The organism is Streptomyces sp. NPDC051907 (genome assembly GCF_040681075.1).
Classification (GTDB): domain Bacteria; phylum Actinomycetota; class Actinomycetes; order Streptomycetales; family Streptomycetaceae; genus Streptomyces.
Map to the genome: position 1 here is coordinate 1 of NZ_JBFAYB010000044.1, position 57064 is coordinate 57064.

The 57064-nt window shown below is 71.2% G+C and carries 51 protein-coding genes, 1 tRNA gene and 2 pseudogenes; 16 read left to right on the top strand and 38 right to left on the bottom strand.

Translation table 11 applies throughout. The features are described from left to right. A partial coding sequence (locus AB0M39_RS22420) for a TerD family protein (RefSeq protein WP_365367011.1) occupies window positions 1-634 on the top strand: 634 nt, incomplete at its 5' end. Window positions 635-772: 138 nt separating this feature from the next. Here the strand turns inward: AB0M39_RS22420 and AB0M39_RS22425 are convergent. The 6 genes and pseudogenes from AB0M39_RS22425 to AB0M39_RS22450 all read right to left on the bottom strand — a co-directional run bounded on the left by AB0M39_RS22425 (window position 773) and on the right by AB0M39_RS22450 (window position 6508). Then, window positions 773-1003 carry a hypothetical protein gene (locus tag AB0M39_RS22425; RefSeq protein WP_365367013.1) on the bottom strand — a complete coding sequence of 77 codons (231 nt, stop codon included), beginning with the start codon at window positions 1001-1003 and terminating at the stop codon, window positions 773-775. 40 nt (window positions 1004-1043) lie between these two features. Further along, window positions 1044-2060: a 1-aminocyclopropane-1-carboxylate deaminase gene (locus AB0M39_RS22430; RefSeq protein WP_365367015.1), complete on the bottom strand. Its 1017-nt coding sequence runs from the start codon at window positions 2058-2060 to the stop codon at window positions 1044-1046. A gap of 124 nt (window positions 2061-2184) precedes the next feature. Beyond that, window positions 2185-2909 (bottom strand): annotated as a pseudogene (locus AB0M39_RS22435) (GntR family transcriptional regulator). A gap of 156 nt (window positions 2910-3065) precedes the next feature. Continuing rightward, the gene (locus AB0M39_RS22440; protein WP_365367017.1) at window positions 3066-4646 is read right to left on the bottom strand and encodes a TROVE domain-containing protein; all 1581 of its coding nucleotides are present in this window, start codon (window positions 4644-4646) and stop codon (window positions 3066-3068) included. A 110-nt stretch (window positions 4647-4756) separates the two neighbouring features. Next, window positions 4757-4840, bottom strand: a tRNA-OTHER gene (locus AB0M39_RS22445). Between the two features lie 237 nt (window positions 4841-5077). Next, window positions 5078-6508: an alkaline phosphatase PhoX gene (locus AB0M39_RS22450; protein ID WP_365367019.1), complete on the bottom strand. Its 1431-nt coding sequence runs from the start codon at window positions 6506-6508 to the stop codon at window positions 5078-5080. Window positions 6509-6704: 196 nt separating this feature from the next. On the opposite strand from AB0M39_RS22450, the gene AB0M39_RS22455 reads away from it, so the two are divergent. The 4 genes from AB0M39_RS22455 (at window position 6705) to AB0M39_RS22470 (ending at window position 9539) form a co-directional block, all read left to right on the top strand. Beyond that, on the top strand, window positions 6705-7472 hold the full coding sequence (locus AB0M39_RS22455; RefSeq protein WP_365367021.1) for an SDR family oxidoreductase: 768 nt from the start codon (window positions 6705-6707) through the stop codon (window positions 7470-7472). Between the two features lie 162 nt (window positions 7473-7634). Further along, window positions 7635-7874, top strand: coding sequence for a hypothetical protein (locus AB0M39_RS22460; RefSeq protein ID WP_365367023.1), 240 nt, complete (start codon window positions 7635-7637; stop codon window positions 7872-7874). Window positions 7875-7910: 36 nt separating this feature from the next. Next, window positions 7911-9071, top strand: coding sequence for a hypothetical protein (locus AB0M39_RS22465; protein WP_365367025.1), 1161 nt, complete (start codon window positions 7911-7913; stop codon window positions 9069-9071). A gap of 18 nt (window positions 9072-9089) precedes the next feature. After that, window positions 9090-9539, top strand: a complete 450-nt coding sequence (locus AB0M39_RS22470) for a hypothetical protein (protein ID WP_365367027.1) — start codon at window positions 9090-9092, stop codon at window positions 9537-9539. Window positions 9540-9970: 431 nt separating this feature from the next. On the opposite strand, the gene AB0M39_RS22475 is transcribed toward AB0M39_RS22470, so the two are convergent. Further along, window positions 9971-11428, bottom strand: coding sequence for a hypothetical protein (locus tag AB0M39_RS22475; protein WP_365367029.1), 1458 nt, complete (start codon window positions 11426-11428; stop codon window positions 9971-9973). Window positions 11429-12159: 731 nt separating this feature from the next. Between AB0M39_RS22475 and AB0M39_RS22480 the strand changes: the two genes are divergently transcribed. Next, window positions 12160-13995, top strand: a complete 1836-nt coding sequence (locus AB0M39_RS22480; RefSeq protein ID WP_365367031.1) for an endonuclease/exonuclease/phosphatase family protein — start codon at window positions 12160-12162, stop codon at window positions 13993-13995. 88 nt (window positions 13996-14083) lie between these two features. On the opposite strand, the gene AB0M39_RS22485 is transcribed toward AB0M39_RS22480, so the two are convergent. From AB0M39_RS22485 to AB0M39_RS22495, 3 genes are all read right to left on the bottom strand, one after another. Next, entirely contained in the window at window positions 14084-14809 is a 726-nt protein-coding gene (locus AB0M39_RS22485) for an antibiotic biosynthesis monooxygenase (protein ID WP_365367117.1), read from the bottom strand. Window positions 14810-14981: 172 nt separating this feature from the next. Next, window positions 14982-15662, bottom strand: a complete 681-nt coding sequence (locus AB0M39_RS22490; protein ID WP_365367033.1) for a hypothetical protein — start codon at window positions 15660-15662, stop codon at window positions 14982-14984. Between the two features lie 22 nt (window positions 15663-15684). Next, on the bottom strand, window positions 15685-16335 hold the full coding sequence (locus tag AB0M39_RS22495) for a DUF4232 domain-containing protein (RefSeq protein WP_365367035.1): 651 nt from the start codon (window positions 16333-16335) through the stop codon (window positions 15685-15687). A 225-nt stretch (window positions 16336-16560) separates the two neighbouring features. Here AB0M39_RS22495 and dapA point away from each other — a divergent pair. Beyond that, a pseudogene (dapA, locus tag AB0M39_RS22500) lies at window positions 16561-17453 on the top strand (4-hydroxy-tetrahydrodipicolinate synthase). Here the strand turns inward: dapA and AB0M39_RS22505 are convergent. The 11 genes from AB0M39_RS22505 to AB0M39_RS22555 all read right to left on the bottom strand — a co-directional run bounded on the left by AB0M39_RS22505 (window position 17444) and on the right by AB0M39_RS22555 (window position 25966). Further along, on the bottom strand, window positions 17444-17650 hold the full coding sequence (locus AB0M39_RS22505; protein WP_365367037.1) for a hypothetical protein: 207 nt from the start codon (window positions 17648-17650) through the stop codon (window positions 17444-17446). The pseudogene dapA and the gene AB0M39_RS22505 sit on opposite strands and share 10 nt — an antisense overlap. Window positions 17651-17747: 97 nt before the next feature. Then, window positions 17748-18749 carry a 2,3,4,5-tetrahydropyridine-2,6-dicarboxylate N-succinyltransferase gene (gene dapD / locus AB0M39_RS22510; RefSeq protein ID WP_365367039.1) on the bottom strand — a complete coding sequence of 334 codons (1002 nt, stop codon included), beginning with the start codon at window positions 18747-18749 and terminating at the stop codon, window positions 17748-17750. Between the two features lie 79 nt (window positions 18750-18828). After that, window positions 18829-19194 (bottom strand): VOC family protein, encoded by a 366-nt coding sequence (locus AB0M39_RS22515; protein WP_365367041.1) that lies wholly within the window; start codon window positions 19192-19194, stop codon window positions 18829-18831. 155 nt (window positions 19195-19349) lie between these two features. Next, a complete protein-coding gene (locus AB0M39_RS22520; RefSeq protein WP_365367043.1) occupies window positions 19350-19745 on the bottom strand; it encodes a metal-sulfur cluster assembly factor in 396 nt (131 codons plus the stop codon). Beyond that, on the bottom strand, window positions 19742-20197 hold the full coding sequence (gene sufU / locus AB0M39_RS22525) for a Fe-S cluster assembly sulfur transfer protein SufU (protein WP_365367045.1): 456 nt from the start codon (window positions 20195-20197) through the stop codon (window positions 19742-19744). Before sufU ends, AB0M39_RS22520 begins: the two co-directional genes overlap by 4 nt. An 11-nt stretch (window positions 20198-20208) precedes the next feature. Continuing rightward, the gene (locus AB0M39_RS22530) at window positions 20209-21477 is read right to left on the bottom strand and encodes a cysteine desulfurase (RefSeq protein ID WP_365367047.1); all 1269 of its coding nucleotides are present in this window, start codon (window positions 21475-21477) and stop codon (window positions 20209-20211) included. Further along, window positions 21474-22238 (bottom strand): Fe-S cluster assembly ATPase SufC, encoded by a 765-nt coding sequence (gene sufC / locus AB0M39_RS22535; RefSeq protein WP_365367049.1) that lies wholly within the window; start codon window positions 22236-22238, stop codon window positions 21474-21476. The genes AB0M39_RS22530 and sufC overlap by 4 nt, the downstream gene beginning before the upstream one ends. Window positions 22239-22245: 7 nt before the next feature. Continuing rightward, window positions 22246-22563, bottom strand: a complete 318-nt coding sequence (locus tag AB0M39_RS22540) for a bifunctional 3-phenylpropionate/cinnamic acid dioxygenase ferredoxin subunit (protein WP_365367051.1) — start codon at window positions 22561-22563, stop codon at window positions 22246-22248. Continuing rightward, a complete protein-coding gene (gene sufD / locus AB0M39_RS22545; protein ID WP_365367053.1) occupies window positions 22563-23744 on the bottom strand; it encodes a Fe-S cluster assembly protein SufD in 1182 nt (393 codons plus the stop codon). The genes AB0M39_RS22540 and sufD overlap by 1 nt, the downstream gene beginning before the upstream one ends. 60 nt (window positions 23745-23804) lie before the next feature. Further along, entirely contained in the window at window positions 23805-25226 is a 1422-nt protein-coding gene (gene sufB / locus AB0M39_RS22550) for a Fe-S cluster assembly protein SufB (protein WP_365367055.1), read from the bottom strand. Beyond that, entirely contained in the window at window positions 25223-25966 is a 744-nt protein-coding gene (locus AB0M39_RS22555) for an ArsR family transcriptional regulator (RefSeq protein ID WP_365367057.1), read from the bottom strand. Before AB0M39_RS22555 ends, sufB begins: the two co-directional genes overlap by 4 nt. 684 nt (window positions 25967-26650) lie before the next feature. Between AB0M39_RS22555 and AB0M39_RS22560 the strand changes: the two genes are divergently transcribed. The 3 genes from AB0M39_RS22560 to AB0M39_RS22570 all read left to right on the top strand — a co-directional run bounded on the left by AB0M39_RS22560 (window position 26651) and on the right by AB0M39_RS22570 (window position 29440). Then, window positions 26651-27577, top strand: coding sequence for an ABC transporter ATP-binding protein (locus AB0M39_RS22560; RefSeq protein WP_365367059.1), 927 nt, complete (start codon window positions 26651-26653; stop codon window positions 27575-27577). Then, complete coding sequence (locus tag AB0M39_RS22565; RefSeq protein ID WP_365367061.1) at window positions 27574-28341, top strand: ABC transporter permease; 768 nt, start codon at window positions 27574-27576, stop codon at window positions 28339-28341. Before AB0M39_RS22560 ends, AB0M39_RS22565 begins: the two co-directional genes overlap by 4 nt. Window positions 28342-28453: 112 nt before the next feature. After that, window positions 28454-29440 carry a COX15/CtaA family protein gene (locus AB0M39_RS22570; RefSeq protein ID WP_365367119.1) on the top strand — a complete coding sequence of 329 codons (987 nt, stop codon included), beginning with the start codon at window positions 28454-28456 and terminating at the stop codon, window positions 29438-29440. On the opposite strand, the gene AB0M39_RS22575 is transcribed toward AB0M39_RS22570, so the two are convergent. From AB0M39_RS22575 to AB0M39_RS22585, 3 genes are all read right to left on the bottom strand, one after another. Continuing rightward, window positions 29426-30514: an amidohydrolase family protein gene (locus AB0M39_RS22575; RefSeq protein WP_365367063.1), complete on the bottom strand. Its 1089-nt coding sequence runs from the start codon at window positions 30512-30514 to the stop codon at window positions 29426-29428. The two genes, AB0M39_RS22570 and AB0M39_RS22575, sit on opposite strands and share 15 nt — an antisense overlap. A gap of 65 nt (window positions 30515-30579) precedes the next feature. Beyond that, entirely contained in the window at window positions 30580-30900 is a 321-nt protein-coding gene (locus AB0M39_RS22580; RefSeq protein WP_365367065.1) for a hypothetical protein, read from the bottom strand. 111 nt (window positions 30901-31011) lie between these two features. Next, window positions 31012-31959, bottom strand: coding sequence for a heme o synthase (locus tag AB0M39_RS22585; RefSeq protein ID WP_365367067.1), 948 nt, complete (start codon window positions 31957-31959; stop codon window positions 31012-31014). 309 nt (window positions 31960-32268) lie between these two features. On the opposite strand from AB0M39_RS22585, the gene tkt reads away from it, so the two are divergent. Genes tkt through pgl form a run of 5 tightly spaced genes read left to right on the top strand, consistent with a single transcriptional unit; the run spans window position 32269 to window position 38964 of the window. Then, window positions 32269-34371: a transketolase gene (gene tkt / locus AB0M39_RS22590; protein WP_365367069.1), complete on the top strand. Its 2103-nt coding sequence runs from the start codon at window positions 32269-32271 to the stop codon at window positions 34369-34371. A 34-nt stretch (window positions 34372-34405) separates the two neighbouring features. Beyond that, complete coding sequence (gene tal / locus AB0M39_RS22595; RefSeq protein ID WP_365367071.1) at window positions 34406-35524, top strand: transaldolase; 1119 nt, start codon at window positions 34406-34408, stop codon at window positions 35522-35524. Between the two features lie 4 nt (window positions 35525-35528). Continuing rightward, the gene (gene zwf / locus AB0M39_RS22600) at window positions 35529-37049 is read left to right on the top strand and encodes a glucose-6-phosphate dehydrogenase (protein WP_365367073.1); all 1521 of its coding nucleotides are present in this window, start codon (window positions 35529-35531) and stop codon (window positions 37047-37049) included. After that, on the top strand, window positions 37046-38185 hold the full coding sequence (gene opcA / locus AB0M39_RS22605; protein ID WP_365367075.1) for a glucose-6-phosphate dehydrogenase assembly protein OpcA: 1140 nt from the start codon (window positions 37046-37048) through the stop codon (window positions 38183-38185). The genes zwf and opcA overlap by 4 nt, the downstream gene beginning before the upstream one ends. Next, window positions 38182-38964: a 6-phosphogluconolactonase gene (gene pgl / locus AB0M39_RS22610; protein WP_365367077.1), complete on the top strand. Its 783-nt coding sequence runs from the start codon at window positions 38182-38184 to the stop codon at window positions 38962-38964. The genes opcA and pgl overlap by 4 nt, the downstream gene beginning before the upstream one ends. 250 nt (window positions 38965-39214) lie before the next feature. Here pgl and AB0M39_RS22615 read toward each other — a convergent pair whose 3' ends face one another. From AB0M39_RS22615 to uvrC, 14 genes are all read right to left on the bottom strand, one after another. Then, on the bottom strand, window positions 39215-40843 hold the full coding sequence (locus AB0M39_RS22615; protein ID WP_365367079.1) for a PH domain-containing protein: 1629 nt from the start codon (window positions 40841-40843) through the stop codon (window positions 39215-39217). Continuing rightward, window positions 40840-41361: a PH domain-containing protein gene (locus tag AB0M39_RS22620; RefSeq protein WP_365367081.1), complete on the bottom strand. Its 522-nt coding sequence runs from the start codon at window positions 41359-41361 to the stop codon at window positions 40840-40842. The genes AB0M39_RS22615 and AB0M39_RS22620 overlap by 4 nt, the downstream gene beginning before the upstream one ends. Before the next feature lie 4 nt (window positions 41362-41365). After that, a complete protein-coding gene (gene pgi / locus AB0M39_RS22625) occupies window positions 41366-43018 on the bottom strand; it encodes a glucose-6-phosphate isomerase (protein WP_365367121.1) in 1653 nt (550 codons plus the stop codon). Between the two features lie 59 nt (window positions 43019-43077). Continuing rightward, window positions 43078-44289, bottom strand: coding sequence for an MFS transporter (locus AB0M39_RS22630; RefSeq protein WP_365367083.1), 1212 nt, complete (start codon window positions 44287-44289; stop codon window positions 43078-43080). Window positions 44290-44424: 135 nt separating this feature from the next. Next, a complete protein-coding gene (locus AB0M39_RS22635) occupies window positions 44425-44760 on the bottom strand; it encodes an RNA polymerase-binding protein RbpA (protein WP_079110552.1) in 336 nt (111 codons plus the stop codon). Window positions 44761-44894: 134 nt separating this feature from the next. Beyond that, complete coding sequence (secG, locus tag AB0M39_RS22640; protein ID WP_365367085.1) at window positions 44895-45131, bottom strand: preprotein translocase subunit SecG; 237 nt, start codon at window positions 45129-45131, stop codon at window positions 44895-44897. A gap of 120 nt (window positions 45132-45251) precedes the next feature. Then, window positions 45252-46028, bottom strand: a complete 777-nt coding sequence (gene tpiA / locus AB0M39_RS22645) for a triose-phosphate isomerase (protein WP_365367087.1) — start codon at window positions 46026-46028, stop codon at window positions 45252-45254. 6 nt (window positions 46029-46034) lie between these two features. After that, complete coding sequence (locus tag AB0M39_RS22650; RefSeq protein WP_365367089.1) at window positions 46035-47246, bottom strand: phosphoglycerate kinase; 1212 nt, start codon at window positions 47244-47246, stop codon at window positions 46035-46037. 128 nt (window positions 47247-47374) lie between these two features. Beyond that, window positions 47375-48382 carry a type I glyceraldehyde-3-phosphate dehydrogenase gene (gene gap, locus AB0M39_RS22655; RefSeq protein ID WP_365367091.1) on the bottom strand — a complete coding sequence of 336 codons (1008 nt, stop codon included), beginning with the start codon at window positions 48380-48382 and terminating at the stop codon, window positions 47375-47377. 192 nt (window positions 48383-48574) lie between these two features. Further along, window positions 48575-51517, bottom strand: coding sequence for a M14 family zinc carboxypeptidase (locus AB0M39_RS22660; protein WP_365367093.1), 2943 nt, complete (start codon window positions 51515-51517; stop codon window positions 48575-48577). A 319-nt stretch (window positions 51518-51836) separates the two neighbouring features. After that, window positions 51837-52826 carry a DNA-binding protein WhiA gene (whiA, locus tag AB0M39_RS22665; RefSeq protein ID WP_365367095.1) on the bottom strand — a complete coding sequence of 330 codons (990 nt, stop codon included), beginning with the start codon at window positions 52824-52826 and terminating at the stop codon, window positions 51837-51839. Further along, window positions 52817-53881 (bottom strand): uridine diphosphate-N-acetylglucosamine-binding protein YvcK, encoded by a 1065-nt coding sequence (gene yvcK / locus AB0M39_RS22670; protein WP_365367097.1) that lies wholly within the window; start codon window positions 53879-53881, stop codon window positions 52817-52819. Before yvcK ends, whiA begins: the two co-directional genes overlap by 10 nt. Further along, complete coding sequence (gene rapZ / locus AB0M39_RS22675; RefSeq protein WP_365367099.1) at window positions 53878-54825, bottom strand: RNase adapter RapZ; 948 nt, start codon at window positions 54823-54825, stop codon at window positions 53878-53880. Before rapZ ends, yvcK begins: the two co-directional genes overlap by 4 nt. 17 nt (window positions 54826-54842) lie before the next feature. Continuing rightward, entirely contained in the window at window positions 54843-56819 is a 1977-nt protein-coding gene (gene uvrC / locus AB0M39_RS22680; RefSeq protein ID WP_365367101.1) for an excinuclease ABC subunit UvrC, read from the bottom strand. Here uvrC and AB0M39_RS22685 point away from each other — a divergent pair. Further along, window positions 56818-57051 (top strand): hypothetical protein, encoded by a 234-nt coding sequence (locus AB0M39_RS22685; protein ID WP_365367125.1) that lies wholly within the window; start codon window positions 56818-56820, stop codon window positions 57049-57051. The two genes, uvrC and AB0M39_RS22685, sit on opposite strands and share 2 nt — an antisense overlap. Window positions 57052-57064: the final 13 nt, after the last annotated feature.

The window sequence follows — 57064 nt, forward strand, 5'->3', positions numbered from 1 at the left end:
CCGGCCCGCGCCCGCTCCAGGTACTCTCGCCATGCCCGCCCCCGCGCCCGGCGCCGGGAAGATCAACCTGGACAAGGGCCGGGTCAGCCTCCAGAAGAACCAGACGGTCTCCCTGGTCAAGGGCGGCCGCCCGCTGCTCTCGCAGGTCAAGATGGGTCTGGGCTGGGAGCCCGCGTTCCGCGGCAAGGACATCGACCTCGACGCCTCCGTGATCGCGTACGGCCCCAACCGCAACCACCTGGACAGCTGCTACTTCGGCAAGCTCTCGATCCTCAACGGCGCGATCAAGCACTCCGGCGACAACCTCACCGGCGAGGGCGCGGGAGACGACGAGGTGATCGTCGTGGATCTGGGCCGGCTCCCGGCGGACGCGACCGGACTGGTCTTCACGGTCAACTCGTTCTCGGGACAGAAGTTCACCGAGGTCGCCAAGGCGTACTGCCGGCTGATGGACGCGGCGACGGGCGAGGAGCTGGTGCGCTTCGACCTCACCGGCGCGGAGCCGCAGACGGGCGTGATGATGGCGAAGCTGATCAAGCAGTTCTCAGGCGAGTGGGAGATGACGGCGATCGGCGACTTCGTGAAGTCCCGCACCGTGCGCGGCATGGTCAAACCGGCCGCGCAGGCCCTGTGAGGCCATGGCTGAGGCCTGAGAGGGCATGGCTTGAGGCCTGGGAGGGCATGGCCTGAGGCTGTTCTGGGCAGAGGCCAGGCGCGCGGGACCGCCGTCGATTGCGGCGACGGCGGCCCCGGGCGCGCACGGGGCTGACGGTCAGAGTTTGGCGAGCTTGGAGTATGGACTGAGAATCCTTCCCTGCCTTCCAGAGAAGTCGACGAGCACGGCGGCGTTGTCGCCCTCGACCGCGATGATTCGTCCTAGTCCGAATTGATCGTGAGATACCCGGTCGCCTACTTCGTACTGCTCGATGGGTGGAGCAGCGGCGGCCGGCTTGTTGAAGGGGCTCGAGGGCAGATGGCGTCGGGATCCAGCAGACTTGGTCATTACCTGGAGTATGGGCCCTCGGGCCCGCAGCACGCCATTGTCAGAACAGCCCACTGTAGGCGTTGAGGGCTGGCTGGCCCCCGAGGTGGGCGTACAGCACAGTCGATCCGAGGCCGATCTCACCCTGTGTGACCAGGTCGATCATTCCGGCCATAGACTTCCCCTCGTACACCGGATCGGTCACCATCCCCTCCGTACGGGCCGCGAGACGCATCGCCGACAGGGTCGATTCGTCCGGAATGCCGTACGTCCCGGCGTGGTACCGCTCGTCCAGCTCGATCTCGTGGTCCGCCAGCGGGCGCCTCACCCCGATGAGGGAGGCGGTGTTCCGCGCGATGCGGGTGATCTGGTCGCGCGTGCGGTCGGGCGCGGCGGAGGCGTCGATGCCGATCACTCGCCGTCGCCGGCCGCCCGCCTCCTCGAGAGCCGCGAATCCGGCGACCATCCCGGCCTGGGTGCTCCCGGTCACCGAGCACACGACGACGGTGTCGAAGAACACATCCAGCTCCTCCTCCTGCTGGGCGACCTCGAAGGCCCAGTTGGCGAAGCCGAGCCCGCCCAGGGGGTGGGCGGAGGCGCCGGCCGGGATGGCGTAGGGCCTGCCGCCGCCGTCCTCCACCTCGCGCAGCGCGAGCTCCCAGCTCTCCTTGACGCCGATCCCGAATCCGGCCTTCACCAGTCGGATGTCGGCGCCCGCGAGGCGGCTGACGAGGATGTTGCCGACCTTGTCGTAGACGGCGTCCGGCCAGTCGACCCAGGTCTCCTGGACCAGCACGCAGGCCAGGCCGGTGCGCGCGGCGACCGCCGCGACCTGGCGGGTGTGGTTGGACTGCACGCCGCCGATGGAGACGAGGGTGTCGCAGCCCCTGGCGAGGGCGTCGGCGACGAGGTACTCCAGCTTCCGCGTCTTGTTGCCGCCGTAGGCGATCCCCGAGTTGCAGTCCTCGCGCTTGGCCCACAGCTCCGCGCCGCCCAGACGGCGGGTCAGCCGGTCGAGCCGGTGCACCGGGGAGGGACCGAACAGCAGGGGGTAGCGCTCGTACGACGTGATGGACACGCTGAACTCCTTGGGATCAGAGGATGTTCTCTTCAGGTGGCGCACCCGGCCCGTTCGCTTCCGACCGCTCCGGCCGTTTCGACGGCTTCCGACCGCCCCGACCGCTTCGACCGCCCCGACGAGGTCACTCGCCGCGCCTGAGCCCGTCCGGCGCGTCCAGCTCGCCCGACTCATCGGGTCTGCCCGTCTCGTCCGGTCTGCCCGTCTCGTCCGCGAGCTCTTCGAGCGCGCTCCAGATCCGCGCGGTGACGCGGGCCGCCTCCTCCGCGTCCCCGTCCGCGCAGGCGTCGATGAGCAGGTCGTGCGGCTCGGCCGAGCGCAGCGCGCTCTCCTCGGCGAACCGCCGCCACTCCAGGCGGCGGATCAGCGGGGTGTGGCGCTCGATCGTCGCGGCGACGGCGCGGTTGCCGCAGGCCCGTACGAGCACGTCGTGCAGCTCGTCGTCGGCCCGCAGCGCCTCGCCGATCGCGCCGGTGCGGGTCTTGCGGCGAAAGCGGCGGTTCGCCGCGCGCATCGCGTCGACGTCCGCGGCCGTGAGCCGCGGCACGGCGATGCGCGCGCCGCCAGTTCGTGCATGGCGCGCACGACGACGGCCGCCTCCCGCACGGCACGCGGTTCGAGCCGTGTCACGCGCGTACAGCTCTGCGGCTTGGTCTCGACGAGCCCCTCCTCGGCGAGCCGCGCGAGCGCGCCGCGCACCGGGGCGCGCGGCAGACCGAACCGCTCGGCGAGGTGGAGGTCGCGTACGGACTCTCCCGGCGGGAGATCGCCGCGCACGACGGCGTCCCGGATGGCCGCGTACGCCGTATCACGCAGCAGGGTGCGCCCGACCGGCCGCAATGCCTCCACGAGCTGAAATGTTAGATGCCGAACTCCCGGGCGCACAACGGGAGTTCGCACATTCGCAGTCGTTCATCGGTCAACTGCCGTTCACCCGCACACAGCCGTGCGTACCTGCCCGGTCGCCTTGCCGGCCAGCGGCCATGCATGCTTTCCGGCCGTGCTTCACTCCCACGGCCAGTCGGCGTTCCGACCCCGCTCCAGCAACGAGACCATCCTGAAGGCCGCGTCGGTGAGCCCTCCGAAGGCGTGCCGGCCGGGAGCGCCCGAGGGCGCGTGGCCGGCGCGGTAGCCCGCGAGATTCCAGGTGTAGACGGGGATGTGCGCCGGCACCTGCTCGGTGGGGTCGCCGTAGTGGCTGAACTGCGCCTGCTCGTCGGTGACGATCAGCACCCGGTCGTGGCCGCGGTAGTGCGCGCGCACCGCCCCCACGGTGTCGGTTCCGCCGAGGTTGCCGAACCGGCCGAGGACCTTCAGCACCGACTCGCCCTCGGCGTACGGCACTGGGGCGTGCGTGGTGCCGTACTCGACCAGGTCGGCGTCGGCCGCGCGCATCGCCACCGCCGTTCCGAAGATCGCGGCGGCGTCGGCGCGGTTGAGCTCGGAGCGGTCCGACAGCCGCGACCACATCGAGCCCGAGCGGTCGACGAGGACCAGCGTCCGGCCGGGCAGCGCGGGCACATTGCCGAGGGAGTGGCCGAGCGCCTGCTCCAGGGGGTAGGACCAGCGCAGCGACGGCGCGTGCTGGTATGCGGCGAGGTAGCGGAAGGGGAACTGCCGCGAGGACGCGACCGCTTCGGGGTCCGAGATCCTCGCCGCGACCTGCGCGGCCACCTCGTCGCAGACGCCGGCCTGGTCGAAGTTGCGCAGATTGCGGACCAGCGCCATGGGCCCCATGGAGGGGATCACCGCCTCCCAGGCCGCCGCGTCCATCGGGCCCTGCAGCCAGCCGGCCAGCGCCTCCCAGGTCATGCCGGCCTCGGCGAGACGGGCCGCGCCGCCCGGCGCTTCGAGCACCGCGCGCCGCTCGGCGACGGGGAGCTCCATCAGCGCCCGGTGGGCGGTCAGAGTGCGGTCCGCGGCGGGCGGCTCGGCGGTGTGCGGGTTGTGCCGGCGGTCGAGGGCGTACTGGAACAGCGCGCCCTGCCACGGCTTGGCGGGGTCGGGCGTCGCGTGCACCAGGTTGAGGATGTCGCCGAAGCGGAAGCCCTTGGTCGCCGTGTCGTACTTCAGCAGCGACTTCGCGGTGTAGAGGCGCGCGACGGCGTCGGCGACGCCTCGCTTGACGGGCTTGGGCACGGTGCGGCCGTAGACCGAGGTCCAGTAGCCGAGCATCTCGCCGGGCTCGTCGGCGCGCAGCAGCACGGAGTCGACGACGCGGCGGTTCGACGGGCCCTCGGTCGCGCCGGCGTCCAGCCGCGCCTTGACGTACTCGGCGGCGCCGACGATCGCCGCGGTGCGCATGCCGGCGTCGCGGCGGAGCCAGCCGAGCAGGCCTGCGGTCCACTCCGGGTCCTCGACGGCGAGCTTGCGCACCAGCGTGGTGAAGCGGTCGTCGCGGTCGTCGCCGCTCTCGTAGAAGGTCTGCTGGGACACGAAGTTCGCGACGGCCAGCAGATAGAGCTCGGAGCGCGCGTCGCGCTCGGCGCCCGTGCCGCCCTGGTGCGTGGGCAGGGTGCGGCCGGTCGAGCGGACGGGCGAGTGAGCGGGCGCGGGCCTGGTCGTACGGGCGTTGAAGCGTGCCATGTGAATTCCCCCGAATTCCTGGGGGAAGCGCAGCGGAAGAGGGCGCCCGAGATCAGAGTCCGGCGACGGAACTATTGCCAGGCGAGCTTCCAGATTGCTCCACCAGCCGCGGCTGGGCGGGATTTGAACCCGCATCCTCCCGGTTCGAGAAGTAACCGTCGCCTGCGCACCGGGCGCCCTCACGCTGAGCCTCCCGAGATCAAATCGGCTGCGGCGTGATTTCTTGAAAAGGAAGTAGCCGCTGCCTAGCGCACCGGGAGGTGCGTGAAGTCTTGGTGCCTTGCTCTGGGGATCACTCTAGGAGGACGGAGTCCGGCTGCGCCAAGGGTTTTACGCGGGCGCAACCGGACCGACCCACAGCGGATGCGAGCCCGCCGGAGCGCCGTGCGCCGGAATCGTGGATTCAGGCGCCGGAATCAGGGATTCAGCCGTCAGTCGCGGCGCGCATGGCGCTTCCAGGGGCCGGTGATCGCCAGCAGGATGCCCGGGGTCTGAATGCTGGCGTAGAGCGTGCGGCCGTCGGGCGAGAACACGACGCCCGTGAACTCGCTGCCGTTGAGGTCGTTGCGGGCGATGGGATATGTGCGTCCGCGCTCGGTCGCGCCGAACAGATGCTGGACCCCCTCGCCGTCCTCGGCTATGACCAGGCCGCCGTACGGCGAGACGGTGATGTTGTCGGGACCGTCGAACGCGCCGTCCTCGCCCGGGGCGGCGTTGACGCCGAGCAGCACCTTCAGCGTGAGGGTGCGGCGGCGCGGATCGTAGAACCAGACCTGGCCGTCGTGCGGCCTGCCGGGGCTCTCGTCGCGGGCGTACGAGGAGACGACGTAGGCGCCTCCGTCGGCCCACCACATGCCTTCGAGCTTGCGGGCCCGGGTGACGTCCTGCTCCCCGAACTGCTCGCGCACGTCGACGCTCGTGCCGTCGCGGTCCGGGACGTCGACCCAGTCGACGCCGTAGACCGTGCCGATCCGGGCGGCGCGCGAGAGGTCGTCGACGAAACGGCCGCCGGAGTCGTAGCACTTGGCCGCCTGGAACACGCCCGCGTCGTCGGCGAGGCAGGCGAGCTGTCCGCGGCCGTGCCGGAAGCCGTGCGGCGGGGTCCAGCGGAAGAGGAGGCCGTTGGGCGCGGAGGCGTCCTCGGTCAGATAGGCGTGGCCTCGCCGCGGGTCGACGACCACGGCCTCGTGGTCGAAGCGGCCGAGGGCCTTGACGGGCTTCGGGGAGCGGTTGGCCCGGCGGTCGTAGGGGTCGACCTCGAAGACATAGCCGTGATCCTTGGTCATGCCGTTCTCGCCGGCCCGGTCGGAGTTCTCCTCGCAGGTCAGCCAGGTGCCCCACGGGGTACGGCCGCCCGCGCAGTTGGTGGAGGTGCCGGCGATGCCGACCCACTGGGCGGTACGGCCGTCGCGGCGGGTCTCGACGACGGTGCAGCCGCCGGCCGCGGCCGGGTCGTACACAAGGCCCTCGGCGAGCGGCACGGGGTACTGCCACTTCGACCGGGCACCCTTGAGCTCGTGGTTGACGACGAGGAGGGTCACTCCGCGCGGTCCGTCGAAGGTCGCGGTGCCGTCGTGGTTGGAGGGCGTGAACTCGCCGGACTCCAGCTTGGTGACGCCGCTGTGGGTGATGATCCGGTACGTGAACCCGGCGGGCAGCGCCAGCATGCCCTGGGGGTCGGGGAGCAGAGGGCCGTAGCCGGGGCCGTACCCGCCGTGGCCTTGCGCGTCGGCATCCTCGACGCCGTCGTCGGCGGCGAGGGCCCCGGGCGCGGTGGCGAGCGCGCCGACGGCGCCGGTGAGGGCGACGCCCGCTCCGGTGAGCGCGGACTGTCTGGTGAATTCCCTGCGGGTGAGCGGCATCGAGATCTCCTGGGCCTGAGGGGACGCGCTGCTGGGCTGGCCGAGCTGTTTGCCTAAGCTGACCCTCCGCACTGATCGTCCGGACGGGTCGCCGAGCCGACGGCGGCGCCGTCGACCGGGCCGCGTCGGCGAAACCCTCCCGCCCGCGCCTGAACGGCGCTTGAACGCCGCCCGACGTCGAGAGGCTCCACCTGCCATGAATCTCCCCGCCACCGGCCGCCGCGTCCTCGTCAGCGGCGCCTCCCGCGGTCTGGGCCGCGCCGTCGCCCAGGCCTTCGCCGCCAACGGGGACCGGGTCGCCGTCCACTACGGCTCGCGCGAGGACGAGGCGCGCCGCACCCTGGACTCGCTCGCCGGCGACGGCCATGTGCTGGTCGGCGGCGACCTGTCGGACCCGGCGCAGGCGGAGCTGATCGCCTCGCGCGCGGCCGACGGGCTCGGCGGCCTCGACGTGCTGGTGAACAACGCGGCCGTGAACGAGCGGCATCCGCTCGCCGAGACGTCGTACGAGCAGTGGGCGGAGATCTGGCAGCGGCATGTGGCCGTCAACCTCCTCGCGACGGCGAATCTCAGCCATCTCGCCGCCCGCCGCATGATCGACGCGGGCACGGGCGGCCGGATCGTCAACATCGGCTCGCGCGGGGCGTTCCGCGGGGAGCCGGACCACCCGGCGTACGGGGCGACGAAGGCGGCGGTCCACGCGCTCGGCCAGTCGCTCGCGGTCTCGCTGGCCCCGTACGGCATCGGCGTCGCGTCCGTCGCCCCCGGCTTCTTCGACACGGAGCGGGTGGCGCACCGGCTGGCCGGCGCGGAGGGCGAGGCGATCCGGGCGCAGAGCCCCTTCGGCCGGGTGGCGACGGCGGACGAGGTCGCAGCCGCGGTGCGGTGGCTGGCGTCGCCGGAGGCGGAGTGGTCGTCGGGCACGGTGCTGGACGTCAACGGCGCCTCGTACCTCCGTACCTGACACACGTCCCCAGTAAATCTAGGTGAACCTAGTGAAACAAGGTCAACGGGAGCAGATCACCCGCAATCCCAAGATTTAGTGCGGAACTCCTTGACCCCCGGGGAGCGCGGCAATAGAACATGCCCTACCTGCATCACCCGCGGGGGGAGGCGAGCCGGCGCGATGAACGCGAGACAGGCTCGCGACCTCCATGAGAGCCGGCTGATGAAGCTGGCCAATGTGACCGGGGTCGGCACCGGGAGGGACGAGCACTCGGGCGCGGACGTGATCGTCGTCTTCGTCACCCGCACAGTGCCCCGTGACCGGCTCCGGGAAGAAGACGTGGTTCCCGAACAGCTCGAGGGCATACCGGTGCGCGTGCTCGCGATCGGTGAAGTCGACGCCCACGACCCGGAGTTGTGAGGGACCCCTTCGAACGAGGGGAAGAGGTGGTCTGGCGTGACGAGCCAGCCCGAGATGATGCGAGGACCGACCGGGGGGCAGCTCAGCGACAGCTCCCGGCAGCAGGCGACGAGCGACTTCCTGCGCCCGCAGGCGCCGCTCTCCAACGTCGTGGGCTTCGGCCACGGCGTGAAGTGGACCGACGGCACGCCCACCGGCGAGCCGGCCGTGCTCGTCTTCGTGACCCAGAAGGTCCCGGAGTCGATGCTGCCGGAACGGGATGTGGTCCCGTACCGGATGGACGACGGAACGCCGACCGACGTGATCGCGGTCGGACACGTCTCAGCGCAGCGGCAGCAGCGCCAGCAGGCGCGGCGGACCGTGGAGCCGGAGGCCGCGTACCGGGCCGACGGCAGCGCGGGCGAGCACCTCTCGCAGCTGGCGCAGCCCCTGCTGCACGAGCTGCGGGAGATGGGCACGCTGGAGCCGCAGCTCCTGCGGCGCCGGCTCAGGCCCGCGCCGTCGGGGATCTCGGTGGGCAACGTACGGGTGACGGCCGGAACGCTCGGCAGCGTGGTGTACGACTTCCTGCCCGGCGCGACGACCGACCCTCCGGGGCCGGGGCTCGGGGTGCCGGGGAAGTTCTACATCCTCTCCAACAACCATGTGCTCGCGGACTCCAACCGGGCGCAGCTGGGCAGCGCGATCGTGCAGCCCGGGGTGTTCGACGGCGGCACGGACCCGGCGGACCGGATCGCGACGCTGGACCGCTTCGTCACGATCCAGTTCGCGCCGCAGATCCCGCCGGCGCAGCACAACAACGTCGTCGACGCGGCGCTGGGCAGGGTCGAGTTCGAGGACGCGACACGCGAGCAGTACTTCGGGGCCGCGCCGCGGGCGTGGCGGCGCAAGGCGAACGTGGCGGTCGGCGACCTGGTGAAGAAGACAGGGCGCACGACCAACCTCAGCTGCGGCCGGATCATCGCGGTGGACGCGACGATCGACGTGAACTACGGCACGGCGGGGACGGCGCGCTTCAAGGACCAGATCCTGACGACGAACATCTCGGCGGGCGGCGACTCCGGCTCGCTGGTGACCTCCCTCGACAACGTCGCGGTGGGGCTGCTGTTCGCGGGGTCTTCGGTGGTGACCGTGGTCAACCACATCGAGAACGTCCGCGCGCTGCTGCGCGTGGAGATCTCCGAGCAGCTGGCCTGACGGGCGGGAGGATCCACGATGACCACGCAGGCAAGGAAGCAGCACAAGGACCGTTCCCCCTCCGGGCACCGCTACCTCAACCCGCAGGGCGCGGAGGTCAAGACGCGCGACGAGGCGTTCGCGGCGCCGATGAGCGTGGAGGCGGAGGCGCTCCAGACGTCGGCGCGGCTTCAGCTGCACAACGGCCAGGTGACGTTCGCGATCGAGGTGACGTACAACCCGAACACCTACCCGCACGTGGTGACGGGCGGCCAGATCACCTCGGGCATCTGCGGAGCGCCGTGGGACATCACGGGCGGCTCCATCGGCGACCAGCTGCGGCTGGACGCGAAGCGGTCGGGCCAGGGCACGTGCGCGAGCACGATCACGATCGTCGGCGATTACCAGAACCCGCCGGCGTACCGGGGCACGTACGGCTTCGAGGGCGCGTCCTCGTCGTTCAAGCACACGACGAGGTACGAGTGCTGAGGGGCGCGGCACGCGCGTGACCTTCGGGCGGCCGAGGGGGGCGGGGGCGATCGGCTCCCGCGCAGCCCCCTCGGCCGTCGTCCGTCGCCCGTCGTCCGTCGGACGGGGATGGACGCGGGGGGCGGTCCGATGGCAGAGGACACGTGCCCCCCCAGCCCGTCCGGCGTTTGAGGACACGCCCGTAGGGCGTATGGGGGCGTAGCCCCCTGGGGCGGGGGTGACGTGCCCTGTGCGGGCGGCCCGCGGGGCGCTGCCCCGGACCCCGCGCCTCAAACTCCCCCAGACTCCGTCCGGGGGACCCCCACGACGCTGAATGTGCGGGAGCCCGGGAAACTCAGCCCGTCCGGCAGCACCCGGGGGCCGGGATGCGGTGCGTACCCAGCGCGCACACCCCCGCCAGGCGAAGCCGGACCCGCCCCCGCCGGCGAGCCTCAACCCCCCGTTCGCGACCTCGCCTTGAACGCCGCCTTCCTTGCCTCTTTCGCCGTCCTCTTGTCGCGGTGCAGCCGGCCCATCGCCTCCAGGACGTCCGCCGTGGCCGGGTGATCCACCCGCCACGCCGCGTCGAAGAAGCCGCTGTGCTGGCCGACCAGGCCCTCCACCAGGCCCTGGAGCTCCTCCAGGTCGCCGTCGGCCTCCAGTTGCGCCGCGATCGTGTCGATCGCCAGCCAGAAGATCATCGACTCGGGCGGCGCCGGCACGTCCGTCGCGCCGCGCTCCGCCAGCCAGACCCGGGCCAGGCCGCCCAGCTCCGCGTCGTCGAGCACCGCACGCACCGCCGGCTCCGCCTGGGGGCCGACCAGGGCCAGCGCCTGCTGGCAGTGCAGCCGGCGCAGCGGTGCGCCCTCGTCCTCGCCCCGCGCCGCCGTCAGCAGGTCGCGCGCGGCGTCCAGCGGCGCGCGCCGCGCCAGCCACTGCTCCGTCTCCGCCCGCGCCGCCACCTCGGGGTAGTGGGGCAGGCGGTCCAGCAGCGTGTCCGCGCCCTTGTCCGCCAGGTCGCCGACCGCGGGGGCGTCGAGGCCGGCCTCCAGCATGCGGGCCCTGATGCCGTACAGGCCGAGCGGGGTCAGCTTGACCAGGCCGTACCGGGAGACGTCCTCCTCGTCCATCGGAGGCGGCGGCTCCTCGTCGGTCACCTCCGCCATCAGCGCCTCGTCCACCGGCCGGTACTCGATCAGCCCGACCGGCTCCAGCAGCTGGAACTGGTCGTCCAGCCGCATCATCGCCTCGGACACCTGCTCCAGCACGTCGTCCGTGGGCTCGCCCATGTCGTCCGGCACGATCATCGAGGCCGCGAGCGCCGGCAGCGGCACGGGCTCCTCGCCCGCCCCGCCCTCGCTGATCGTCAGCAGGTACAGATTCCCGAGCACCCCGTCGAGGAACTCCGACTCCGCCTCCGGGTCCCAGTCCAGCGCGTCGAGGTCGATCTCGCCGTCCTCGCCGATGGCCTCGGAGAGGTCGTCCAGCAGCGGCGCGACGGCGTCCGCGTGGACCGCCTCCAGCGCGTCCAGCCAGATCGCGAGGACGTCCTGCGGCCCGCCGGAGGTGATGGCCGAGAGGTTCTCCCCCGCGGAGACCGTGCCGTGCCCGGCGTCGTCGTCCTGCGGATCGTGGACCTCGACCAGCCCGGTGTCCATGGCGATGCGCCACGCCTCGCTCGCGTACGCGGGTCCGTCCTCGTCGTCCGGGCCGCCCAGGCCCAGCACTTCGGCGGCCTCGGGCAGCTGCTCCTCGACGAGTTCGCCGCCCGCGCCGACCCGCGTCTGCGGCCCCGCCCAGCGGGCGAGCCGTACGGCCCTGGTCAGCAGCGGTGTGGCGAGCGCGTCCCGCGCCAGCTCCGCGTCCGAGTGCAGCCGCACCGGCGGCAGGGTGAGGCGGTCTTCGGGCATCTGGTCGTTCTCCTCGGGGCGAACAGGGTGCGGGCGGCCCCCAGCGTAGACGTATTTCACCGGGTTTCGCCGCGCCCGGCCAGCCCGCCCTGAGCGACCCGAACACCGGCCCGAGCAAGGGCCCGAAGCGGGGTCCGGGCAGCCGTCGGCGCAGCGCCGCGAACCCGGCCGGAAGTCAGCCCCCAGCCCGGCCGAAACCGTCCCCCCGCCCGGCTCGGACCCGACTGACGCCCGCCCAACGCCCGCCCCGCACCCCGCCCGGACCCATCGCGTCACCGCCCCGCGCCCGCCCAACGCCCGCCCCCGCCCGCCCCAGACCCGTCGCGGCACCGCCCCGCCCCCACCCCGCGCCCGGCCCAGACCCGGTCACGCCGCCGGTCGTGGCCCCGGCTTCCGCACCCGCCCCCGCCCGGCCCCGCCCCGCACCCGCCCCGCGCCCGGCGCAAACCCGGTCACGGTGCCGGTCGCGGGCACAGGTCACGGCACCGCCCCCGCCCGGCGCAAACCCGATCGCCACACCGGTCACAGCACCGACATCCCGCACCCGCCCCCACCTGGCCGGATTCCGCCCTCGCCTCTCAGCTCCCCTCCGCGCAGCACCGGTTCACCCGACCGCCCCTCCCCGTACACCCGTCAACCCTTGACAACTCCCCTGCACAAGCAAGAGATTGACGCGCGTAGAACCTTGCGCACCACGCGCGAACCCTCATCCCTCACACCGGAGTACCTTGATGCCTTCCTCCGTCGTACCGAGATCCGCCGCCCTCTCGGCCGTCGTCGCCGCGGCGCTCGCCGCCGGCCTGCTCGCCGCCTCCACCGCGTCGGCCGAGCCCGACGCCGGTGTCCGGATCCACGACATCCAGGGCTCGACCCGGATATCCCCCCTGGCCGGTCAGCAGGTCAGCGATGTCACGGGCATCGTGACGGGCGTGCGGACGTACGGTTCCAAGGGCTTCTGGATTCAGGACCCCCAGGCCGACGCCGACCCGGCCACCAGCGAGGGCGTCTTCGTCTTCACCAGCTCCGCCCCGACCGTCGCGGTGGGCGACTCGGTCAAGGTCTCCGGCCTGGTCGGGGAGTACATCCCCGGCGGCGTCTCCTCCGGCAACCAGTCGGTCACCCAGATCTCCAAGCCGACGGTGACCGTGGTCTCCTCGGGCAACGCGCTGCCCGCGCCCGTCGTCGTCAACGCGAAGTCCGTGCCCGGCGCGTACGCCCCCGCGGGCGACCCGGCCGCCGGCAACAGCGTCAACGCGCTCCCCCTCAACCCGCGCAAGTACGCGCTGGACTACTACGAGTCCCTCGAGGGGACCAACGTCAAGATCGGCTCGTCCCGCGTCGTCGGCGCCACCGACCCGTACTCCGAGCTCTGGGTGACGGTCAAGCCGCGCGAGAACGACAACCGCCGCGGCGGCGCGGTCTACGGCTCGTACACCGCGCAGAACACCGGCCGCCTCCAGATCCAGCAGCTGGCCCCCATCGCGCAACAGCCCTTCCCCAAGGCGAACGTCGGCGACTGGCTGACCGGGACCACCGAAGGCCCCCTGGACTTCAACCAGTTCGGCGGCTACACCCTGGTCGCCCGCACGCTCGGCACGGTCGCCGACCGGGGTCTGGAGCGCGAGAAGACCCGTGCGCAGCACCGCGGCGAGCTGGCCGTGGCCACCTACAACGTCGAGAACCTCGACCCGAGCGACCCGCAGGAGAAGTTCGACGCGCTCGCCGGGGCCGTCGTCGAGAACCTCTCCTCGCCCGACATCCTCGCCCTGGAGGAGATCCAGGACGACAACGGCGCGAAGAACGACGGCACGGTCGGCGCCGAGCAGACGCTGAAGAAGTTCACGGACGCGATCGTCGCGGCCGGCGGACCGGCGTACCAGTGGCGGACGATCGACCCCGAGAACAACAAGGACGGCGGCGAGCCCGGCGGCAACATCCGCCAGGTCTTCCTCTTCAACCCCAAGCGGGTCTCCTTCACCGACCGCGCCGGCGGCAACGCGACGACGGCGACCGGCGTCGTAGGGGAGAAGGGCAAGGCGGCCCTGACCCTGTCGCCCGGCCGGATCGACCCGGCGAACGCCGCCTGGGAGAACAGCCGCAAGCCGCTGGCCGGCGAGTTCGCCTTCCGCGGCCGCACGGTCTTCGTGATCGCCAACCACTTCGGCTCGAAGGGCGGCGACGAGGGCCTGGCCTCCCACCACCAGCCGCCGGTCCGCTCCTCCGAGGCCAAGCGGCTGCTCCAGGCGCAGTCGGTCAACGCCTTCGTCAAGGACATCCTCAAGGTCCAGCGCGGCGCCGACGTCGTGGTGCTCGGCGACATCAACGACTTCGAGTTCTCGGCGACCTCCAAGGCCCTGTCGGACGGCGGCGCGCTCTACCCGGCGATCAAGTCCCTGCCCCGCTCGGAGCGCTACTCGTACGTCTTCCAGGGCAACAGCCAGGTCCTCGACCAGATCCTGACCAGCCCGTCGATCTGCGACTTCTCGTACGACAGCGTGCACATCAACGCCGAGTTCGCGGACCAGAACAGCGACCACGACCCGCAGGTGCTGCGCTTCCGCCCGTAGGGAGTGCGCAGCCCGTCGCCGACGGGCTGCCCGCGAACAGCGGACAGCAGCTGGCGGATACGGCGTGCGGGCCGTATCCGCTGTCCGCCTACACGCCCGCGCTGAGGCTCAGCGCGGGCGTGTACCGCTGCACGCCGCCGCCGGCCACGCCGGGGAAGTCCCGGACCCTGGCCCACTGCGGGGTCGGCGAGCCCACCCCCTCGCCGGCTGCGGCGAGCGCCTCGATGTGCGCCTCCTCGCTCTCCCACTCGGCGTAGTTGAGGACGCGCACGCCGTCCCTGCCGATATGGAAGTGCGCGGAGATTCCGCCGGGGTGGGGCTGCGGGTCGGTCTCCAGCGCCTCGACGACGCCGTCCACCCAGTCCCGCTGCCGTTGGGCGTCCGGCCCCTCGAACTCGACGTCCACGATCACGACGGCGCCCGGGGTCCGCGGGTCGGCCGGCCCGTGCGCGCCGCCCATCGCGCGGCTGCGGTAGAGGTCGTACGCGAAGAGCCCGACCCGCTCGATGCCGGGGACGAGCGCGTCGATCTCGTCGTTCCTGTCCTCCCGCAGGTGCTCGAAGAAGTAGGCGTACGCCTCCTCGCTCTCCCACTGCGAGTAGTGGAGGAGCGTGTCCCCGTCCGAGCCGATGTAGACGCTGTACGAGAGCAGCCCGCTGAAGGGCCACTCCCGGCTCTGCCACACCTTCGCGACGGCGTCCACGGTCGCCCGCTGACGCTCGGGCGTGCCGACGCGCCAGGTGCTGGCCTTCACCACCCCGACGCCGGAACGGGCGAGGTCGGGGCGGGAGTCGGGGTGCGCGACGACGGTCATGGCGATGCCTCCTGGCCGGGCGCGCCCCTGCGGCGCGCCGTCGATCGCCATCCTCGAATCTCAAGTGCGCTTGAGGTCAACACCTGGTCCACAGCTGGTCCACAGCTGGTCGACGCCCGGCCGGCACCGGGCCGACTCCCGCCGGCGAGCCGTCGCGGAGGCGGGCCGCCCGCTAACCCCCCACGCCCACACTGTTGTCGGGCGCGCCGTCGCCGACCGGCGGCAGGTCGCCGCGCTCGACGGGCTGCCCGCGGTCCCTCGGCGGCGGCAGCACCGCGTCCAGCTCGCGCTCGTCCGCCGCGTGCGCGGCCTTGAAGGCCGTGCGCAGGGTGGAGCGTTCCACCGCGCGCTCCGCGGCGACCCGCACGACATGGCCGTCCTCGGCGCGGGCGTACTCGTGGCGGCCGCCGGCCGTGCGGTACCAGCCGTCGCCGTCGCGCTCGCACCGCACGGCCTGCCCTTCGGCCTGGTACACCGGGCGCTGGGCACAGTCGGCCTCGGCGATGGTCCCCCGGTCGACTTCGAGCAGGATCTGCACGCCCTTGTCGGTGATGTACACGCTCGAGAAGCCGTCCTCGCCCGAGACTCCGACGGACTGCTGGGCGAGGTGGTAGCCGTCCACCTCGGTGACGTAGACGTGCTCGATCGCGATCTGGAGGTAGCGGGCGCGCTCCTGAAGCTCGGCCGGGTCGGGCAGGGGCCCGGTGGGCGCGGCGTCGGGCGCGGCCGCCCGGGAGCTGGACGCGGACGCCTCGGCGCGGGCCTCCGGGTCGGCCTTCTCCCCACCGCACCCGGTCAGCACGAGCGGGAGCAGCAGCGCCAGCGGCAGCCCCCGGCGGACGGACCTGATCACTCGCTCGCCCTGCCTTCGGAGTTCAGCCCTCACGGACCGTCTCCCAGGCGGAGACGTCCAGTTCGGCGGAGGTCCCGATGTCCAGCCAGAAGGGGAACGTCTGCGTCTTCTCGCCCTCGACCGGCACGACCGTCAGGTACTGCCCGTGCACGGCCGGGTCCACCGACGTCACGCGGTTGTTCCACTGCAGGCCGGCCTGCACGCTCTCGCCGGGGTCGAGGGTGATCGACTTCGGAGCCTGGTCCCCGGATGTGTCGGAGAACCCCTCCCCGTGCGTGATCTTCAGCTTCAGCGGCTTGCGGCCCTCGTCCAAGGCGCCCACCTCGGGATAGCCCTTGACCGTGTACGGCCGCTGACCGCAGTTCCGGAGCGAGAGCGTCATGCCCCGGTGCCCCATCGCCGTGTTCACCTCGCCGGCGGTGACGACCGCGCCCGAGGGCGGGCACGCGGTCAGCGAGGGCGAGGGCTTGGCAGTCGCGGTCGCGGACGGGCTCAGGTCCAGCGAACCGGCCTTCACCGGCGGGGTGAAGGAGGGCGTGGCGAGCGCGCTGGGCGGGGCGGGCTCCGCCCGCACTCCCCCGCCGCCCGTGCCGCACCCGCTGAGCGCTCCGGCGGCCACGACCGCCGCGACGACGGCCGCCGCCGTTCTCGTGATGCCTATGACGCCCTTCACCGCAGACGCCCCCCGCCGTCCACGAGCACTGCCTCGCCGATGCCCGACGACGAACCCGTCTCCGGGGCCACGCTCTGTTCGGTCATGCCTCAAGTCCCTCCCCTTATAGGGCTGTCACGCCCGCACCGATCATGCCACTCCCTCATGATTTCGTAGCGATGCTTCGACGATCCCGAAGCAGATCTAAGTGGACCTTCACGGATATGCGCCCCGAAACTGCGGAGTATGACGACCTCTCACATGCTCCGCCCGCCTCGCCCCTTCGGCCGCGCCCTCTGCGCGATGATCACGCCCTTCGCCGACGACGGCGATGTGGACCTGGACGCGGCCCAGCGCCACGCCGCCGGTCTGGTGGCCGACGGCTGCGACGGGCTGGTGGTCAACGGCACCACCGGCGAGTCCCCGACGACCTCCGACGCCGAGAAGAGCGCTCTGGTGAGGGCCGTGCGCGAGGCGGTCGGGGGACGGGCGACGGTCCTGGCGGGCGTGGGCAGCGCGGACACCCGGCACACCGTGGAGCTGGCGCGGGCGGCCGAGGCGGCCGGCGCGGACGGGCTGCTGGTGGTGACGCCGTACTACAGCCGCCCGCCGCAGGCCGCCGTGGAGGCGCACTTCCTGCGCGTCGCGGACTCGGTCGGCGTGCCGCTGATGCTGTACGACATCCCCGGCCGCACCGGCACGCGCATCGAGCCGGAGACGCTGCTGCGTCTGGCCGCCCACCCCCGGATCGCGGCCGTCAAGGACTGCGCGTTCGACATGCTGGGCTCGACCAAGGTGATGGCGCGGACCTCGCTGGCGTACTACTCCGGCGCCGAGGAGACGAACCTGCCGCTGTACGCGCTGGGCGCCGCGGGCTATGTCAGCACGGTCGCCAACGTCGCGCCCCGCCCTATGCGGGCGGTGCTCGACGCATACGACGCGGGGGACGTCGCCGAGGCGGCGCGGCTCAACAAGCGCGCGTCCTGCCGCTGGTCGAGCTGATGATGGCCGCGGGCCTGCCCGGCACGGTGACCGTGAAGGCGCTGCTGGGCGGAGCGGTCCGGGAACCGCTGCAGCCCGCCGACCGCGAGGCGGTCGACGGGCTGCGTGCCGCGTGGGAGGAGCTGACTCAGTCGTAGACGTAGGTGTAGCCGAGGACCGCCGCGTGCTCGAGGACGTCCTCGAGCGGGTCGTCGATCTGGCCGGTGGAGATCAGCGCGAAATTCGGGCCGTTGTGCGAGTCGGTGTGGGTCTCGTCCGCCTGCGCGGCCCCGGTCGAGCTCAGCACCGCGGCCGCCGCCAGCGCGCCGAGCACCGCCAGCCTGGTTGTCTTCATGTCAGATCCTCGCCCTTGCGTGTCCGCCGTGCCCTGTCGATCTTCTTATCGGCCAGGGCAGGCGAAAGGTCACGGCGAGCCGGACAGGATCATCCGATCAGTTGTGGCTGTGCAGGACCTCGTTGAGACCGCCCCAGACCGCGTTGTTCGGGCGGGCCTCGACGGCGCCGGAGACCGAGTTGCGGCGGAAGAGGATGTTGCTGGCCCCGGAGAGCTCGCGGGCCTTGACGATCTGCCCGTCGGGCATGGTGACGCGGGTGCCGGCGGTGACGTACAGACCGGCCTCCACGACGCACTCGTCGCCGAGCGCGATGCCGACGCCGGCCTCGGCGCCGACCAGGCAGCGCTCGCCGATGACGATGCGGACGTTGCCGCCGCCGGAGAGGGTGCCCATCGTGGACGCGCCGCCGCCGATGTCGGAGCCGTCGCCGACGACGACGCCCGCCGAGATCCGGCCCTCGACCATGGAGGTGCCGAGGGTGCCGGCGTTGAAGTTGACGAAGCCCTCGTGCATGACGGTGGTGCCCTCGGCGAGGTGCGCGCCGAGGCGGACCCGGTCGGCGTCGGCGATGCGCACGCCCTTGGGGATCACGTAGTCCGTCATCCGCGGGAACTTGTCCACGCTGGTCACGGCCAGGTGCAGGCCCTCGGCGCGAGCGTTCAGGCGCACGGCCTCGACCTGGTCGACGGCGACGGGGCCGAGGCTCGTCCAGGCGACGTTGGCCAGGAGGCCGAAGAGGCCGTCCAGGTTCTGCCCGTGCGGCTGGACCAGCCGGTGGGAGAGCAGGTGGAGGCGGAGGTAGGCGTCGTGGGCGTCGAGCGGCTTGTCGTCGAGCGAGGCGATGACGGTGCGCACGGCGACGACCTCGACGCCGCGCCGGGCGTCGGCGCCGATGGCCTTGGCCGCGCCCGCGCCGAGCAGCTCGACGGCGCGCTCGGCGCCGAGCCGCTCGGTCCCGGCGGGACCGGGCTCGGCACGGAGCTCGGGGGCGGGGAACCAGGTGTCGAGCACGGCGCCGTCGGCGGCGAGGGTGGCGAGTCCAGCGGCGACGGCGCCGGTGGTGCGCGGAGCGGTGGTGCTGTCGGGCGAGTCAGTCATGGCTGAACGCTAACCGCCGAGCCCCCGCCGGTGCGAACCGGTCTCAGCGTCCGGTCGCCGCCCAGGCCCCCTCGGGGCCTCAGTCGATCAGGGACTTCTTCGGCCGCAGCACGCAGAACTCGTTGCCCTCGGGATCGGCGAGGACGACCCAGGTGGCGTCCGGCCCCTGCCCGACGTCGGCCCGGCTGGCCCCGAGCCCGAGGATCCGCTCGACCTCGGCGTCCTGGTCGTCGGGCGTGAGGTCGATGTGCAGCCGGTTCTTGACGGTCTTCGACTCCGGCACGGGGAGGAAGCACATGCCGGGCATCGCGTGCTCGTCCCGGCCGATGACGATCTCGTCCTCGTCCTCGAAGAGCACCTTCCAGTCCAGGACCTGGCTCCAGAAGCGGGCCTGCGCGGGCAGATCGTGGGAGTCGACGACGAGGTGGTACAGGGAAACGGCCATGCCCGCCAGTGTGCCTGGCGGGCATGGCCGTTTCGACTGACCCGGCCGAGCGGGTCGGTCAATCCTGCGGATCTCAGACCGCACAGATCACAGACCGCACAGATCTCAGACCGTGCAGATCTCAGACTTGATACGGATCAGTCAACGCGCGGATCTCAGACGTTGAAGCCCAGCGCGCGCAGCTGCTCGCGTCCGTCGTCCGTGATCTTGTCCGGGCCCCACGGCGGCATCCAGACCCAGTTGATCTTGAGCTCGTTGACGATGCCGTCGGTCGCGGCCTTCGCCTGGTCCTCGATCACGTCCGTCAGCGGGCAGGCCGCCGACGTCAGCGTCATGTCCAGGGTCGCGATGTTGGCGTCGTCGACGTGGATGCCGTAGATGAGGCCGAGGTTGACGACGTCGATGCCCAGCTCGGGGTCCACGACGTCGTACAGCGCCTCGCGGACTTCCTCCTCGGAGGCGATCGTGCTCCTGGGCGTCGTGGGCTTGGAGGAGAAGGTCTCCTCGTCCGGCCACTCCTTCTCCGCCGTGGTCTGGGGGTTCTCAGTCATGCGGTCTTCCCTTCGGACAGCGCCTTGGCCGTCGCGTCCTTCCACGCCATCCAGCTCAGCAGCGCACACTTCACGCGCGCCGGGTACTTCGAGACGCCGGCGAACGCGACCGCGTCCTCCAGCACCTCCTCCATCGCGTCGTCCGGCTCGATCTGGCCCTTGGACTGCATCAGCTCCAGGAACACGCCCTGGATCTTCTGCGCCTCGGCGAGGTCCTTGCCGACCAGAAGCTCGTTCAGCACGGACGCGGAGGCCTGGCTGATGGAGCAGCCCTGCCCCTCGTACGAGACGTCGGCGATGCGCGTGCCGTCGTACTTCACACGCAGAGTGATCTCGTCGCCGCAGGTGGGGTTGACGTGGTGCACCTCGGCGTCGCCGTCCCGCAGACCACGCCCGTGGGGGTGCTTGTAGTGGTCCAGGATGACGTCCTGGTACATCGAATCCAGCTTCACGCGTCAGTCCCTCATCCGAAGAAGTTACGGACGTGCTCCAGGCCGTCGACCAGGGCGTCGACCTCGGCCGGCGTGGAGTACAGATAGAAAGACGCTCGCGTGGTCGCAGGAATTCCGTACCGCAGGCAGACCGGCCGTGCGCAGTGGTGGCCGACCCGGACCGCGATGCCCTGCTCGTCGAGGACCTGGCCAACGTCGTGCGGGTGGATGTCGCCGAGCGTGAACGAGATCGCGGCGCCGCGGTCCTCGGCCGTGGTGGGGCCGATGATCCGCAGGTCGGGGACCTCGAGCAGCCGCTTCACCGCGTACTCGGTGAGGACGTGCTCGTGCTGGGCGATCTTGTCCATGCCGATCGAGGTGAGGTAGTCCACGGCCGCGCCGAGGCCGACGGCCTGGGCGATCGGGGGCGTGCCGGCCTCGAACTTGTGCGGCGCCGGAGCGTACGTCGACGAGTGCATCGACACGGTCTCGATCATCTCGCCGCCGCCGAGGAACGGCGGGAGGTCCTCCAGGAGCTCCTGCCGGCCCCACAGCACGCCGATGCCGGTCGGACCGCACATCTTGTGGCCGGTGAAGGCGACGAAGTCGGCGCCGAGCGCCTGCACGTCCAGCACCATGTGCGGGGCGGCCTGCGAGGCGTCGATCAGCACCAGGGCGCCGACCTCCTGGGCGCGGCGGACGATCGCCTCGACCGGGTTGATCGTGCCCATGATGTTGGAGACCAGCACGAAGGAGACGACCTTCGTCTTCTCCGTGATGACCTGCTCGATGTCGGACAGGTCGAGCCGGCCGTCGTCGGTGAGGCCGAACCACTTCAGCTTCGCGCCCGTGCGCTGCGAGAGCAGCTGCCACGGCACGATGTTGGAGTGGTGCTCCATCTCCGTGATGACGACCTCGGTCTCGCTGTCCACGCGGTAGGGCTCGTCGGCCCAGCCGAGCATGTTGGCCACGAGGTTCAACGACTCCGACGCGTTCTTGGTGAAGATCACCTCGTCGCGGCTCGGGGCGTTGATGAAGGCCGCGACCTTGTCGCGAGCGCCCTCGTACAGCGCGGTGGCCTCCTCGGCGAGCACATGGACGCCGCGGTGCACATTGGCGTTGTGCTGCTCGTAGTACTCGCTCAGCACGTCCAGCACCTGGCGCGGCGTCTGGGACGTCGCCGCGTTGTCCAGGTAGACGAGCTTCTTCCCGTCGTGGATCACGCGGTCCAGGATGGGGAAGTCCTTGCGGATCGCCTCGGTGTCGAGGAGGCCGGGGAGCCCCTGTCGGGCTTCAGTCACGCGGATGCGCCACCCTTCGTGTAGGCCTCGTAGCCCTCTGCCTCCAGCTTGTCGGCGAGCTCCGCGCCGCCGGACTCGGCGATGCGACCGTTCGCGAAGACGTGCACGAAGTCGGGCTTGATGTAGCGCAGGATGCGCGTGTAGTGGGTGATCAGCAGCGTGCCGACCTCGCCGGTCTCGCGGACGCGGTTGACGCCGTCGGAGACCTGGCGCAGCGCGTCGACGTCCAGACCGGAGTCCGTCTCGTCGAGGATCGCGATCTTCGGCTTGAGGAGCTCCAGCTGGAGGATCTCGTGGCGCTTCTTCTCGCCGCCGGAGAAGCCCTCGTTGACGTTGCGCTCGGCGAAGGCCGGGTCCATCTGGAGCTGCTCCATGGCGGACTTGACCTCCTTCACCCAGGTACGCAGCTTGGGGGCCTCGCCGCGGATCGCGGTGGCGGAGGTGCGCAGGAAGTTGGAGACCGAGACGCCGGGGACCTCGACCGGGTACTGCATGGCCAGGAACATGCCGGCGCGGGCGCGCTCGTCGACGCTCATCTCCAGGACGTCCTCGCCGTCCAGGGTCACCGTGCCGCCGGTGATCGTGTACTTGGGGTGACCCGCGATGGAGTACGCGAGGGTCGACTTGCCGGAGCCGTTGGGGCCCATGATGGCGTGGGTCTCGCCCTGCTTCACGGTCAGGTCGACGCCCTTGAGGATCTCCCGGGGGCCGTTCTCGGCCTCGACGGAGACGTGCAGGTCGCGGATTTCAAGCGTTGCCATGGGTGACTCAGGACTCCTGTGTGACGGAGACGAGCACATCGTCCCCTTCGATCTTGACGGGGTACACGGGGACGGGGCGCGTCGCGGGAAGGCCGGACGGCTTGCCGGTGCGGAGGTCGAAGCTGGAACCGTGCAGCCAGCACTCGATGGAGCAGTCCTCGACCTCGCCTTCGGACAGCGAGACGTTCGCGTGCGAGCAGATGTCGTTGATCGCGAACACCTCGCCCTCGGTGCGGACGAGGGACACGGGCGTGCCGTCGAGTTCCACCCGCCTGGGGGTGTCCTCCTCGAGCTCGCTCAGCCCGCAGGCTCGTACGAAGGCCATCAGACGGAAGCCTCCAGCTCGGCGTCGATCTTGGCGAGCAGGCGCTCCTCGACGTCCGGCAGGCCGATCTGCTGGACCAGCTCGGCGAAGAAGCCGCGGACCACCAGGCGGCGGGCCTCGTCGGCCGGGATGCCGCGGGACTGCAGGTAGAAGAGCTGCTCGTCGTCGAAGCGGCCGGTGGCGGAGGCGTGGCCGGCGCCGACGATCTCGCCGGTCTCGATCTCCAGGTTCGGCACGGAGTCGACGCGCGCGCCGTCCGTGAGGACGAGGTTGCGGTTCATCTCGTAGGTGTCCGTGCCCTCGGCCCTGGCCTCGATCAGGACGTCGCCGATCCACACCGCGTGCGCGTCCTCGCCCTGCAGCGCGCCCTTGTAGACGGCGTTGGACTTGCAGTGCGGGGTGTTGTGGTCGACCAGCAGACGGTGCTCCTGGTGCTGGCCCTCGTCGGTGAAGTAGAGGCCGAAGAGCTCGGCCTCGCCGCCGGTGCCCGCGTAGGAGACGCGCGGGTGCAGGCGGACGAGGTCGCCGCCGAAGGTGACCACGACCGACTTGAACGAGGCGTCCCGGCCGACCAGCGCGTTGTGCTGGGAGACGTGGACGGCCTTGTCGTCCCAGTCCTGGACGGAGACCACGGTGAGCTTCGCGCCGTCGCCGAGCAGGTAGTCGACGTTGGCCGCGAGGACCGCGTCGCCCGTGTGGTCGATGACCACGACGGCCTCGGCGAACGCGCCGAGCTCGATGACCTGGTGGGCGAAGGCGGTGCCGCCCTCGCCGTGCACGGCGATCCGGATGGGCTCGGCGAGCACGGCCTCCTTGGGCACGGTGACGACCGAGGCCTGCTGGAAGGAGGAGTACGCCTGCGCGGCGACGCGGTCCACCGGGGTCCCCGCCTTGCCGAGCCGGGCGTCGTCCCGGCCGACGGTCTCGACGACGACGCCCTCGGGGGCGTCGATCGCGACCTTGATGCCGTCGCCGGTCGCGACGGCGGTGCCGTCGTGCAGACCCGCCAGCCGCTCCAGCGGAGTGAAGCGCCACTCCTCCTCGCGGCCGTGGGGGACCGGGAAGTCCGCCACGTCGAAGGACGGGGGTGCGCTCATGCGCGTGGCGACGGTCGACTCGGCGGCCACCGCGATCGACCCGGCAGTGGTGGACCCCGCCGGAATGTTCTGAGCCTCAGCCATGGCTGTCGTCGTGCTCTCTCTCTGCGTAAGAAATCAGTCGCTGCTCGGGAGGGCGGGGCCTCAGCCCACCGAACCTTCCATCTGCAGCTCGATCAGCCGGTTGAGCTCCAGCGCGTACTCCATGGGGAGCTCCTTGGCGATCGGCTCGACGAAGCCGCGCACGATCATCGCCATCGCCTCGAACTCCGTCAGACCGCGGCTCATCAGGTAGAAGAGCTGGTCCTCGGAGACCTTGGAGACGGTCGCCTCGTGTCCCATGGAGACGTCGTCCTCGCGGACGTCCACGTAGGGGTAGGTGTCCGACCGGGAGATCGTGTCGACCAGCAGCGCGTCGCAGAGCACGTTGGACTTCGCGCCCGGAGCGCCCTCGCCGATCTCGATCAGACCGCGGTAGGAGGTGCGGCCGCCGCCTCGCGCCACCGACTTGGAGACGATGTTCGACGAGGTGTTCGGCGCCATGTGGACCATCTTCGCGCCGGCGTCCTGGTGCTGGCCCTCGCCCGCGAAGGCGATGGACAGGGTCTCGCCCTTGGCGTGCTCGCCCATCAGGTAGACGGCCGGGTACTTCATGGTGACCTTGGAGCCGATGTTGCCGTCGACCCACTCCATGGTCGCGCCCTCGTACGCCACGGCGCGCTTGGTGACCAGGTTGTAGACGTTGTTCGACCAGTTCTGGATCGTCGTGTAGCGGCAGCGGCCGCCCTTCTTGACGATGATCTCGACCACGGCGCTGTGCAGCGAGTCCGAGGAATAGATCGGGGCGGTGCAGCCCTCGACGTAGTGGACGTACGCGTCCTCGTCGACGATGATCAGCGTCCGCTCGAACTGGCCCATGTTCTCCGTGTTGATGCGGAAGTAGGCCTGCAGCGGGATGTCGACGTGGACGCCCTTGGGCACGTAGATGAACGACCCGCCGGACCACACGGCGGAGTTCAGCGAGGCGAACTTGTTGTCGCCGACCGGGATGACCGTGCCGAAGTACTCCTGGAAGAGCTCCGGGTGCTCCTTCAACGCGGTGTCCGTGTCGAGGAAGATGACGCCCTGCTCCTCCAGGTCCTCGCGGATCTGGTGGTAGACGACCTCGGACTCGTACTGAGCGGCGACGCCGGCGACCAGGCGCTGCTTCTCCGCCTCGGGGATGCCGAGCTTGTCGTACGTGTTCTTGATGTCCTCCGGCAGTTCCTCCCACGAAGCGGCCTGCTTCTCGGTGGAGCGCACGAAGTACTTGATGTTGTCGAAGTCGATGCCCGACAGGTCCGAGCCCCAGCTCGGCATGGGCTTCTTGTCGAACAGCCGCAGCCCCTTGAGGCGCAGCTTCAGCATCCACTCCGGCTCGTTCTTCTTCTCCGAGATGTCGCGGACGACAGCCTCGGAGAGGCCGCGCTTGGCCGCGGCGCCTGCCGCGTCGGAGTCGGCCCAGCCGAATTCGTACGTACCCAGGCCCTCGAGTTCGGGGTGGGCAGTCTCCGTGGGGAGAGTCATGCGGGGTTCCTCCCGGCCGTGCTTGCAGATGCTGATGGTGTGGTGGTCTGTGGTGCCGTGCTGCGCGGAATGAACGTCGTGCAGACGCCGTCGCCGTGGGCGATGGTGGCCAGCCTCTGCACGTGCGTTCCCAGCAGACGCGAGAAGACCTCGGTCTCCGCCTCGCACAGCTGTGGGTACCGCTCGGCGACGTGGGCGACCGGGCAGTGGTGCTGGCACAGCTGTTCGCCGACCGGCGCGTTACGCGCCGTAGCAGCGTACCCGTCGGCGCTCAGAGCCTTGGCCAGGGCTTCGGTGCGCTCCTCCGGGGCCGCGGCGTCGACCGCCTTGCGGTACGCCTCCGCCTGGGCCTCCATCCGGTCCTTGGCGAAGGCCGCGACGGCGGCCTCTCCGGCGGCGCCTCCGCCGGCGGTGCGCTCGATCCAGCGGAGCGCCTCGACGGCGAGCGCGTCGTACGACTGCTCGAAGGCGTCGCGTCCGCAGTCGGTCAGCGCGAACGCCTTGGCGGGCCGGCCGCGGGTCCGCGCGCCGTAGACGCGCTGCTCACGGGGCTCCACCACGTTCTCGGCGACCAGTGTGTCGAGGTGGCGACGCACGGCCGCGTGGGTGAGCCCGAGGCGACCGGCTAGGTCTGCGACGGTGGAGGGGCCGTGGTCCAGGATGGAGCGCGCGACGCGGTTGCGCGTGGAGCGCTCACCGGTCGCGAGTTCCTCCTGCGGAGCCTCGCCAACGTTTTTCACAACGCCATTGTTGCGTAATTCCTCTGGCAGTGACAACCGCCGTCCAAGGCGTGAGCGGTGCGCTTCATCACTAAGGGTTACCTAAGAAGAAGAGCAGGCGACAGGCGGCGGACGGGGCCCGTAAGGCGACTGCCGTACGGGCCCTGACCAGGGAATTCACCGGAAATTCAGCCGCCGGGATCGGGGCGGTGACTCGCGTTGATCGAATTCACGGGAGCCGTGCGGGAAATTCGCCGGGACCCGGAGATTCCGTTGGGCCGTTCGCGCCCCGCGCGGCGAAGCGGGGGCGTGGGGGTGCGCGGTGCGGTCGGTGCGGTCGGTGCGGTCGCCAGCCTCCAGCGCGGGTCGAGGCGTCCCCTCGGCGCTCAGGCCGAAGGCCCGGCAGGCGAAATCCGGCTCGATGCGGAGCGCACCGGCCGGGAGGCCGTGGGCTCGGGTACGAGGCGGTGCGCGCGGCGGGGGGCGTTCATGGCGTCCTCGCCCGCCTCCAGCGCGGGTCGAGGCGTGCCGCGGACCGAGACCCGGCCCGACGCGGACCGCACCGGGCCCGGCGTGCCGGAAGGTCGCGTGGGAGTGCGGCGGCAGAAGGCCTCAAGAGTCAGTTCCGGCCATTCCTGTCACTCCAACGGCGGACCCCGGCCCCCGCGCCCGAGCCGCCGGGAACGCCCGCCTAGACTTCCCGGCATGCGAAGCGAGCCCGTCGTCCAGATCCGGGGCCTGGTCAAACGGTACGGATCCAAGACGGCCGTGGACGGCCTCGACCTCGAGGTCCCCCAGGGCTCCGTGACCGCCGTCCTCGGCCCCAACGGCGCCGGCAAGACCACCACCATCGAGACCTGCGAGGGCTACCGCCGCGCCGACGCCGGCACCGTGCGGGTCCTCGGTCTCGACCCGGTCGCCGACGCCGCGCGGCTGCGCCCGCGCATCGGCGTGATGCTCCAGTCCGGCGGCGTCTACTCCGGCGCCCGCGCCGAGGAGATGCTGCGCCATATGGCGAGGCTCCACGCGCACCCGCTGGACGTCGACGCGCTGATCGAACGGCTCGGCCTCGGCGGCTGCGGCCGTACGACCTACCGGCGGCTCTCCGGCGGCCAGCAGCAGCGGCTCGCCCTCGCCATGGCCGTCGTCGGCCGCCCGGAGCTCGTCTTCCTGGACGAGCCGACGGCCGGGCTCGACCCGCAGGCCCGCCGCTCGACCTGGGAGCTCGTACGGGAGCTGCGCGCGGACGGGGTCTCGACGGTCCTCACCACCCACTTCATGGACGAGGCCGAGGAGCTCGCCGACGGCGTCGCGATCATCGACGCGGGCAAGGTCATCGCCCAGGGCAGCCCCGACGAGCTGTGCCGCGGCGGCGCGGAGAACACGCTGCGCTTCACCGGCCGCCCGGGGCTCGACCTCGGCTCGCTGCTCAAGGCGCTGCCGGACGGCACGGCCGCGGCGGAGCTGACCCCGGGGGCGTACCGGATCACCGGCCACGTCGATCCCCAGCTGCTGGCGACGGTCGCCTCCTGGTGCGCGCAGCACGGTGTGATGCCGGACGGGATCTCGGTCGAGCGCCACACCCTGGAGGACGTCTTCTTGGAGCTCACCGGCAAGGAGCTGCGCGCATGAGCGTCGGCACGTACACGCCCAAGCCCGGCGCCGCGCCGCTGGCGCGCATGATCGCGGCGCAGACCGCGTTCGAGACGAAGATGCTGCTGCGCAACGGCGAACAGCTGCTGCTCACCGTCGTCATCCCCTCGCTGCTGCTGGTGCTGTTCTCGACGGTCGACATCCTGGACACCGGCGCGGGCGAGCCGGTCGACTTCCTCGCGCCCGGCGTCCTCGCGCTCGCCGTGATGTCCACCGCGTTCACCGGGCAGGCCATCGCGACCGGCTTCGAGCGGCGGTACGGAGTCCTCAAGCGGCTCGGCGCCTCGCCGATCCCCCGCTGGGCGCTGATGACCGCCAAGACGCTGTCGGTGCTGGTCACCGAGGTCCTCCAGATCGTCCTGCTGACCGTCATCGCCTTCGCCCTCGGCTGGTCCCCGCAGGGGGACCCGTTCTCGGTGCTGCTCCTCCTCGTCCTCGGCACGGCTGCCTTCTCGGGGCTCGGCCTGCTGATGGCGGGCACGCTCAAGGCGGAGGCGACGCTGGCCGCCGCCAACCTGGTCTTCCTGCTGCTGCTGGTGGGCGGCGGGGTGATCGTGCCGCTGGACAAGTTCCCGGACGGCGTCCAGTCGCTGCTCGCGCTGCTGCCGATCTCGGCGCTCTCCGACGGACTGCGGGACGTGCTCCAGCACGGCGCCGGGACGCCCTGGGGCGACCTCGGGATCCTCGCGCTCTGGGCGGTGCTGGGACTGGGCGCCGCGGCGCGGCTGTTCCGCTGGGAGTAGGACGCCCGGGTGGGACGCGCCTGGGAGGGCGTGGGAGCAGGGATCGCGCGCCGCGCCCACCCCTCGTGAAAACTTGCACAAGCCCCCGCCTACGATAGTGCGCGTGCCAAAGCTGACCCGAGCCGAAGTCGCTCAAGCCGCGCGGAACCCGCTCGCCTTCATCGCAGACCGCTGGACTCCCACACCCCGGACTCTCCAGCGAGCCGCGCTCTCCGCCGTCGTGATGAGCGTCGTCATCATCGTCACCGGCGGCGCGGTCCGGCTGACCGGCTCCGGGCTGGGCTGCGACACCTGGCCCAAGTGCACGGACGACAGCCTCTTCGTCACCCCCGAGCAGGGTCTGCACGGACTGATCGAGTTCGGCAACCGGATGCTGACGTACGTCCTGTCGGCGGCGGTCGGCTGGGCGATCATCGCGACGCGCTCCACCAAGCCGTGGCGGCGCGGGCTGACCCGGCTGGGCTGGGTGCAGTTCTGGATCGTGGCGAGCAACGCCGTCATCGGCGGCATCACGGTGTGGGCGGGCCTCAACCCGTGGACCGTGGCCGGCCACTTCCTGGCCGCCAACGGCCTGCTGACCGTCGCCGTCGTCACCTGGCAGCGCACCCGGGAGGGCGACGGCGCGGCGCGCCCGCGCGTGCCGCGCCCGGTCCGCAAGCTGTCCTGGGCGATCGTCGGCACGTCCGTCGTGCTCATCGTCCTCGGCACCTCGGTGACCGGCTCCGGCAAGCACGCCGGCGACAAGAGCGAGGTGCCGCGCATGCCGTGGGACTGGGCGGACGCCGCGCACGTCCACGCGGCCGCCGCGTGGGTCGTGTGCGCGCTGGCGCTCGCGATGTGGCTGGTGCTGCGGGTGGTGGACGCCCCGGACGACATCCGGGCGCGCGCCCGCGACCTGCTCCTCGTGCTGCTCGCGCAGGGCGTGATCGGCTATGTGCAGTACTTCACGCAGGTGCCCGAGGCGCTGGTCAGCCTGCACATGCTGTGCTCGGCGCTGATGTGGATCGCGGTCGTGCGGCTCGCGCTGAGCCTGCGCGAGCGGCCGGAGGCGAGCGCCGGCATCCCGGCCCAGGCCGACTCGGCGCTAACGCGCGCCTGACAGGCCGTAGACCCGGCGGGCGTTGCCCGCGGCGATCATCTGGGCGACGCGCTCCGCGTCCGCCGGGGCCCACGCGCCGTCGCCGACCCATCCGCCGAGCACCCGCGCAAGGGCCTCCCGGAAGATCCGGGCGCCCACGACGTGCAGCTCGGGCAGCCCGTGGGCGCCGCTGGAGAAGAGCAGCTTCCCGAACGGCGCGAGCTCCAGGATCTCCGCGAGCACGGCCGCGGCCCGCGCCCCGGTGTGCACGAGGGCGGGGCCCAGATCGGCGTACACATGCGGGTAGATGCTCGCCAGATGCGCGGCGTGGCGGTGGTACGGATAGCCGTGCAGCAGCACCAGATCGGTGCCCAGGCCCGCGGTGGCGGCGGCGAAGCCGGTGAGCAGCATCGGGTCCTCGACGCCGACGTGCAGTTGCAGCGGCAGCCCGGAGGCGACCGCGATCCACAGCAGATGGCGCAGCAGCACGGTGTCGGTGAGCTTGCCGCCGACCTGCCGTGCGGCGAGCCAGCGGGCGGCGGCGCCGCGTACCTCTCCTGGGCCGGGCGGCTCGGGGGCGAGCGCGAGTCCGTGGCCCACGGCGGCGACCGAGGTGAAGGCGACGGCGGAGGCGGCGGCGCCGTGGACGGCCTCGGCGAGGTTGGCCAGGAAGCTCTCGACGGTGCCGGAGGTGTCGGCGACCTGCTCGGCGAGGAGTTCCAGCCGTACGATCTCGCGGGCCTCGGCCGCGCCCGCGGCGGCGATCTCGGGCGGCCCGGTCAGATCCCCGGGGAGCCCGGTGTCCACCAGATAGGTGGAGATCCCGCTGCCCCGCAGCAGCCGTCTGCCCGACTCCAGCACGCCCAGCTCCCGGCGGCGGGCGAGATAGCGGGCCGGCGGGCAGTGCGGCTCGAGGCCGAGCAGCGGCGGGCACCAGCGCCGGACGGCGAACCCGGTCTGTGTGTCGAAGAAGGTGGTGCCCGGCGCCGGCGGCCCCGTGGTCCTGCCCAGATGCGCCTCGAACGTCCCGAGTCCGAGCTCGGTGCGGAGCACTCCGTGGCAGTACTGGTCCACGAGGGCAGGGGTGTCGATCATCGGGGCTCCCAGTCGTGGACCGTGCTTCCACAGTCCTAACGGGTGACCCCGGTGCGAGGTGTTGCTCAGTCGTTGGACGGGCCGCCGATCTGGATGCCTGCCATCCGCTTCCACTCGTACGGCCCGGTGCGGACCTTCGCGGCGAACTCGCCGTCGAAGGACTCGTGCAGCGTGATCTCGGCCTTCTCGGCGGCGGCCTGGGCGACGGGGTGGCTGGGGGCGACCAGGTCGCCCCAGGTGCCGTCCTCGCCGACGAGGACGATGCGGGTGCCCCGCTGCCCTATATAGGCGAGCTGGCCCTCGGCCCCGCCGTGCTTCTTCGCGAACGCGCCGATCTGCTTGGCGAGCTTCGCCGCCGTCCGCTCTGCGTGCTTGGTGTCTGCCATGCGGCGATGCTACTTGCGGGTAGAGCGTCCTGGCGACGCGGGCTCCACGTGGCGTCGGCCACTGGGCGCCGCCCCGGACCGTGGTTGCGGCCGGGGTGGGTCGCCGGGGTCCTAGCGCAGGAAGGGGTCCACCGCGACGGCCACGAAGAGCAGCGAGACATAGGTGATGGACCAGTGGAAGAGCCGCATCTCCTTGAGCTTGCCGCCCGTCTCGCCGGCCTTGGCGCGGGTCTGCAGGGCGTGCGCCTCCCACAGCCACCAGCCGCCCGTCGCCAGCGCCACCGTCGTATAGAACCAGCCGGTGTAGCCCAGCGGCGTCAGCAGCAGGGAGACCGCGACCATCACCCAGCTGTAGAGGACGATCTGGCGCGCGACGACGCGGTTGGAGGCGACCACGGGCAGCATGGGCACGCCCACGCGCGCGTAGTCCTCCTTCACCTTCATCGACAGCGGCCAGTAGTGCGGCGGCGTCCAGAAGAAGATGACGAGGAAGAGGACGACCGCGGCCCACGACATCGAGTTCGTGACCGCCGACCAGCCGATGAGCACCGGCATGCAGCCCGCGATGCCGCCCCACACGATGTTCTGCGCGGTACGGCGCTTGAGGAGCATCGTGTAGACGACGACGTAGAAGAGCAGGGCTCCGAGCGCGAGGGCGGCCGACAGCCAGTTGACGAGAAGTCCGAACCAGAGGGTGGAGACCACGGCCAGGGCCAGTCCGAAGACCAGGCCCTCGCGCGGCGACACCATTCCGGTGACCAGCGGACGCTGGGACGTACGGTCCATCAGGGCGTCGATGTCCCGGTCGATGTACATATTGAGCGCGTTCGCGCCGCCGGCGGAGAGGTAGCCGCCGATGCAGGTCGTGAGGACCAGCCAGAGGTCGGGGACTCCCTGCGCGGCCAGGAACATCACCGGAACGGTGGTGATCAGCAGCAGCTCGATGATCCGCGGCTTCGTCAGCGCCACGAATGCCTTGACGCGGGCCCCGAACGGCCGATGGCCCCCCGGGCTGGGAGTCAAGACGACCCCTGCGGGTCGGGACTCGACGGCCGTCACGCACACCCCTGACAGAGAAATCCCAGCAAGCTCCGGGAGTGAAGCCCCGGTAAAGACTTGCGCGTACCACGCCACTCTAGACGCTGCCCAGACACCGATCTTCGCGGGGGTGGGCTCGTGTTGAGCGGTGGGACCGGGGCACTCGTATACATCGCCAGCAGGATCGCCGAGAGGCGAAGACGGCCCGACCCCGGCAGTGTAGGAAATGCACTCGAAAAGATGCGCGTTCTTCCAGGGGTAGGCTCACAAGCGCCCGGTGCGCCCACAGTCACCGGGATTTCGACATGTGGAGAGGAGCCCTGACTCAGGGTGAGCACCAAGCCGACCACCACAGACCTCGAGTGGACCGAATTGGACCAGCGGGCAGTCGACACCGCCCGCGTCCTGGCAATGGATTCTGTACAGAAGGTCGGCAACGGCCATCCGGGTACGGCCATGAGCCTGGCCCCCGCTGCCTATGTGCTGTTCCAGAAGCTCATGCGGCACGACCCCGCCGACGCGGACTGGACCGGTCGCGACCGGTTCGTGCTCTCCGCGGGCCACTCGTCTCTGACCCTCTACATCCAGCTCTACCTGGCCGGCTACGGCCTGGAGCTCGACGACCTGAAGTCGTTCAGGACCTGGGGCTCCAAGACCCCCGGCCACCCGGAGTACGGGCACACCACCGGCGTCGAGACGACGACCGGCCCGCTCGGCCAGGGCGTCGCCAACGCGGTGGGCATGGCCATGGCCGCCCGCTACGAGCGCGGTCTGTTCGACCCGGACGCGGCCCCCGGCACGTCCCCGTTCGACCACACGGTCTGGGCGATCGCCGGCGACGGCTGCCTCCAGGAGGGCATCTCCGCCGAGGCGTCCTCGCTGGCCGGCCACCAGAAGCTGGGCAACCTGGTCCTGCTGTGGGACGACAACCACATCTCGATCGAGGGCGACACGGAGACGGCCGTCTCCGAGGACACCCTCAAGCGTTACGAGGCGTACGGCTGGCACGTCCAGCGCGTCGAGCAGCAGCCGAACGGCGACCTCGACCCGGCGGGCCTGTTCCAGGCCCTGAAGGCGGCGCAGGCCGAGACCGAGCGCCCCTCCTTCATCGCGGCCCGCTCGATCATCGCCTGGCCCGCCCCGCACGCGCAGAACACCGAGGCCGCGCACGGCTCGGCGCTGGGCGACGAGGAGGTCGCGGCCACCAAGCGCGTCATGGGCTTCGACCCGGAGCAGTCCTTCGAGGTCTCCGAGCAGGTCATCGCGCACACCCGCGAGGCGCTCGACCGCGGCCGCGAGGCGCGCGGCGAGTGGGAGAAGACCTTCGCCGCGTGGCGCACCGCCAACCCGGAGCGCGCCGCGGAGTTCGACCGGATCCGCGCGGGCGAGCTGCCCGAGGGCTGGGAGGCCAAGCTCCCGGAGTTCGAGACCGGCAAGGGCGTCGCCACCCGCGCCGCCTCCGGCAAGGTCCTCCAGGCGCTCGGCGCGGTCATCCCCGAGCTGTGGGGCGGCTCCGCCGACCTGGCCGGCTCGAACAACACGACGATCGACAAGACGTCGTCGTTCCTGCCGAAGGGCAACCCGCTGCCGGAGGCCGACCCGTACGGCCGCACGATCCACTACGGCATCCGCGAGCACGCCATGGCCGCGACCATGAACGGCATCGCGCTGCACGGCAACACCCGTATCTACGGCGGCACCTTCCTGGTGTTCTCGGACTACATGCGCAACGCGGTCCGGCTCTCCGCGCTGATGCACCTGCCGGTGACGTACGTCTGGACGCACGACTCGATCGGCCTCGGCGAGGACGGCCCGACCCACCAGCCGGTGGAGCACCTGGCCGCCCTGCGCGCGATCCCGGGTCTGAACATCGTCCGTCCCGCGGACGCGAACGAGACCGCCGTCGCCTGGCGCGAGATCCTCAAGCGCTACACGAAGAAGTTCGGCGTGGGCGCGCCGCACGGTCTGGCGCTGACCCGTCAGGGCGTGCCGACGTACGAGCGCAACGAGGACGCGGCGAAGGGCGGTTACGTCCTGTTCGAGGCCGAGGGGGCCGACGGGCAGAGCGCCGAGCCCGAGGTCGTGCTGATCGGCACCGGCTCCGAGGTGCAGCTCGCCGTCGGCGCGCGCGAGCAGCTCCAGGCCGCCGGCATCCCGGCGCGGGTCGTCTCGATGCCGTCCGTCGAGTGGTTCGAGGAGCAGGACCAGGCGTACAAGGACAGCGTCCTGCCGCCGTCGCTCAAGGCGCGGGTCGCGGTCGAGGCCGGCATCGGTCTGACCTGGCACCGCTACGTCGGCGACGCCGGGCGCATCGTCTCGCTGGAGCACTTCGGCGCTTCCGCGGACGCCAAGGTGCTCTTCCGCGAGTTCGGCTTCACCGCCGACGCGGTCGCCGCCGCCGCCCGGGAATCGATGGAAGCCGCCGCGCGCTGACGCCGGTATACGACAAGTAGGAGATGCAACTCTCATGACAGACGCACTCAAGCGCCTCTCCGACGAAGGCGTCGCGATCTGGCTGGACGACCTGTCGCGCAAGCGGATCACGTCCGGCAACCTCGCCGAGCTGATCGACCAGCAGCACGTCGTGGGCGTCACCACGAACCCGTCGATCTTCCAGAAGGCGATCAGCAGCGGCGACGGCTACGAGCAGCAGCTCGCCGACCTCGCCGCCCGCAAGGTCACCGTCGAAGAGGCGATCCGCATGATCACGACGGCGGACGTCCGCGACGCCGCCGACATCCTGCGCCCGGTCTTCGACGCGACGCAGGGCCAGGACGGCCGGGTCTCCATCGAGGTGGACCCGCGCCTGGCGCACAACACCCGGGCGACGGTCGCCGAGGCCCGCCAGCTGGCCTGGCTGGTCGACCGCCCCAACACCCTGATCAAGATCCCGGCGACCAAGGCCGGCCTGCCGGCGATCACCGAGACGATCGGCCGGGGCATCAGCGTCAACGTCACGCTGATCTTCTCGCTGGAGCGCTACCGCGAGGTCATGGACGCGTACATCGCGGGTCTGGAGCAGGCGAAGGCCGCGGGCCTGGACCTGTCCAAGATCCACTCGGTGGCGTCCTTCTTCGTGTCCCGCGTGGACACCGAGATCGACAAGCGGCTGGACGCGCTGGGCACGCCGGAGGCCAAGGCCGCCCGCGGCAAGGCCGGGCTCGCCAACGCGCGTCTGGCGTACGAGGCGTACGAGGAGGTCTTCTCCTCCGACCGCTGGAGTGCGCTCGACAAGGCGCAGGCCAACAAGCAGCGTCCGCTGTGGGCGTCGACCGGCGTCAAGGACCCCGCGTACAAGGACACCCTGTACGTCGACGACCTGGTCGCGCCCGGCACGGTGAACACCATGCCGGAGGCCACCCTCGAGGCGACCGCCGACCACGGCCAGATCACCGGCGACACCGTGCGCAGCACGTACGAGCAGTCCCGTGCGGACCTCGACGCCGTGGAGAAGCTCGGCATCTCCTACGACGACGTGGTGCAGCTGCTCGAGGACGAGGGCGTCGACAAGTTCGAGGCGTCCTGGAACGACCTGCTCAAGTCGACCGAGGACGTACTCCAGCGTCTCGCTCCTTCGGAGGGCTGAACTCTTGTCAAGCAGCAATCCGCTGCGTGACCCCGCAGACCGACGGCTCCCGCGTATCGCGGGGCCGTCGGGCCTGGTCATTTTCGGTGTCACGGGCGATTTGTCACGTAAAAAGCTGATGCCTGCTGTGTACGACCTGGCCAATCGCGGCCTGCTGCCGCCGGGCTTCTCGCTGATCGGCTTCGCCCGCCGCGAGTGGAAGGACGAGGACTTCGCACAGGAGGTCCACGACGCCGTCAAGGAGCACGCCCGCACCCCCTTCCGCGAGGAGGTCTGGCAGCAGCTCATCCAGGGGATGCGCTTCGTCCAGGGCGACTTCGACGACGACGACGCCTTCGAGCAGCTGAAGAGCACCATCGCCGAGCTGGACAAGGCGCAGGGCACCGGCGGCAACTTCGCGTTCTACCTCTCCGTGCCGCCGAAGTTCTTCCCCAAGGTCGTCCAGCAGCTGCGCAAGCACGGCCTGGCCGACCAGAAGCAGGGCTGGCGGCGCGCGGTCATCGAGAAGCCGTTCGGCCACGACCTGGTCTCCGCGATGGAGCTCAACCAGGTGGTGCACGAGGTCTTCCCGGCGAACGAGGTCTTCCGGATCGACCACTACCTCGGCAAGGAGACCGTCCAGAACATCCTGGCGCTCCGCTTCGCCAACACGCTCTTCGAGCCGATCTGGAACAGGTCGTACGTCGACCACGTCCAGATCACCATGGCCGAGGACATCGGCATCGGCGGCCGCGCCGGCTACTACGACGGCATCGGCGCCGCCCGCGACGTCATCCAGAACCACCTGCTCCAGCTGCTCGCGCTGACCGCGATGGAGGAGCCCGCCTCCTTCGACGCGGACGCGCTCGCGGCCGAGAAGACCAAGGTGCTGGGCGCGGTGAAGCTCCCCAAGGAGCTGGGCAGCAGCACGGTGCGCGCGCAGTACACGGCGGGCTGGCAGGGCGGCGAGAAGGCCGTCGGCTACCTCCAGGAGGACGGCACCGACCCCGAGTCGACGACCGACACCTACGCCGCGATCAAGCTGGAGATCGACAACCGGCGCTGGGCCGGCGTCCCGTTCTACCTCCGTACGGGCAAGCGCCTCGGCCGCCGCGTCACCGAGATCGCGGTCGTCTTCCAGCGCGCCCCGCACTCCCCCTTCGACCACACGGCCACCGAGGAGCTGGGCCAGAACGCCCTGGTCATCCGCGTCCAGCCGGACGAGGGCGTGACCATGCGGTTCGGCTCGAAGGTGCCCGGGACCTCCATGGAGGTACGGGACGTGTCGATGGACTTCGCGTACGGCGAGTCCTTCACGGAGTCCAGCCCCGAGGCGTACGAACGCCTCATCCTCGACGTCCTGCTCGGCGACTCCAACCTCTTCCCGAGGCTGGAGGAGGTCGAGCTCTCCTGGAAGATCCTCGACCCGATCGAGCAGTTCTGGGACAAGCAGGGCAAGCCCGCGCAGTACCAGGCCGGGACCTGGGGGCCGGTCGAGGCGGACGAAATGCTCGCACGAGACGGACGGAGCTGGCGTCGGCCATGAAGATCGACCTTACGGACACGACTGCCAGCAAGATCAACAAGGCGCTGGTCCAGGGGCGGCGCGCGATCGGCACGCCTGCCGTGGGCATGGTGCTCACCCTCGTCATCGTCACCGACGAGGAGAACGCCTACGACGCGCTCAAGGCGGCCAACGAGGCCTCCCGCGAGCACCCCTCGCGCACCCTGGTCGTCATCAAGCGGGTCTCGCGCTCGCCCCGCGACCGGGCCAAGGCGCGGCTCGACGCCGAGGTGCGGGTCGGCGCGGACGCGGGCACCGGCGAGACGGTCGTGCTGCGGCTGTACGGCGAGGTCGTCAACCACGCCCAGTCCGTGGTGCTGCCGCTGCTGCTGCCCGACGCGCCCGTAGTCGCCTGGTGGCCGGTGAACGCGCCGACCGACCCGACGAACGACCCGCTGGGCTCGCTGGCGCAGCGCCGGGTGACCGACACCTACGCCGCCGAGCAGCCGGTGCACGAGCTGACCGCGCGCGCGGAGGCGTACACCCCCGGGGACACGGATCTGTCCTGGACCCGGATCACGCCGTGGCGCTCGATGCTCGCCGCCGCCCTGGACCAGGTGGACTGCGAGGTCACCGCGGTCGAGGTGGAGGGCGAGGAGTTCAACCCGAGCTGCGAGCTGCTCGCCATGTGGCTCGCGGACCGGCTGAAGGTGCCGGTGAAGCGCTCGCTGTCGACCGGCCCTGGTCTGACCGCCGTACGGCTGGAGACGAGCAGCGGCCCGGTCGTGCTGGACCGGGCGGACGGGTCGCTGGCGACGCTGTCCATCCACGGGCAGCCGGACCGGGCGGTGGCGCTCAAGCGGCGTGAGACGGCCGAGCTGATCGCGGAGGAGCTGCGCCGGCTGGACCCGGACGACACCTACGCGTCGGCGCTGCGCTTCGGCGTGGACCGGCTGGCGGACGGCCCCGGCTCGGCTTCCAGCTCGGGCTCCGGCTCGGGCTCTGGTTCCGGCTCGGGCTCTGGTTCCGGCTCGGGCTCTCGCTCTGGCTCTGGCTCGGCCGGCTCCGAGGACTCCCCGTCCGAGGCGCCCGAGCCCGCGTCGGAGCTGTCCGGCGGGTCGCAGAGCAAGGCCCCGGCGAAGAAGGCCGCGCCGGCCAAGAAGGCGGCCGCGAAGTGAGTGCACCGCAACTCGTCGTCCACCGCGACAAGGAGCTGATGGCGCAGGCCGCCGCGGCCCGGCTGATCACCAGGATCGTCGACGCCCAGAGCGCCCGCGGCTCGGCTTCGGTGGTCCTGACGGGCGGCCGGAACGGCAACGCGCTGCTCGCCGCCCTCGGGACCTCCCCGGCCCGGGACGCGATCGACTGGCACCGGCTGGATCTGTGGTGGGGCGACGAGCGGTTCCTCCCGGAGGGCGACCCGGAGCGCAATGTCACGCAGGCCCGCGCGGCCCTGCTGGACAGCGTTCCGGTGGACCCGGCCCGGGTGCACGCCATGCCGGCGTCGGACGGCGAGCACGGCAACGACGCGGAGGCGGCGGCCGCCGCGTACGCCGCCGAGCTCGCCGCCGCCGCCGGGCCCGAGGACCACGGTCCCGTGCCGACGTTCGACGTCCTGATGCTGGGCGTCGGCCCGGACACGCATGTGGCCTCGCTCTTCCCGGAGCTGCCGGCGGTCCGCGAGCGCGAGCTCACGGTCGTCGGCGTCCACGGCGCGCCGAAGCCGCCGCCGACCCGCGTCACTCTCACGCTCCCGGCGATCCGGGCGGCCCGAGAGGTATGGCTGCTGGCGGCGGGCGAGGACAAGGCGGCGGCGACGAAGATCGCGCTCTCGGGCGCGGGAGAGATCCAGGCCCCAGCGGCGGGAGCGTACGGCCGCAGCCGCACACTCTGGCTCCTGGACGCCGCGGCGGCCTCCCAACTCCCCCGCGAGCTCTACCCCCCGGCCTCGGCCTGACCCTCTCCGGCTCCCGGCCCGAGACCTCCCCACGGGAGCCCTCGCGCCGGGAGCCGGAGTTTTTTCATGAGCGGGGCCCCGCCGACCACTCAAGCCCCGCCGGCGTTTGAGGCGCGGGGGTCACATCCAGCCCCGCCGGCGATTGAGGCGCAGGGCCCCACACTCAGCCCCGCCGGCGATTGAGGCGCAGGGCCCCACACTCAGCCCCGCCGGCGATTGAGGCGCGGGGGTCTGGGGGCAGCGCCCCCAGCTACGCGCCCTCGCGCACCAGGAACGGCTCCAAGAGCCCAGGAACCGCCTCCGCCGCGAACCCCACCCCCTCCGACTCCGCCGCGTCGTACACGTCATACGCCCCCGCCCCCGCCGCCGTCGTCGCCGTCAGCGTGATCAGGCCCGAACGCCGCTGGAAGTAGGACTGCTTGACCGCCCACCCGACGACCCCGCCGCGCTGCAGCGCCACCGTCGCGCGCCGGACCGTGCCCGAGCGGGCGACCAGGTAGTCGCCGCTGATGCCGTGCCCCAGAGCGCGGTACGCGTCCAGCGCGAGCAGCACCGCCGCCGGCAGCCCCACCACAGCGCAGCCCGCCGCGACGTACAGCAGTACGGGGGCGAGCCACGCGCCCAGCGCGGCGAGCACCGCCACCGGGACCATCGCGGTCGCCAGCGCCCACCGCAGCCGGCGGGTGCGCGCCGCCCGCGGGTGCGCGGTCAGCTTCGCCGCGCTCGTCGGGGCCACGGGCTCCCGCAGCACCCGCGCCGCCACCTCGTCCGCCACGGCCCGCGGCGCCGCGGGCAGCAGCACCTTCAGGTCGGCGTGCTGGTCCTGTTTCTCGTCGACGAGGCCGGTGGCGACCGCGTCCACCCGGGCCGCGCCGAGCAGTCGTACGCCCAGCGGCTCCACGAGCTCCACACCGCGCAGCCGGCGCTCCTCTATGGAGATGGAGCGCGCGGTGAGCAGGCCCCGCCGCACCCGCAGCGTCCCGCCGTTCTCCCGCTCCAGGCGGTAGTTCCACCACATCTCGACCCACAGGCCGAGCGCGCCGACGACGCCCGCCACCCCGGCGGCGACGACGAGGACGACGATCATCAAGGGGACGGGGGTGTCCTGGAAGCGGTCCCCCACCCAGTCGATGACCTCGCCCCGCGCCCCGAACCACTCGCTGACCTGCATCACACCGCCGACCGCCGCGCCGGCGAGCAGCGGGGCGACGAAGGAGGCCGGGGCGTACCGGATCCAGGACGGGTCCAGCGCGGCCAGAACGCCGTCGTGGTGGACGCCCTCGGGCACGGTCGCCGTTCGGGCCAGCAGTTCGGTGCGCAGCCGTTCGCCCTCCGCCCTGCCGACCGCGTCGAGCTCCAGCGTGGACTCGCCGCCCGCGGTGTGCTCGCCGGTGCCGATCCGTACTTTGACGAGGCCCAGGACGCGCAGGACCGGGTTGGCGCTCAGATCGACGCTGCGGATGCGCTCGCGGGCCAGCGAACGGCGTTTGACCAGCAGCAGCCCGGTGTGGAGCTCCGCCCGCTCGGGTCCGACGCGGTAGCGGGTCCTGCGCCAGCGGACGTAGTCGCCGCCGGTGGCCGCCGCGATCAGCAGGGCCGCCCCGGCCAGCACCCAGCCGAACGCCTGCCACAGCGGCCTGTCTCCCGCCAGGCCCACCAGGACGGGCAGCCCCGCGCCCGCGGCCACGCCCGCCATGACGAGGGCGGTGACCAGGACCGTACGCCGGTCGAGCCGTCGCCACTCCTGCACGACGAAGGCGGCGCCGTCGGCGACTTCGCCGTCGACGGCGGGCTCGACGCCGCCGAGGCCGAGGCCGCGACCGGCGCCCGGGGACTCCTCCCCCGCCCGACCGTTCGCGTCCTCGTCCAGGGCGCTCATGTCGCGTCCCCGGGCGTCGCCTGCGTGATCCGCGTCAGCTGCTCGGCGAGCTCCGCCGCGAGCGCGTGGTCGAGCCCCTCGATCTTGATCGCGCCCTTGGAGGACGCGGTCGTGACGATGACCGTGGCCAGCCGGAACGCCTGCTCCAGCGGCCCCCGCTGGGTGTCCACCGTCTGGATCCGGGACATCGGCGCGATCCGCCACTCCTGCCAGAGCGCCCCGGTGCGGACGTACACCGCCTCGTCGGTGACCTCCCACCGGTGCACCCGGAACCACCAGGCGGGGAAGAACGCGGTCGCCGCCAGTCCGAGCCCCGCCAGCACCGCGGCGGGGATCAGCAGCCCCGTCCGCGCGGGCTCGACGAACACGCCCAGCACCGCCAGCACGGCCACGGGGACCGCGGTGGTCAGCAGCAGCTGCACACGCCACCAGCCGACCGCCCGCTGGTCGAGCGTGTTGTTCGGCGGCCTCAGCCGGACGACGACACGCTCCCCGGCCTCCGCGCTCTCCCCCGCCACGGGCTCAGCGCCCGCGCAGCGCGCGGTACTTGGCCGTGAGAGCGGACGTCGAGCTGTCCAGCTCGCCGCCGCCGCGCCCCTCGGTCAGCACCGGCTCGATCTTCTTCGCGAGGACCTTGCCGAGCTCGACGCCCCACTGGTCGAAGGAGTCGATGTTCCAGATCGCGCCCTGTACGAACACCTTGTGCTCGTACAGCGCGATCAACTGGCCCAGCACCGACGGCGTGAGCTCCTTCGCGAGGATCGTCGTCGTCGGGTGGCTGCCCTTGAACGTCTTGTGCGCGAGAAGCTCCTGCGGCACTCCCTCGGCCCGCACCTCCTCGGGCGTCTTGCCGAAGGCGAGCGCCTGCGTCTGCGCGAAGAAGTTGGCCATCAGCAGATCGTGCTGGGCGACCAGGCCGGGCGACAGGTCCTCGACCGGCTGGGCGAAGCCGATGAAGTCCGCCGGGATGAGCTTGGTGCCCTGGTGGATCAACTGGTAGTACGCGTGCTGCCCGTTGGTGCCGGGCGTGCCCCAGACGACGGGCCCGGTCTGCCAGTCCACCGGCTTGCCGTCGCGGTCCACGGACTTGCCGTTGGACTCCATGTCGAGCTGCTGGAGGTAGGCGGTGAACTTGCTCAGGTAATGGGAGTACGGCAGCACCGCGTGCGTCTGCGCGTCGAAGAACCCGCCGTACCAGACCCCCAGCATGCCCAGCAGCATCGGCGCGTTGGCCTCGGCGGGGGCCGTCCTGAAGTGCTCGTCGACCAGGTGGAAGCCGTCGAGCAGCTCGCGGAAGCGGTCCGGGCCGATCGCGATCATCAGGGAGAGCCCGATGGCGGAGTCGAAGGAGTACCGCCCGCCGACCCAGTCCCAGAACTCGAACATGTTCGCCGTGTCGATGCCGAAGTCGGCGACCTTCTCGCCGTTCGTCGACAGCGCCACGAAGTGCTTGGCCACGGCCTCCTGGCCGGCGCCGAGCCCGGTGAGCAGCCAGTCGCGGGCGGAGGTGGCGTTGGTGATGGTCTCGATGGTGGTGAACGTCTTGGAGGCGATGACGAAGAGCGTCTCGGCCGGGTCCAGGTCCCGGACGGCCTCGTGCAGGTCGGCCCCGTCGACGTTCGACACGAAACGGAACGTCAGCTCGCGTGCGGTGTAGGCGCGCAGCGCCTCGTAGGCCATCGCCGGGCCCAGGTCGGAGCCGCCGATGCCGATGTTCACGACGTTCTTGATGCGCTTGCCGGTGTGGCCGGTCCACTCGCCGGACCTGACGCGGTCGGAGAAGGAGCGCATCTTGTCGAGCACCGCGTGCACTGCGGGCACCACGTTCTCGCCGTCGACCTCGACGACGGCGTCCCCGGGGGCGCGCAGCGCCGTGTGGAGCACGGCGCGGTCCTCGGTGGTGTTGATCTTCTCGCCGCGGAACATCGCGTCCCGCAGCCCGGCGACGTCGGCGGCCGCGACCAGCTCGCGCAGCAGCGCCAGGCTCTCGTCGGTCACCAGGTGCTTGGAGTAGTCGAGGTACAGATCGCCGACCTGGAGGGTGTACCGGTCGCCGCGCGCCGGATCGGCTGCGAACAGCTCCCGCAGACGCGGCTCTCCGAGCTGCTCGCGATGCTTGCCGAGAGCGATCCATTCGGGCGTCTGGTTGAGCCTGGCACGGCCTTCTGCGTTCATCTCGGACATCAGCCCACTTCTTCTCGTACCTGCCTGCATGCCCCGCTGCAGGTCCAAACTTAATTGATCAGACCGGTCAGCGACGCGACTGCGGGGACGAAGAGCGCGGCCGCCACGAGCGCGGGCGCGTTCGGACCCCAGCCGGCCGCCGCCGCTCCGCCCAGCAGCGCGCCGAGCGGGGCGCCGCCGATCGCGAGCGTCCGGAAGGCCGCGCTGATGCGGCCCAGCATGGCCTCGGGGCTGCGCTGCTGGATCAGCGTCGTCTGGTTGACGTTCCACACCATGCCCATGACGGCGAACACCGCCAGGGCGGCGACGGCCGCCCACAGCTCGCGCACCGACCCCAGCGCGACCAGACATCCCGTCTGCACCAGCCCGGCCGCGAACACGCTGCGTATGCGTCCTAGGCGCTCGGAGAGCCTGCGGGCGACCAGTCCGCCCACCACGCTGCCCGCGCCGAACGCCGTGATCACCGCCGCGTACCCGCTGTTCCCGGCGGAGAGCCAGACCGTGACGTGCACGACGAGGGTGGCGATCAGCGCGCCCATGCCGACGTTGCTGAGCGTGGTGGCGAGGCACAGTCCGCGCAGCGACCGGTCGCCCCACAGATGCCGCAGCCCTTCGGCGATCTCCCCGCGCAGGGTGCTGCCCGCGGGTCTGGGGGCCTTGTGCGGAGCCCTCGCCCGCAGGGAGGCGATCAGGGCGGCCGCCAGGAGGTAGGTGACCGCGTCGACCGCGTACGGCACGGCCTCGCCCGCCATGAGCAGCACCGGGACCAGCGGCGCGGCGACGAAGCCGCCCACGATCTGCTGTGCGGTCATCAGCCGGGCGTTCGCGCCGCTCAGCGCCTGAGTGTCGACCAGCGAGGGCAGCAGGGCCGTGGCCGCGTTGTCGAAGAGCGTCTGGAGCGTGGTGAGCACGAAGGCGAGGGCGAGCAGCAGGGCTATGGAGCTCTGGTCCAGCCAGAGCGCCGCCGCGAAGCCGGCCATCAGCGCGCCGCGCACCAGATCCACCGCCCACATGGCCCGCCGCTGGTCCACCCGGTCGGCGATCGCGCCGCCGAGCAGTCCGAACAGCAGCCACGGCAGATAGCCGCACGCCGTCACCGAGGCGATGAGCAGGGGGTCGTCGGTCAGCGAGGCGGCGAGCAGCGGCATCGCGGCGATCCGGAGCGAGTCGCCGAGCTTCGATACGACGGCGGCGGTCCACAGCCGCCCGAATCCCCCGCGCCACGCGGGCGTTCGCACAGCCACCGCTTCCGTCGCCGTCATAGGCCCCTCCGACTCTCCGGCTCTGTCGATTCAGAACTGATTCAGCACTGATTCGAAAACCGTAGAGGGCGCCACTGACAGTCGAAGAAAAAAGTCCGGCTGGGCGCCTTCAGGCGTCCGGCCGGACCACGACTTCTAGATTTCGCCGCGCAGTTTGGCGAGCGCCTCGGCGAGGATTGCCTCGCCGTCCGCGTCGCTGCGCCGCTCTCGTACATACGCGAGATGCGTCTTGTACGGCTCGGTGCGCGGCGGGTCCGGCGGACTGTCCCGGTCCTGTCCGGCGGGGAACCCGCAGCGCGGGCAGTCCCACGTGTCCGGGACCTGTGCGTCACTGGCGAAGCTGGGCTGTGTCTCGTGCCCGTTGGAGCACCAGAAGGAGATGCGCAGGCGCGGCGCGGACTCGCCCCGCTCAGCCTCGCCCATCGGCCCCGCTCCGACCCGGCTTCCCCGGATCGCGTTGCCACTTGCCACGGTCGTAACTCCCTGCGTGATGGTGCTGCACAGCGTCTCACAGCGGCTGCGCCGCGGTACCCCAGTCTACGTAAGGCCCAACGCTCGTCCAGTGATTGGAGTTACACCCCACCCCGGGACGCGGAAGGGACAGGTCAGCTGTCCAGCTTCATCAGCAGACCAAGTACGACAATGCACGCGAACCACAGCAGACCGATAACTACGGTGATGCGGTCGAGGTTGCGCTCGGCTACCGAGGAACCGCCCACCGAGGACTGCATACCGCCGCCGAACATGTCGGAGAGACCGCCGCCCTTCCCCTTGTGCATCAGCACCAGGAGCATCAGCAGCAGGCTGAAGACGATCAGGGCAATCGAGAACCCGACAATCACGGTTGAACCCTACTTTCCGGAATTCCCAAGGACTGAAATGGAGAACGGGGGCCGGGCGGCACTTTCCCACCTGCCTACTCGGCCCCCGCAAGGGTACGACGGATCCGCGCTACCGCATACTCACTGGTCGCGGAACCGGACGATCTTGACGAACTCGTCCACGTCCAGCGCCGCACCGCCCACCAGGGCTCCGTCGACGTCCGGCTGCGCCATGATCGCGGCGACGTTCCCGGACTTCACCGAGCCGCCGTACTGGATGCGGACCTTGTCGGCCAGCTCCTGGGAGTACAGCTCGGCCAGGCGTCCGCGGATCGCGCCGCAGACCTCCTGCGCGTCCTCGGGGGTGGCGACCTCGCCGGTGCCGATGGCCCAGACCGGCTCGTAGGCGATCACGATGGACTCGGCCTGCTCGGCCGGGACGTCCTTGAGGCCGCCGTCGAGCTGGCTCAGCGTGTGCGGGACCTGCTGGCCGGCCTTGCGGACGTCCAGGCCCTCGCCGACGCAGAGGATCGGGGTCAGGTCGTGCCGGAAGGCGGCCTTCACCTTGGCGTTGCAGAGCTCGTCCGTCTCGGCGTGGTACTGACGGCGCTCGGAGTGGCCCACGGCGACGTAGGAGCACTTGAGCTTCGACAGCATCGCGCCCGAGACCTCGCCGGTGTAGGCGCCGGAGTCGTGCGCCGAGAGGTCCTGGGCGCCGTACTTGATCTTGAGCTTGTCGCCGTCGACCAGGGTCTGCACGGACCGCAGGTCGATGAAGGGCGTCAGCACGGCGACCTCGACGGCGTCGAAGTCCTTGTCCGTGAAGGCGAAGGCGAGCTTCTGGACGTGGGCGATGGCCTCGAGGTGGTTGAGGTTCATCTTCCAGTTGCCCGCCATCAGCGGGGTACGGGTGGTCATTGAGGTTCAGTCCTCCAGTGCGGCGAGGCCGGGGAGCGTCTTGCCCTCGAGGTACTCGAGGCTCGCGCCGCCGCCGGTCGAGATGTGGCCGAATGCGTTCTCGTCGAAACCGAGCGTGCGCACGGCGGCGGCGGAGTCGCCGCCGCCGACGACGGTGAAGCCGTCGCTGTCGAGCAGCGCCTGGGCGACCGCCCGGGTGCCCCCGGCGTAGTCGGGGTGCTCGAAGACGCCGACCGGACCGTTCCAGAAGACGGTCCGGGCGTCGGCGATCTTGGCCGCGAACAGCTCGCGCGACTTCGGGCCGATGTCCAGGCCCTCCTTGTCGGCGGGGATCTTGTCCGCGTCGACGGTCGCGAAGTCGGCCGGGGCCTTGGTCTTCAGGTCGGGGAACTCGCCCGAGGCCAGCACGTCGACCGGCAGGACCAGCTCCACGCCGTTCTTCTCGGCGCGCTCCATGTACTCGGTGACGGTCGGGACCTGGTCCTCCTGGAGGAGGGAGATGCCGACCTCGTAGCCCTTGGCCTTGAGGAAGGTGTAGGCCATGCCGCCGCCGATGAGGATGCGGTCCGCCTTGCCGAGCAGCTCGTCGATCACGCCGAGCTTGTCGGAGACCTTCGCGCCGCCGAGGACGACGACGTAGGGGCGCTCGACCTCCGCGGTGAGCTTGCGCAGGACGCCGACCTCGGTGGCGATGAGGTAGCCGGCCGCGTGCGGCAGCCGGGCCGGGAGGTCGTACACCGAGGCGTGCTTGCGGTGGACGGCGCCGAAGCCGTCGCCGACGTACACGTCGGCGAGCTCGGCGAGCTGGTCCGCGAAGGCGCCGCGCTCGGCGTCGTCCTTGCTGGTCTCGCCGGCGTTGAAGCGGAGGTTCTCGATCACGGCGACCTGGCCGTCGGCGAGGCCCGCGACGGCGGCCTTGGCCGACTCGCCGACGGTGTCGCTCGCGAAGGCGACGTCCGCGCCGAGGAGCTCGCCGAGCCGCGCGGCGGCCGACGCCAGCGAGAAGGCGGGGTCCGGGGCGCCCTTGGGGCGGCCCAGGTGGGAGGCGACGACGACGCGTGCGCCCGCGTCGGCCAGGGCCTTCACGGTGGGCAGCACGGCGCGGATGCGGCCGTCGTCGGTGATGGTCTGCCCGTCGAGCGGCACGTTGAGGTCGGCGCGGACGAATACGCGCTGGCCGGCGACGCCGTCGGCGAGAAGTTGATCGATCGTCTTCATGGAATGCGGCTCCTCAGAGACCTGTCAGAGGATGGGGACGTGCGACAGGGCCCGAGCCGCGCCGCGTTGCGCGTCCCAAGCCCTGTCGTTCACATCGTGGTGCTCTCGTTACTGATCAGACTCGTATATCAGAGCCGCTCGCCGACGAAGACCGTGAGGTCCACGAGGCGGTTGGAGTAGCCCCACTCGTTGTCGTACCAGCCGAGGATCTTGACCGAGTTGCCTTCCTGAACCATGGTCAGGGAGGAGTCGAAGGTGCAGGAGGCCGGGTCGCCGACGATGTCCGAGGAGACGATCGGGTCCTCGGTGTACGACAGGTAGCCCTGCAGCTCGCCCTCGGAAGCCTTCTTGAACGCGGCGTTCACCTCGTCCTTGGTGACCTCGCGCTCGAGCTGCACGACCAGGTCGGTCGCGGAGCCGGTCGGGACCGGGACGCGCATCGCGATGCCGTCGAGCTTGCCCTTGAGCTTCGGGAGGACCAGGGCGGTGGCCTTGGCGGCGCCGGTCGTGGTCGGGATGATGTTCTCCGCGGCGGCGCGGGCGCGGCGCAGGTCGGAGTGCGGGAAGTCCAGGATGCGCTGGTCGTTGGTGTACGCGTGGACCGTCGTCATCAGGCCCTTGACGATGCCGAAGTTCTCGTCGAGGACCTTGGCCATCGGCGCCACGCAGTTGGTGGTGCAGGAGGCGTTGGAGATGACGTGGTGGTAGGCCGCGTCGTACTTGTCCTCGTTGACGCCCATCACGATGGTGATGTCCTCGTCCTTGGCCGGAGCCGAGATGAGGACCTTCTTGGCGCCGCCGGCGATGTGCTTCTCGGCGTCGGCCTTCTTGGTGAAGATGCCGGTCGACTCGATGACGATGTCGACGCCGAGCTCGCCCCACGGGATGTCGGCGGGGTTGCGCTCGGAGAGCACCTTGATGGTATGGCCGTCCACCGTGATGGTGTCGGCGGTGTGCGTCACCTCGGCCTTGAGACGGCCCAGGATGGTGTCGTACTTCAGCAGGTGGGCGGTGGTCGCGGTGTCACCCAGGTCGTTGACAGCCACGATCTCGATGCTGGCACCCTGCTCCAGCAGCGCGCGGAAGTAGTTACGACCGATGCGGCCAAAGCCGTTGATGCCTACGCGGATCGTCACGAACCGATCTCCTCGTGGTACGCCGGTTTCAGACGCCGGCGAGTTTTGTATGGGATGTCCCCGACCGCCTCCGACCCTACCTCTCTGAAGCCCTGTGGGTGACATCGAGACGGTGCGTGTGTGGCACAGCGGCCCGTACTCATCAGTAGGAGCACGGACCGCCTTGATCTGCCGCTCTATGGCTACGCAGAGTCAGCGCCGCAGGGCGCTCAGCGCCTTTCCGATCAGTTCCTTGCGGTCAGCCGCGTCCGTGACGTGCTCCAGGCCGAAGCCCATGAGCACGGTGTCACGCGTAGTGATCGCGGCCGCCGACGGGAACAGGTCCTGGCTGCGGGCGAAGGCGCCCCGCGGCGCCGGGCTGCCGTCGGGCGGCGGTGCCGCCGTCCAGGGGCCCAGCGACGTCTCGAAGCCCTCGCTCTGCTCGGCGCCGGCGGTCACCAGCCTGGTGTCGTCGACGAAGACGCCGCGGCCGCCGTCGCCCGGGTCGGTGATGTAGGAGACGGAGACCTCGATCTGCTTGCCCGCGTAGGCGCTCAGATCGAAGGACGCGGCCCGCCAGCCGTCGGAGGCGCCGGTGAAGGAGTTCCAGGCGCCGCTGGTCCCGGACGCGGTGCAGGCGCCGGATCCGACGGTCAGATAGTGCTTGAGGAACGGATGCTGGTTGACGTAGAAGCCCTGGTCGCACTGGGCGGGCACGTTCGTGGTGGTGCCTCCGTTGGCGTCCGGCAGCGTCGTCCAGTCGTCCTGGCCGACCGTGTGGACCTCGAAGACGGCGTTGTCGTAGCCGGGCTCGGTGTTGAAGCTGAGCTTGAGGTTCAGCGCCGGCTTGTCGGCGGCGGTCGCGCCGGTCAGGTCGAGCGGACGGGACAGCCGCATCCACGAGGCGTTGGCGTGCGAGGCGGCCGCGTACCAGTCGCCCTCGTACGGCGAGAACGGCATCCTGACGCCCGGATAGCCGCCCGCGGCGGCGCTGCGGAACTGCGGGAACTCCTCGGGCGGCAGCGAGTCCGAGGTGATCGTGTACGCGCCGGCCGCGTCCAGCGGGTTGCCGGGCGCGCCGCCCAGCGTCGCGGCCTCGCCGCCCAGCCGTCCCGCGCCGAGGAAGCCGCCGGCCCCGGCCAGCGAGGCCCGGCCGGACGCGCCCAGGTAGTACTGGGCGAAGTCGTCGCTCAGCGCTCCCCCGAGGTTCGCGCTGCCGCCGGCCCGCTCGCCGGCGGTGACGAGCTTGCCGCCCTCGTTGACGTACGAGCGCACGGCCTGGGTCACGGCCCAGGAGGGCGCTCCCGCGCCGGTGTACCAGACGGCCGCGTCGAAGTGGCCGAGCACGCCCAGCGGGTGCGGAGCGCCCTGAGCGGCGACGTCCCAGACGGCGCTGCGGCGCTTGGTGTCGCTGAGGGCCTTGGTGTACGCGGCGGTGTGCTTCGCCGGTGCGGTCCCGCCCTCTTCGGCGATCACCAGGACGTCCCCGCGGGGGCGTTCGGCGACGCTATAGGTGAAGTGCTCGCTGGAGGTGGCCTTGCCGTCCTTCGTCCGGCCGGTGAACCAGACCTCGACCTCGTCGCCGACGTCGCCGTCCTGCACCTTGGCGCGGTACTCGTCGAAGCGGATGTTGTCCTCGCCGCCATAGGTCTCGCCGCCCCGCCAGGGCCTCAGCGCCTGGTCGTGGACGCGACCGCCGTTGACGCGGTACTTCAGCTCCTTGTCCCGCACAGATTTCCGTACGGTGACGGCGACTTCCTGGTCGGAACCGCGGGCGTAGGAGGTGGTGAAGGGGTCGATCGTGAAGTCCGCCGCCTTGAGTCCCAGCGAGGAGGACGGCTGGTCGGGGTGGGCGGCGGTCTCGGCGACCGAGAGCGCGAAGGGGATGTTCTTGGCGAACTCCTGCTGGATCAGCTTCTCGTCGTCGGGGAAGGTGAAGACGGAGGCGCAGTCGGCCGCGTTCCAGGCGTCGTCGGGGTCGATCCGGGAGGCGGTGGCGCAGGTCGACATCTCGGGGGTGTACATCATGATCCCGTTGATGTTGGCCGCGTGTCCGTCGGCCTCGCCGTTGGTGGTGTACAGCTCGGAGGAGACCTGGGGGCGGTAGCCGGGGATCGCAGGGTTCTGCGGGGTGCCGGCGAGGGACTCGTACAGCACGTCGTCGGGCGTCGGGGTGGCGACCTGCCAGCCGACTCCGTACAGGATCAGCTCGGCCGCGGAGTGGTAGTTGATGCCGTACTCGAAGCCGATGCGCTTCTGGAAGGCGTCGATCGCCTTGGTCTCGGGCTCGGAGGCGGGGCCGGTCCCGCGGTAGGTCTCGTCGAAGGGGTCGGGGGACGAGCCCTCGTTGTCGTAGCCCCACTTGTAGACGAAGTTGCGGTTGAGGTCGACGCCGTCGCCGGGGGCGGTCTTGCCGTCGCCGTCGTTGTCGCGCAGGTTCTTGCGCCACTGCCGCTGGGCGGCGCCGGTGAAGGTGTAGTCGTAGCCGTCCGGGTTGGCGGAGAGCACGAACCACAGCTCGGTGGTGTCCACGATCCGGGTGATCTGCTGGTCCTTGCCGTAGTTGGCGAGGTAGTGGTGCATCAGCCGGCGGGTCATCTCCGGGGTGATCCACTCGCGCGCGTGCTGGTTGGACATGTACAGCGTCGCGGGCTTGGCGCCGTCCCGGTTCTTCTTCGCGCCCTTGCTGAGCTTGAGAGCGAGGATGTCCTGGCCTTTGACGGTCTTGCCGATGCTCACGGCCTTGGTGAGGCCGGGGTTGGCCTGGGCGGTGGCGAGGATCTCGTTCTTCAGGCCGTTCTCGCCGCCGTACGGGCGGAAGACGCCGTCGCCGGCCGCCGCCACGCGCTTGTGGGCGGCGGCGGAGAGGGTGTGCTCGGAGAGGCTGACGCCCTGCTCGCGCAACTCGCCCGCCTGCTTGTCGGTGAGGTACAGCTCGACGGTGGCGGTGCCCTTGTCCGGGGCCTGTTCGGTCAGCTCGTGGCCGTCTGCGCCCGCCGCGAGGACCAGCGGCACCTGCGCTTTGGTGACTTTCGCATGCCATACGGAGAGTCCGTCGCCGTCGCCCGTGGGTTCCGCCTGGGCGATGGGTGCGGCGGCCACTCCCGCCATCAGCAGTGAAGCCGCAGCGAGGATCGATCTCGCTCTGCGTCTCATTAGCCCCCCTTGCTGTCGTCTGCCAGGAAAGTGAACAGACGCCAGACTCATCACCCCCCCATGGCCATGTCAAGACAGCAACGCGGGCCGAACGGGTGGCGTACGAGGAGCGGAGGAGGTAAGGGGCGGCTATGGACGGCCGGACACGACACCGCTGCCGGCGTTCGGGCGAACGCCGGCAGCGGAGGGGTGAATTGGTGGTCCGTCAGCGATCGGAGCGGGGAGCGGGAGGGGCAGGAACGGGCCGTCAGCGGGGGCGAGCCGTATCGGCTGAGACGGCCCGAGCCCCCTGGGTGCGGGAGCGCCGGGCGGGCGCGGATCAGCCGACCAGGCCGTCGGCCATCTCCTCGGTGAGGTTGGACTCCGTTCCCGCGATGCCGAGGTCCTGCGCCCGCTTGTCCGCCATCGCCAGCAGCCTGCGGATACGGCCCGCGACCGCGTCCTTCGTCAGCGGCGGGTCGGCGAGCGCGCCCAGCTCCTCCAGCGAGGCCTGCTTGTGCTCCATCCGCAGCCGGCCGGCCGCCGCGAGGTGCTCGGGCACCTCCTCGCCGAGGATCTCCAGCGCGCGCTGAACCCGGGCGCCGGCCGCGACCGCGGCGCGGGCGGAGCGGCGGAGGTTGGCGTCGTCGAAGTTGGCCAGGCGGTTGGCGGTGGCGCGGACCTCGCGCCGCATCCGCCGCTCCTCCCAGGCCAGCACGGACTCGTGCGCGCCGAGACGGGTCAGCAGCGCACCGATCGCGTCCCCGTCGCGTACGACGACCCGGTCGACCCCGCGTACCTCGCGCGCCTTGGCGGCGATGGAGAGCCGGCGGGCCGCGCCGACCAGGGCGAGGGCCGCCTCGGGGCCGGGGCAGGTGACCTCCAGGGAGGAGGAGCGCCCCGGCTCGGTGAGCGAGCCATGGGCGAGGAACGCACCGCGCCAGGCGGCCTCGGCGTCACAGGTCGCGCCGGAGACGACCTGCGGGGGCAGCCCCCGGATCGGCCGGCCGCGCCCGTCGACGAGCCCGGTCTGGCGGGCCAGCTGATCGCCGCCCGCAACCACCCGAACGACGTAACGCGAGCCCCGGCGCAGTCCTCCGGGCGCCATGACCATCAGCTCGGAGCCATGCCCGAAGATCTCGAGGATGTCCCGCTTGAGCCGGCGCGCCGCGATGCCGGTGTCCAGCTCCGCCTCGATCACAATGCGGCCGCTGACCAGGTGCAGTCCGCCCGCGAACCGAAGAATCGCCGAGACCTCTGCTTTTCTGCAGCAGGTCCGGGTGACGGGAAGCCGGGAGATCTCGTCCTTCACCGCTGCCGTCATCGCCATGGGCCGATCCTTCCATGCATCCGAAAAATACGGTCGTACGCGGCGGCCAGCAGCTCCGGGTCGTGCTTCGGAACTGCTCCCCCAGAGCCTTCGGCCTGGGAGGTTCCCCCAGCGAAGGCCACGGGGGCCAGCTCGACCGCGGCGCCGAGCCGCTTGGCGGCTTCGTCGAGGGACTCACGATCGGGCACGGCGGCCTCGTCGGCCAGCACCACGTCCAGGGCGAGTTTAGGCGCGTGTCGTCCCAAAACCTCCAAATGACGCTGCGGGGAGAAGCCTTCTGTTTCCCCGGGCTGAGGGGCGAGGTTGAGCGAGAGGACCCGCCGGGCCTTGGTCTGGGTCAGCGCGTCGAGCAGCTCCGGGACCAGCAGATGCGGGATCACCGACGAGAACCAGGAGCCCGGTCCCAGCACCACCCAGTCGGCGTCCAGGACGGCCGCCACGGCCTCCGGGACGGCGGGCGGGTCGTTCGGCACCAGATGCACCGACTGGACCTCGCCGCGGGTGAGCGCGACGGTCGCCTGACCGCGCACGGTGTCCACCTCGTCCGGGCGCGCCGGATCATGCCCGCGCACCAGCGCCTGCAGCTCCAGCGGCACGGCGGACATGGGCAGCACCCGGCCGTGCGCGCCGAGCAGCTTGCCGACCAGGTCCAGGGCCTGGACGTGGTCGCCGAGCTGCTCCCACAGCGCCACGATCAGCAGATTGCCGACCGCGTGCTCGTGCAGGTCGCCCCGGGACTGGAAGCGGTGCTGGATGACGCGGGCCCAGGTCTGGCCCCAGTCGTCGTCGCCGCACAGCGCCGCGAGGGCCTTGCGCAGGTCGCCGGGCGGCAGCACGCCGAGCTCCTCGCGGAGCCGGCCGCTGGAGCCGCCGTCGTCGGCGACGGTGACGACCGCGGTCAGGTCGCCGGTGATGCGGCGCAGCGCCGCGAGCGACGCGGACAGGCCCATGCCGCCGCCGAGCGCGACGACCTTGGGCTGCGCGCCGCGTTTCCGTCCCGACAGCGTGGGCGTGGACGTGCGCAGCCGCCGCAGACGGAGGTTGCGTCCGGTCACTCGCGCCCCATGTCCCGGTGGACGACCACGGTCTCGACGCCGGCGGCGGACAGGCGCGCCGCCAGCTTCTCGGAGGTGGCGACCGAGCGGTGCTTGCCGCCGGTGCAGCCGACGGCGATCGTCACATAGCGCTTGCCCTCGCGGCGGTAGCCGGAGGCGATCAGCTGGAGCAGCTCGGTGTAGCGGTCGAGGAACTCCTTGGCGCCCGGCTGGTTGAAGACGTAGTTCGACACCTCTTCGTTCAGGCCGGTGAAGGGGCGCAGCTCGGGGACCCAGTGCGGGTTCGGCAGGAAGCGCATGTCGACGACGAGGTCGGCGTCGACGGGCAGCCCGTACTTGAAGCCGAACGACATCACCGTCGCCCGCAGCTCCGGCTCCTCGTCGCCCGCGAACTGGGCGTCCATCTTGGCGCGCAGCTCGTGCACGTTCAGGCTGGAGGTGTCGATCACCAGGTCGGCGTCGCCGCGCAGCTCGCGCAGCAGGTCGCGCTCGGCCGCGATGCCGTCGACGATCCGGCCGTCGCCCTGCAGCGGGTGCGGGCGGCGGACCGACTCGAAGCGGCGCACCAAAGCGTCGTCGGAGGACTCGAGGAAGACGATCCGCCGGGTGACCTGCTTGGAGTCCAGGTCGGCCAGCGACTCGCGAAGATTGTCGAAGAACCGCCTGCCGCGTACGTCCACGACGACGGCGATCCTGGCGACGTTGCCCTGCGAGCGGGCGCCGAGCTCCACCATGGTGGGGATCAGCGCGGGCGGCAGGTTGTCGACGACGAACCAGCCGAGGTCCTCCAGACACTTCGCCGCCGTGCTGCGCCCGGCTCCCGACATGCCGGAGATGATCACCAGCTCGGGGATGGCGGCCTCTGGGGCTTCGGCGGGCTCGGTTCCATTGCCCGTATTGCCCGTACTCACGTCTGCTGCTCCGTCTCGGTCGTGCTCATTCATGTCCTGCGCCCCCGTCGTCACTCTTCAATGATCTCTCCTGTCGCCGTATTCACGGCAGGGGCGGCCGGAGCCGCCTGGGCGAGGGCGGCGACGACCGACTCCGCGGTCTTGCGGCCCATGCCGGGAACCTCGCAGATCTGATCGATTGTCGCCTGCCTCAGCCGCTTCACCGAGCCGAAATGCTTGATCAGGGCCTGTTTCCGCGTTTCGCCGAGGCCGGGCACGGCGTCCAGCGGGCTGGTCCTGATGCGCTTGGTCCGTTTGGAGCGCTGGTAGCGGATGGCGAAGTCGTGAGCCGTGTCACGGACGCGCTGGAGGAGGTACAGGCCCTCGCTGGAGCGGGGCAGGACGACCGGGTCGTCGTCGTGGGGCAGCCAGACCTCTTCGAGGCGCTTGGCCAGCCCGCAGACGGCGACGTCGTCGATGCCGAGCTCGTCGAGCGCGCGCTGGGCGGCTGCGACCTGGGGCTGTCCGCCGTCGACGACGACGAGCTGGGGCGGGTACGCGAACCGCTTGGGCCGGCCGTCGTCCTCGGGGGCGTCCTCGCCGATCCACTCCCCCGTCTTGTCCTTCTCGGCCAGATACCGCTTGAAGCGGCGGGCGACCACCTCGTGCATCGACCGGACGTCGTCCTGGCCTTCGCCGTGCCAGATTTGCGTGTCTCCGACACGCCCCTTGATCTGGAAGCGGCGGTACTCGCTCTTGCGCGCCAGTCCGTCCTCGAAGACGACCATGGACGCCACGACGTCCTCGCCCTGCAGATGCGAGATGTCGAAGCACTCGATCCGCAGGGGCGCGGAGTCCAGGCCGAGGGCCTCGGCGATCTCCTCCAGGGCGCGGGAGCGGGTGGTGAGGTCGCTGGCCCGCTTGGTCTTGTGCAGGCCGAGCGCCTGCACGGCGTTGCGCTGGACCGTCTCCATCAGGTCCTTCTTGTCGCCGCGCTGCGGGATGCGGAGCGAGACGTTCGAGCCGCGGCGGCCGCTGAGCCACTGGCCGACGGCGTCGAGGTCCTCGGGCAGGGCCGGGACGAGGACCTCCTTGGGGACGGCGTCGCCGCTCTCCTCGCCGTACAGCTGCTGCAGGGCGTGCTCGACCAGGCCGGCCGTGTCGACGTTCTCGACCTTGTCGGTGACCCAGCCGCGCTGGCCGCGGACGCGTCCGCCGCGGACGTGGAAGATCTGCACGGCGGCTTCGAGCTCGTCCTCGGCGAGGGCGATCAGATCGGCGTCGGTGGCGTCGGCCAGCACGACGGCGTTCTTCTCCAGGGCGCGCTTGAGCGCCTCTATGTCGTCGCGCAGCCGCGCCGCCCGCTCGTACTCGAGCTCCTCGGCAGCGGCCGTCATCTGCTTCTCCAGCCGGCGGATGTACGTGCCGGTGCGGCCGGCCATGAAGTCGCAGAACTCCTCGGCCAGTTCGCGGTGCTCCTCGGGATCGACCCGGCCCACGCAGGGCGCGGAGCACTTGCCGATGTAGCCGAGCAGACAGGGGCGGCCCTTGTGCTGGTGGTTCTTGAACACCCCGGCCGAGCAGGTGCGCACGGGGAAGACGCGGAGCATCAGGTCGACGGTCTCGCGGATCGCCCAGGCGTGGCCGTACGGACCGAAGTAGCGCACGCCCTTGCGCTTGGCCCCGCGCATGACCTGGACCCGCGGGAAGTCCTCGTTGAGGGTGACCGCGAGGTACGGATAGCTCTTGTCGTCGCGGTACTTGACGTTGAACCGGGGGTCGAACTCCTTGATCCAGGAGTACTCCAGCTGGAGCGCCTCGACCTCGGTGGACACCACGGTCCACTCGACGGAGGCCGCGGTGGTGACCATCGTGCGGGTGCGCGGGTGCAGACTCGCCAGATCCTGGAAGTAGTTGGCCAGGCGCTGGCGCAGGCTCTTGGCCTTCCCGACGTAGATCACCCGGCGGTGTTCGTCGCGGAATTTATAGACCCCCGGCGAGTCGGGGATCTGTCCCGGCTTGGGGCGGTAGCTGGAGGGGTCTGCCATGTCCACCACCCTACTTGCGGGCACCGACAGCGCGGCGGCGCCGGGGGCCGGGGGCGGACCCCGGCGGGAGGGGGCGCTCCCGGTGCGCTGCCGCCGGTTCGCGCAGGCCATGACGGGCGCGCCGCGGGGCGCCCGGAGGGATCTGACGCTCAGCGGCCGGCACCGCACGGTCCATCTCGTGGAGCAGGGCGTACGGCCCGGAATCCTCGGGATCGACTGGGACTGGGAGTGACCGGGCGGCTCGC

Bases quoted from the DNA above. Each gene is read 5' to 3' on its own strand.
- AB0M39_RS22425 (WP_365367013.1), bottom strand. From the start codon at position 1,003: ATGACCAAGTCTGCTGGATCCCGACGCCATCTGCCCTCGAGCCCCTTC.
- AB0M39_RS22440 (WP_365367017.1), bottom strand. From the start codon at position 4,646: ATGGCACGCTTCAACGCCCGTACGACCAGGCCCGCGCCCGCTCACTCG.
- AB0M39_RS22450 (WP_365367019.1), bottom strand. From the start codon at position 6,508: ATGCCGCTCACCCGCAGGGAATTCACCAGACAGTCCGCGCTCACCGGA.
- AB0M39_RS22455 (WP_365367021.1), top strand. From the start codon at position 6,705: ATGAATCTCCCCGCCACCGGCCGCCGCGTCCTCGTCAGCGGCGCCTCC.
- AB0M39_RS22460 (WP_365367023.1), top strand. From the start codon at position 7,635: ATGAACGCGAGACAGGCTCGCGACCTCCATGAGAGCCGGCTGATGAAG.
- AB0M39_RS22470 (WP_365367027.1), top strand. From the start codon at position 9,090: ATGACCACGCAGGCAAGGAAGCAGCACAAGGACCGTTCCCCCTCCGGG.
- AB0M39_RS22475 (WP_365367029.1), bottom strand. From the start codon at position 11,428: ATGCCCGAAGACCGCCTCACCCTGCCGCCGGTGCGGCTGCACTCGGAC.
- AB0M39_RS22480 (WP_365367031.1), top strand. From the start codon at position 12,160: ATGCCTTCCTCCGTCGTACCGAGATCCGCCGCCCTCTCGGCCGTCGTC.
- AB0M39_RS22485 (WP_365367117.1), bottom strand. From the start codon at position 14,809: ATGACCGTCGTCGCGCACCCCGACTCCCGCCCCGACCTCGCCCGTTCC.
- AB0M39_RS22505 (WP_365367037.1), bottom strand. From the start codon at position 17,650: ATGAAGACAACCAGGCTGGCGGTGCTCGGCGCGCTGGCGGCGGCCGCG.
- dapD (WP_365367039.1), bottom strand. From the start codon at position 18,749: ATGACTGACTCGCCCGACAGCACCACCGCTCCGCGCACCACCGGCGCC.
- AB0M39_RS22515 (WP_365367041.1), bottom strand. From the start codon at position 19,194: ATGGCCGTTTCCCTGTACCACCTCGTCGTCGACTCCCACGATCTGCCC.
- AB0M39_RS22520 (WP_365367043.1), bottom strand. From the start codon at position 19,745: ATGACTGAGAACCCCCAGACCACGGCGGAGAAGGAGTGGCCGGACGAG.
- sufC (WP_365367049.1), bottom strand. From the start codon at position 22,238: ATGGCAACGCTTGAAATCCGCGACCTGCACGTCTCCGTCGAGGCCGAG.
- AB0M39_RS22540 (WP_365367051.1), bottom strand. From the start codon at position 22,563: ATGGCCTTCGTACGAGCCTGCGGGCTGAGCGAGCTCGAGGAGGACACC.
- sufD (WP_365367053.1), bottom strand. From the start codon at position 23,744: ATGGCTGAGGCTCAGAACATTCCGGCGGGGTCCACCACTGCCGGGTCG.
- sufB (WP_365367055.1), bottom strand. From the start codon at position 25,226: ATGACTCTCCCCACGGAGACTGCCCACCCCGAACTCGAGGGCCTGGGT.
- AB0M39_RS22560 (WP_365367059.1), top strand. From the start codon at position 26,651: ATGCGAAGCGAGCCCGTCGTCCAGATCCGGGGCCTGGTCAAACGGTAC.
- AB0M39_RS22565 (WP_365367061.1), top strand. From the start codon at position 27,574: ATGAGCGTCGGCACGTACACGCCCAAGCCCGGCGCCGCGCCGCTGGCG.
- AB0M39_RS22575 (WP_365367063.1), bottom strand. From the start codon at position 30,514: ATGATCGACACCCCTGCCCTCGTGGACCAGTACTGCCACGGAGTGCTC.
- AB0M39_RS22580 (WP_365367065.1), bottom strand. From the start codon at position 30,900: ATGGCAGACACCAAGCACGCAGAGCGGACGGCGGCGAAGCTCGCCAAG.
- tal (WP_365367071.1), top strand. From the start codon at position 34,406: ATGACAGACGCACTCAAGCGCCTCTCCGACGAAGGCGTCGCGATCTGG.
- opcA (WP_365367075.1), top strand. From the start codon at position 37,046: ATGAAGATCGACCTTACGGACACGACTGCCAGCAAGATCAACAAGGCG.
- AB0M39_RS22615 (WP_365367079.1), bottom strand. From the start codon at position 40,843: ATGAGCGCCCTGGACGAGGACGCGAACGGTCGGGCGGGGGAGGAGTCC.
- pgi (WP_365367121.1), bottom strand. From the start codon at position 43,018: ATGAACGCAGAAGGCCGTGCCAGGCTCAACCAGACGCCCGAATGGATC.
- AB0M39_RS22630 (WP_365367083.1), bottom strand. From the start codon at position 44,289: ATGACGGCGACGGAAGCGGTGGCTGTGCGAACGCCCGCGTGGCGCGGG.
- tpiA (WP_365367087.1), bottom strand. From the start codon at position 46,028: ATGACCACCCGTACCCCGCTGATGGCGGGCAACTGGAAGATGAACCTC.
- AB0M39_RS22650 (WP_365367089.1), bottom strand. From the start codon at position 47,246: ATGAAGACGATCGATCAACTTCTCGCCGACGGCGTCGCCGGCCAGCGC.
- AB0M39_RS22660 (WP_365367093.1), bottom strand. From the start codon at position 51,517: ATGAGACGCAGAGCGAGATCGATCCTCGCTGCGGCTTCACTGCTGATG.
- whiA (WP_365367095.1), bottom strand. From the start codon at position 52,826: ATGGCGATGACGGCAGCGGTGAAGGACGAGATCTCCCGGCTTCCCGTC.
- rapZ (WP_365367099.1), bottom strand. From the start codon at position 54,825: ATGAATGAGCACGACCGAGACGGAGCAGCAGACGTGAGTACGGGCAAT.
- AB0M39_RS22685 (WP_365367125.1), top strand. From the start codon at position 56,818: ATGTCCACCACCCTACTTGCGGGCACCGACAGCGCGGCGGCGCCGGGG.
- uvrC (WP_365367101.1), bottom strand. From the start codon at position 56,819: ATGGCAGACCCCTCCAGCTACCGCCCCAAGCCGGGACAGATCCCCGAC.